Source organism: Paenibacillus sp. 01T443, from assembly GCF_056398325.1.
In genome coordinates this window covers 1-43,820 of record NZ_JBFTPE010000034.1, presented here as the reverse complement: position 1 = coordinate 43,820, position 43,820 = coordinate 1, and the positions used below count along the sequence as shown (strand labels likewise).

The following is a 43,820-nucleotide window of genomic DNA, read 5'->3' as shown; positions in this document are numbered from 1 at the left end:
CACGTGAGGTTAATCCCCAGTGCAGAGAATACATTTAAAATCGAGGAAAGCACCCCAGGGTATTCATTGTTTGGGTTAATCAACATCATGGTTTTCTTTTGCTCTGCACGTTCYACTATGCCTTTACCTACAACGATGAATCGAGTATGATTTATTGAATTGTCTTGTATCTCACTCTCAAGTATTTTAAGACCATGCTCACCAGCGACCAATTTAGAGGCAATCGCGGCAATATTATTATCATTTGAATCTTTAACCAATTGCGCGGCCTTAGCTGTACTATCTGTGTATTCACATTTAAAACCATGCTTTTTAATGAAGTCTCTACATTGACTTATTGCAGGACTTATCGAACTTATTTTACTAATCGTATTAATGTTGCTATCTTGATTTCCGATCAAGTGAAGAGAAACTGTAAAAATAAGATCAGCCTCAATATGCAAGTCGTACATCAACAAACCATCAACGGTCATATGAATGTTACCAGCTATTGAATTTTCAATTGGGACAATACATTTATCGACTTCTTCGTTATGAACGGCTTCTAAGACATCCATTATGGATTAATACATAACCCAAATTGTTTGTTCAGAAAAAAACTGATGTGCAGCTTCTTCTGAAAATGTCCCCTTTGGACCTAAATAAGCAACTCTATTCATCCTCAAAAGCCCCTTGTTTTTTCACACAATTATACAGCTATTTTCCTTGAAATACATCATACTTTACCACGTTAACCTGCCCGTTAGCTTAATGAACTGTATATCTTTTCTACACTTCTTTTGAGTGCATTAATAAACCGAAACCATCCAATTAATCCAATAAGCAGCGGCACCAGTAATACCTGTGTAAGAACAGTTCCAAGTAATCGCGACATTATTAATAAACCAAAAACCTTATTTAGTGTTGCGACCTCATTTTCTCCTCTCAGGACTTATGGCAGCCCTTCTTGGGTTGAACTATCGCTACCCGTTAACTTAATGATTCCCTTCTTTAGTTAACAGTACAATCTCTTTTACTGTAAGTACAAAAGGCTTCTTCTTTGCAATACTCTTTCTGATCTTCACAGGTTCCACATAAACAACATAAACGATTGAACCTTGTACCCAACTTATCAATAGCGCCTTTTTTCCTTTGTTTGCCTAGCCTAAACAATCCACAACAAAGTGATTGGACTCTATTTTCTCGATCTGTCCTTCAAGTCCCTCATCATCAGGGATCAGTAGCAGACTGCCTCAGTGCCTGCTCCTGTCATTATTATTCCGTCATCGTACCCGTTATCGAAATGATTCACGCAAAATGGGTGTTTAAAAAAAGATCAATACTACGGTCTACCAAGCTGCTTCCTCCGCCAAGATACTTTGAAACAACTTGATTGCATCCGCCTTGGTTTCTTCCCCTAAATCATCCCTGATCCACACGTTTCGAGCACACTCAATTAGATCCTGAAGGACCCTTTCTAAGCGGTAGTAGGTGAGCACTTTCTCATCAACCTCTACGGCTCCGTACCCCTGAAAAAATGCATGGGCATGTGGATGACTGACAAAGATGAAATCACGCTCTTTGGGAGCGAACATCACCTCGTCCCAATCGATTACAAACACTTGCCCAGCCTGATCTCGGATCAAATTGGCTGGATGAAGATCCGCGTGACATATTACATACGGTATTGTTCGCGATTGGAGCAACCCTGCCAGCTTTTCCAATGAGGTCAACTTCTTGTGTATCGTCAACCTATGCTCTACCCAAGAAGCATGAAGTGTACGCTCCAAAATACTTCCGCCTTCAAAGAGTGCAAGTTGATGCTCAAAGGTTCGTATCCATCGAACATATTCCGTCGGATCAAAGGTCTCCTGTCGGAACGACTTAAATCCTTCAGGCGGCAAAATGAACTGGTGAATCCGTTTAAAGATAGTCCCCAACTTATTCCACTGCTCGGCTGTCATCCCCTTGAAGCTTGACTCCCCGTTGATAAAGGGATAGACAACGATTGTCCAATCCTCTAGATGGGTCCACAGGGTACCGCTCCTAGTAGAAATGGGATCCACGATACCTGTAATCCCCTGATCGTTGAGATATCGAGGAACAAGATATTGTGGTTCGTATAAAGGCCTAGACGTGACTTTGAGCAGATAGGCAGTTCCCTGCTCGCTAACCACATGATACACTGCGGAGCTGTAATCAAGTCCCAGCGGAAGAAACTCAAGTGTAGCGGGAGTCAAATTATACTGCTCCTTTAGACAGGATCGAAGGTGTTCCTCTGAAATCCTCGGTGAATTACGCATAGCTCCATTCATCCCATCCTTTATAGTTAAATATCTCATAGTCCACTTCTGTTAGTTCAACAAACAAAAAAGAGCCTTGACAACACAAGATTCTAAACTATCGTTCTCCTTTAGCGTAACAGTTGTTGGGTTGAGGATGAGATATTATGGTTTGTTCTTGCTTGCTTTATTTTTATATTCTTTTATCAAATGATATATATCAAGCTTCCATACCTTATTTTCTTTCTGCAAACCTAAGGCCAAGGAATGTGTCGTTGATTCTACCCCCACCGTAATAAGTACCGTCACCTTACTCTCCTCGGCCGTACTCTCATCCACATTTATGGAATCATAATATCTGTAATGTACCGCTGTTTCCGAATCATATTTAGTCGCTGTCTTTTTACAATAATCGGTCCTCATTAATTGTGAAATAATGCTGACCACTAGGCTAATCGACCTGTTAGTTTAATGTAATGAGCAGTCCACTGAAGTGCCTGCTCATATCAATTTGTGTTTTTCAACTATCGTATCCCCTTAGCTTAATTTCCCATCTCTCACCGTAAACTCCAAACGCTTACCTTTACCGGCTCGGTGAAGGCCTGGGAATGTCACCGGCTTCGCGTAGCAAAACGGTCAGAAATCACCAACAAATTCGCTAATCTGCTGTTTATGCCAGTAATCCATGAAGCGTCCGCCATTGCGGATTAAGGTTGCGGGACTTCCCGACTCCCTGATTCGTCCTTTTTCCAGAAATACCACTACACCGACATTACGAATAGTCGATAGCCGATGTGCAATTATGATTTTTGTGCTGTCTCCTGACCAGTCGGCAAGCCGCTGCTGCAATAGTGATTCGGTCTCCACATCCAAAGCGGAAGTAGGCTCGTCAAGAATAAGTATAGATGCATTGCGCAGAATCGCCCGCGCGATGCCGATCCGCTGCTTCTGTCCCTGGGAAAGCTTGATTCCTCGTTCGCCTACCCGGGTATCAAATCGCTCTGGCAAATCCTCGATAAATTCAAGTGATTGCGATAACTCCGCCGCCAACCGAATCTCCGGATCGCCGGCTTTCAGTTGACCTACCGCGATGTTTTCCCTTACGGTGCCGTCGAATAAGTAGATGTCCTGTGTCACGGCTGCGAGACAACCGCGCAAAGATTCAAGTGAATAGTCCTGAATGGGCACACCGTTAATGTGTATGGTTCCTGCTTGAGGCGTATATACTCGATAGAGAAGTTTAATAATTGTGCTTTTTCCCCCTCCGCTAGGCCCGACAAGCGCCATAGACTGACCGGCCGATATCTGGAAGCTGACATTCTTCAGAACAGGTTGACCTTCAGGATACGCGAACGTAACATTTTGAAACTCGATGGCTGGCGGTGTGAGCTGCAGGATTCGATCTCCACCCTTGTCCTCGGAGTCCATCTCCATCGTGTCCAGCAAGCTTTCCGTTCCGGCCGACACTCTTTGCAACGAATTAATGATACCCGTAATGTCGGCGAACGGCGCACTTGCCCGGTCAAGCAGAGTGATAAATGCAACGAGTGCTCCAGGGCCGATCTGACCGTTCACCATCAGGATCGCGCCAATCCCGATGCCGAAGAAATAGCCAAGCTTCTCTGGAAGAATCCTTATGAGATCACGGATCGCCTCCATTTTCTCGATGGCGACCCAGAGCTTGATTCCGCGATCACAAATTTCCCGAAAACGATGAGTGGCGGAAGTCTCCAGTTGATTCATCTTAATTTCACGCATACCCGCGAGCGTCTCTCCCAAATGGAAAAACACCTCGCCGCCGTGCTCCTGTTGCCTGGAAACCAGGTCCTTGAACGATTCTTTCACGACAAAATTGCTGAGCAGCTGCAGGGGGCCAACTAGTATAGCGACAATCCCCAAAAGCGGGTGGACCTTCAGCAAATAGACGCCAACCGCTACGAATGAGAATGGTAACGCAATCAATTTGAGAATATCGAAAACGATAAAATGCTTGAATACCTCAAGTTCATTAAATAGCAAATTCTCGGAGCGTGAGCTATGCCGGGTTTCGTGCTCGCTTAGCGACAAGTCTATCAGTTTCGACAGCATGATTTGCCGCATCGAGAACACGACATTCGTATTGACTATTTGATTGCATATACGGGCCAAAACCGTACAGATGAGCCCGAGCGCTACGAAACCGATTATTCCGACGAGAAGCATGTATAACTCGTTTTGCGACAGGCTTGTTCCGCCGTCAAAAAGACGTCTGCTCATTTCTGCCAGCATCAACGAAGCGCCAGTGCCGCACAGCTGTAGCAAAATAACGGACATATACCAATACTTATACTTGAGACATAGATTTAAAAATTGTTGAAACCCTCTTCGCCTGACGAGTGCCATGACACTTCGTTTCTTTACCACTTTCAACACCTCTGCCCCTATAATTGGAACATAATAGCTCGCTACCTTTTAAGGAATTATTCAATATAATTATGCAGTAAAACCCTAAAAAAGGAAATGTGCAAGATGAATTAAATTGAACTATACTGCCAGTTAGCTTAACAAAGAAAGGGAGCAGCTGCCGTAGCAAACTACTCCATGTTTGTTCAACTATCGTTTCCCGTTAGCTGAGAAACGAATGCTGATTAAGTAAAACCAAAGAACAAACTCCAATATCAGATGGGTATCGTATAAGCCAGATAGGTGGCAGAAATAGTTGGTCGTTTCTTTTTAGGACTAATCCCGTTTACAGGTTTAATGTGATTTCTATTAAAACCGAATCAAGATCTCAACAACGGAAACACCAACCAGTGGATGACGGTGTTGGCTTTATATTGAACTTTCGTTTCCCGTTAGGTTAATCAACTGGGAAAAAGACCATCGTAATTTAACACTCCGCGTCACGTATCAATTCTTTATTCCAATGAGTATCGGTGTAACCCCGATTATTCTTCCATTCAGCCAACATTCGTTTGCCTAATTTCTAAATCAGAGTAGGGAGCAGCCACAATTTCAATTAGAGTACTATAGTCCCCCGTACACATTGGGCAGGGCTCACACGTCGTATATAACGTAAGCCCGTTGTTTACAACATTTTTTTTGCTTTCAACATCTAATATCTTATGTCCAGCCTTTCTTTAGCATCTATTTCTGCATGTGATGTTGAATCACAGCTGGAAAAAACTCTATTTCTACCTCGACTAACAACGGTTTCTACAACTTTATTTCCACAGTTTATCAAGAGATAATTTTAAAGAAATCAATAAAATTAAGCTATTTAACATAATATCCATGACCATTATATTAAATTAGGTTATTTTCTTAATTGTTTTTAACTATCCTTCCCCTTACGTTAATCCCAGCAAGCAAAACTTCTCAACCTTCGTCAATCCGAATCAGTTTCTAATAATTTTATTAGATGTTATTTACAAGCGAGTACCCTCATGATAATATATACGTAGTTACGTAATTACGTTTTTAAATAACTTCAAAGAGGTGATATTAGTTGAATACTTCTAGGGATTACGGAATGGAGTTGGATATTCTTACGGGGGAAGTAAATGAGCTTAAACAACTTCTAAGTCAGTTTATCGATCTTCAATCGTCACACAAACCGTTATATTTAAATGATTTTAGAAAGGTTAGCTCTATAACAGAAGTTGAGAATGATTTAGGTACGATCTTTTATTCCGGTCAATATCGTGGACAAAAAGGGTTCAGATGGGATCCTCAACAAAGAAATGTTAGTCAATTGCTTGACCTCGACAGTGATAAGGGAGCAAAAGTGCTAGCTGCTCTCGGTAATAAGCAGCGATTGGACATCTTAACCACTGTGTTGCACGGACCACTTACTGGTTCAGAAATTGTAGATCAATTAAACATGGGAACTACCGGGCAACTTTACCACCACACTAAAGCTTTACTTGGAGCCGACCTTTTAGTTCAGGAGGAACGAGGTGGTAGATACTCCCTTCCCCCTCACCGAACACTGCCTTTACTCTTGTTACTCTCTGCAATATCCGACCTTCTTGATACAAGTAATTATATGGAGCTTAATGAAGCAAGAAATAATGCAGGAACATATCTAGGAGAACAACACGAGGGATACGATCCCAACCATCTTATATGGGCTGTGCTCGAAAATTCTGTACTAGAGCATGAAGCCGGATACTGTTCCGAAATAAGTATATTTCTTCAGAATGATGGGAGTGTTACTGTTGCTGATAATGGACGAGGCATTCCAATTCAGGCCCTACCTAATTCAAACAAGACACCAGTACAAACAGTTCTTACGGAAATAGGACACTATAATTCAAGTGCTTCTGTAGTCGCCCCAGGTGGACTTAAAGGAATTAATATGGCTGTGGTTAATGCACTCTCAGAGAGATTGTCCGTAGAGATTCGCCGTGAAGGCAAAGTGTTTCGTCAAGATTACAAACATGGAATCCCGCAATCTGAACTATTAATAATCGGGGTAACAAAGGAGACAGGTACCAGCGTTACCTTTAGACCGGATCAAGATATTATCTCTTCCAGCTTTGATAAAACTCAATTAATGAATCGCATTTCAGAACTTCAGGCCAATTATCCCAGTCTAAGTGTTGAAATTCTCGAGTRGAAGATGTCTTAGGCAACGGATTATCTCCGTTGCCTTTTAAACATGATAGCTTGTTAGCAAAGAAGGACAGGGAGAGGGAATAAATTTCACTTAAATCTTTAGATAAACCTCAGCATAAGAAATCTTCAATTGATCTCGAAGCTTCTTGTTTTCTTCCTCTAGCTTTTTCATCTTTCACTTAAAATAAGCAATTAAGGCGTCCTTATTGTTTTCATCCATTTCTCGATTCATTTGATTCCCTGTAGGCAATTTAGTCTGTTGTTGGCGAAGCAATTTGAGAATTATTATAGAGCGTGGCTTTGCTTAAGCGAGCCTCAGTTGCCACACTGTTAAAATTAATGCTCTCCTTAGCCTTAGTAAGCCGTCTAATTGCCTCATCCACCCCGTTGTATTGACTTTGCTTTCCGAACCACATGAATCTGCTTTAAATGCGTTCTGCGGTCGTAATCAGACATGTTTTGCACCTTGCTTTCCTCAACTATAGTCTCCCGTTAGCTTAATTTCCTCAGCCTAGACTTAAGCCTTAATCAAAAGAAACAATTTTCCAGCCATTTTTGATCTTAAAATAAGCTATTGAATAACCCAAATCCTTTGTTTCCGTTTCAAATTCAGCGCTTGCCATAACCTCCTTATACTTTGCAACACCGAAATCGTTTACGAAAGATTCACCAAACGTCAAACTCTTTAATTTAATGGTTGTATCCTCTGCATGTAACCACAAATAAAGTGCTAGATTACCTGGCTGTACTGTTTTTACTGGAGGATAAATTGTTTCATTCAATTTCAAAAAGTTTCGATTATTTGCATATCATCCAGTATGCTTATAGGTTCATTGCTCGGGAATTGACTCATTATAATTTCACATACCGCAGCATGTACGGGATATGGTGTCAACTGGGATAACAAAAGAAAGTCAGACTAAAATAGCAAAACAAATTATAACATCAGATAAGAAACACCTTAGTAAAATGAAGTTCTCAATAGTACGTGACGGTAAAAAATTTATATTTTTGTATTCAGATGTTATGGGATATATGTACGCTATAAGTGATGAAAAGGACAAAAGCAATTACAATCATTAAATTGAAAAAACATTTATTTATAACCACGTTATCCTGTTCATTAGCATTGAAAAGGCAGCCGATCATTTTGATCAGCTGCCTCAGTGTCTTTATTGAACTATTGTTACCCGTTCGCGTAATGTCGGCATCTTCATTGAACTACTTATATGCTCAGTTTATTAATTGGTTTATGGAATTTGAAAAGCTTATCCAGTCGCCACTATATCCTAAGTTCATCCCCCAACCCGATGACCTTAAATCATCTCCTACTTCCTTAAGTTCATTTTTTTGATCATTATTAAGCTTTGTATTTGGGAAGCCTGTATAATCTGGATATTTTGAAAAATAACTATACAGCTTCCATAAATCATTTTCTTGTCCTTTTGAAATAATTTCTGTACTTTTACCTGTAGTTATTAGGTCATTGATACCTTCTCTAATATCCTCAATCTTTTCAAGTACAGTATTTTCTTCTTTCCAGTTATTCTTTACCTGATAATCAATCGCGCTTTCCAATTGAACTAAATCCCCTTGCAAGGACATATTAGAAAATCCATTTTTTAGCTGGTTCAACTTTAAGCCGCCATAAGTTAATAAGATAATATTTATCAAGACAGATATGATGATAATGCTGTTTTTGTACTTCATATTGTCTCCTTTCGTTCTGCTACAACCTGACCTTTAGCGTAACGGAAAATGAAGCAGCTGCCCCCGGCGGCAAACTGCTCCAATCTAAACAATCGTTAACCGTTAGCGCAATGCCAATGCAAGAAAAAAGACCCACTATATCAAGTGACTCCTGATCTCTTAAAACCTGAAATTGCTTCTTTAATTATTTTTCCTGAGTTCTCGACGAACCACCGGTGCCACTTGCGTTGCTAAAAGTTCAATAGCATTTGCAACCTTGTCTGGCATCTTGAGCAGCTTGACGAAAAATATCTACCAACGGTTTAACTCAGAGTGGGTCGGCACCAAGAATTCCAAGTGCCATGTCAAACCAAATTCTCCCTGCTCTTGAGGAACTCTCAGGTGTTCCGCCCACGCCAACCCAAATCGAAAGTGATGGTTGAAAGGGACGAGGATCAATATTTTAAGCCGAAGTAACAAATCTAGGAGCTGCCGCGAGGTAAGCTCCTTCACTATCGTGCCCGTTCAACGAACAGTCTTCGGCTTCCCTTTTTTTGCGGTAACAATAGGTTGATAATATCCCGAATCTGCTGGCATGTGCCAATCAATGTTGTCAAAACCGGTGGCACTTAATATCTGACTGAATTCGTCTCTGAGCAGAGCCCTGTAAGTTGTTCGTTGAACACTTGTATTCCATTTCCCCTCACATTCAATCAAGATGAAATGATTTACCGAGTAGGTTCTGTCATCATTCGACCAATCCCACACCTGAAAAACGACACGTTTGCCATCATCGAACACGCGTGGCTTGGTAGCATGCTCCTTTAGTTGTACGTGATGGTCATAGTCCCTAATAGTAATTAACAGTAAACCGCCTTCAGATAGCTTTGCATGCATATTACGGCAAGCCGCTGCTAGATCCTCATCGGTTAGCAGATGGGGAATAGCATTGTCAGCTGACAATACAATTGAAAACTCTCCTTCAACGTCTTCGTGCAAAGTACGAAAATCTGCTACACCAAAATTGATAGTTACTCCTGCCTTTTCTGCTTCTTTTGCTCCACGGGCAACGGATTGCGGGCTAATATCGGTTGCAGTTACGTCATAACCAAGTCGAGCCAACCCAATGGCTTGTGTTCCGATCCCGCACGAGGCGTCCAAAAGTGTTTTTGATTTGTGTTCGAAATGAACACGAGGGGAACGAATAAACTGATCCAGAATTTGACCTTGTTGCGATACAGTTTGATACCAATCGTCGAAAATGAGGTGATACTCAACCGAGAGTTCATCATAAAAATTTGTTATTGAATCCTTCATTGTGATTCCCCCTTTTAAACATAGTATGTCACTTGCTTACAGTGAACACGATTATAAATTCATATAAACTGCTATATTATTTCAATTTAACCTATCCATCACCAATAAATTGAAATAACAAATGAAGCCCTCAATCCCAAGGGATACCACTAATCTCCTATTGTTGTATACTGCCCGTTAGCTTAATATTCTTTCCACATACTTACTTTGTTTTTTATTGTTTTTATTAATTCTATATTAGCAAATGTACTTTCTGAATATACCTTGTCCCCATAAATACCACTTATTCCGTTAAAACCTGCCTTTGTCCAGAATCTAATAGCTGGCCAATTTTTGACTGCAATATTTGCTCGTATAAACTTATATCCTAATCTATTAAGCTCATTACATAATTGAGCTTCTGTCTCAATTCCATAACCTCGTCCTTGTAAATCTGTACTAATGTACAAAAACACAATATATGTAGAATCAAGTGTTGGATATCCATGGTACAAACTTAATACTCCTATTAATCCCTTATATACTCTGTGTTTAATAGTAAAGATACGATACTTCTCTTTCTCCCCTTCCGGGGGCAAATCCCCTGAATAATAACAGTGTTCAATGTGCTTTTGATCATATTCATTACCGTCCCATTGGTTCATATACCGACTACCTGAATACAAATGTTGTACTTCTGTAATTTCATTCTCGCACATTCTACTGAATATAAGATTAGTCGATTCCCAAAAATCAGGAAGTAAATTAATTGTCAAGCAAGTCACATCCTTTGGTAATTGTCACATTTAATAATAATTAATTTAGTCAAAAATAGTAAGAGGGAAGCATATACTAGGCTTTTCAACTATCCTGCCCGTTAGTTGAGAACACGGCCGCAAGGTATCCGGCTGCCGTTTCTTCGTGCTTATTTAGCTATTGTGTCCCGTTTGAGAAAGCACTTCTAGCTACTGTGCTGCAGATCACAACGAGCGTGTAGCATCCTCGCATGTTCTGTGAGAGGAGTACAGCTGTCCTTTTACCATTGTTGACGACAGGACTTCATTTTTTATGCTTCTCGATCATGTTCAGCCCTTCGTCATCCATAAAAAAAGAGACAGGCTAGCAATATGCCAACTGTCTCATCAGCTAAAAATTGAACAAGTCCCCGAACCCGCCCTCACCTAACCCATACATCAGCACGTGGTAGTTACATTAAAAAACATACAGCCTAGTTACATGCTATCGCGCACTCTTGTTACATTATTGGGCTAATTCGTTATGTTTTGTAGACATGGCCCTGCATCTACATCAAGGTCCAACTACCCGTTGGCGGGTTGTTCTCACCTGTATGATTTAGGTTACCAACTTGTTTAGTTATCCAGTATATCCGTGCTCCAATTTTTCTCCTGAATCTTGAAGTCCAACTCGCGGTATTTCCTTGACAGCTCGTCGACCTCTTTTTGAAGATCTTTTATCTCAACTGTCGTGTAAAATTTCACTTCTTGCCGACTGTATCGTTCCTGCTTAATGGAAGCCTCGTTAAGCAATTCATTAAGGATATTGCGATGCTGCATGATGCGATCACGTTCCGCCAGCGCTTCTGCCAAGCTCATGCTTGTATCGAACGCGCTTAATGTATTTGTCTTATTAATCTTCTTCACCCAGACAGCCAAATCACCCAGCGTCCGACTTAATTCATCCAGCAGCTCGGTTGGAGATTCCGAAGGCTTCTCTCCTTCTTGAACCTTTATGACTCTCCCAAGACGCTGCTTGATCTGCGCCAACTTCCGTTGGCAGTCCGCTCGCATTACGAGTGCTTCTGCTACTCTCATCGCTAATCCCCTCCGCTATCTTCAGAACAAACACAGTAATCCTAATATACCAATTTATATCTTATTTTCCAATTGTTTTTATATTATCTATACAAGCCAAAAACTTCAGCAAAAACTGTACGTATCTCGAGATCACTACGCTATTCTGCCCGTTAGCTTAATGCTGCTACCGCCGCGCTCCCCTCCTCCTCCACTTTACTATGTATCTCCTTTTTCTTGCTATAAAAAAACCTGCGGTGATTCTAAATCACCACGGATCGCCACTTCCAGAACACCACCGCCTCCGCAACTACCTGCCTGGAGATCTGTCTGTGTTCAGTTCACTAAAGAACTTTATTTACAATTAAAGAACTTTATTTTCTTTCACCAACAGATAATTTGCATATCTCCGCCCCATGCGTTACAATCTTTACATCGACAAATTTGCAGGTCAACAAAAGGAGGTTTACGCGCCCATGTGCCCCCGTACCAAAGAACAAAATGAGCTCATCCGCATGCAGCGCAGAGAACAGATCCTGGACGCCGCCGCGCGCGCCTACTTCCGCACTGGCGGCGGCTTTGATATTCGCGACGTCGCCCGCGAGGCCGCGCTCGGTTACGGCACGGTTTACCATTATTACCCCAACCGGTATTTATTGATAGAAGATGTGCTGGGCAGCGGCTTCGAGCGATGCGAGCAAGCCCTGGCAGAATGGGCGAACATCCGCGGAGGCAGCCCGGATGACAGGCAGCTGTTTACGTTTTGCAAGGCACTGCTCCGGCTGTGGCAGTCGGACGCCCGCGCATATCTCGTCTACAAGATGGCGGCGGAGCATTATGCCGGCTTGCCTGCGAAGGATCGGCACACCGCCAAGAGACGATTCATGGAACGGCTGTACGTTCCGCTCCAATCGATCGCCCAGCGCGAAGACGACAGCGTCGACCATATGCTTGCCGTGCTGGTCGGCTGCTGCGGGCTGCACTACTATGCTGGCACTTCCGAGCTGAACGTCGATCGAATCGCCCAGCTCGCGATGCAAGCCATTACGAAGGAGTCCTAATACGAACATGGTCATCTTAAAAAACAAGCATGAAATCGAGGCCATCCGCAAGGCATGCCAAGTGGTGGCCGAATGCCATCGCACGATCGCCCCGCTCATCCAACCGGGCATCACGACGAACGAGATTGAGCGCATCTTCGAGGACATAATCTTGAAGCACGGCGCCATGCCCTACACGAAGGGCTACAAGGGCTATCAATATGCGACCTGCGCCTCCGTCAACGACGTGATCGCGCATGGCTTCCCTAGCGATAAGCCACTTGAGGAAGGCGATATCGTGACGATCGACACGGTCGCGGAGCTCGACGGTTGGCTCGGTGATTCGGCCTGGAGCTATGCGGTCGGTAAGATCTCGCCGACGGCCGAGAAGCTGATGAGCGTCACGAAGGAATGCCTTGACCTCGGCATCGCGCAGGCGCAGCCCGGCAATCGGCTCGGCGACGTGACGAGCGCGATCCAGCGGCATGCCGAATCGAACGGCTTCGGCGTCGTGCGCGACCTTCTCGCGCATGGCATCGGCCGGGACCTGCACGAGGCGCCGAACTATATGCATGTCGGCAAGCCCGGCAAAGGCCTCCGCATCAAGGAAGGCATGGTGTTCACGATCGAGCCCATGATCACCGAAGGCACCTACTACATGACAATCGATGCGGACGACTGGACCGCGCGGACGCTGGATCGAAAGCTCGCCGCCCAATACGAGCATACGATCGCCATCACGGCTGAAGGTCCACAGATCCTGACCGCGCAATAGAATAATTAGAAGCCGACCAACGAGATGGTCGACTTCTTTTTTACGTATTCGGCATAGCATCTTTCTTCATCCGATACATGCGTTGCGTTCATCCTCTCTCTTATAGAGCTCATCAGCATTTGCTCCGTCTTCCGGATAATGGCTGGCTCCGATACTTACGGTAATCGACAGCTCGTTCCCGTCTTCAAGCCGAAGCAGGTTCGCGGACAGCGTAGCCTCAAGGATCGTGATGAGGCTGCTCGCCTGGGTGCGATCACATGCCAGTACGACGAATTCATCTCCGGCGAACCGCACGACAAAATCGGAAACGCCGGCTGACTCGGATAATAACCGGGCCAGATGACGCAATGCAAGGTCTCCCGCATGAAGGCCATGTTTGTCGTTAATCGAGCAATTCTCTCCTTTATTTCGACTGCGGTCCCATTGCGTTATTCTGCCCGTAGCGTAACGAAAAAACAGCCGATCCATGCCCAGCTGCCGCGGTTACATTATTCAACTAATATTCTCCGTTAGCGCAGAAAAGGCAACACGCACTGTTTATTTTTTCGGATTATAGTCAATCAACATTGACCGATTGGCTTCGTTCAGAAAAATATCTATTGTAGAGCCAGACATAAGTTCAATCATGAATCCTTGTTCCACGGTTTGAAATATTTTAATAACCTCTCTGTTTTTCATTTTTTTTAATTCTTCTTCATAGAAATCCATGAATGTTTTTTCATTAGCATAGGTTAAGTAAAAAGGGGAACAGGCATCTTCTTTTCCCTTAAGAACTGTTCTGTTGGGGAGTGGGATTGATATATGCGTCAGTTCCGCCGTATAGTCGCATTCATAAACCTTGCTGGAGAAAAAATAACTTTTTACATAATTGTTGAATTCAGCATTCCAAAAGTAAATCCCACATAAAACAACCAGCGGTGTTGTGACAAGCAGAATTTTTTTCATCGGACTTAAATCTTTTTTAATGCTGAAAATCGCAATGATTACAATCAAAGCAACTAACAATAAACCACTATAGAAAAAATAGAGAATATTTCCCGTCATGTAATCGCCCCCTTTTGTAATTATAGACGAAAACAACAAAAACAATGTTGTGCATTAACTACGCGTCGCTGGGTTGCGTAAGCCTGCCCGATATCGCAACGACGGCAGCCGATCTTTTGGGCCGGCTGCCGTTGTGTCGTCTTTAAGCTATAGTTATCCGTTAGTTGAACGCCAACTATAACTAAATGAAGGCGGTTTAATACGAGCGAAATCTCTATGTACTAAAGCAAATTTGTTATCTGGATCCCACAATGATTTTGAAAACGTAATCACCTCATTTTCCCCGCGGGGAGTATGCTCTTTCTTAATATCTACCTTTACATCGACGATTTCCATATCAGATCTTTCATCAAAAAAGCTATCCAGCGCTAACTCGTCGCCTTCGTCTACATCATAGAACATTGTTAACGTCGTTCCTTTAATGTGTAGTAAATCGTGCTCATCGATTACCCATTTGAACTTTTCCACAATATTCTGGCATGGATGAGCATAGCACAACCAACCTTCACCACTGGGGAGGAAAGTAACAATAACATCCTCCATAGCTCCTGGAGCATATAAGTAATCTAAGGACCACAAACCAGTAATTCGCATTTCTAAAGACAACGTATTCCCTCCGTATTCATTGGAATAAGTAACCGTCCTTTGACAGGCTTTCCTTGCATTTTATTGCGCTATCGTTACCCGTAAGCTTAACGAACTATGCGTTAATCAGCGTCATTAGAATATTGTTCTTTTTCGATCTGAACCCAATTAATCAAACCATCCCTCGATGGATAAGTTTCTTCATATTTGCAATTATCCTCTAGCAGGCGACTTCCCTTGTTAGTTAATTTTGCTGGTATTAAAGAATAATTACTACCTACTCTTAACACTCTTTCTAAGTAATCTTGTTTCTCGAGAAGWCGAATCATACTCTCAAATTCATGATCTTCTATGCCATAATCCTTCCCTTCAGGTATATAATCTTTCCTATTAATTTCCCTTAGAATACTATAGCCAACCCTCATACCATCTCWCCTTTTTATTACGCCTGCTCATCCATAATTCAACTATCGTCCCCCGTTAGTTCAATCACTTATCTCGGACTCCACCCTAAACTCGATCCATTCAATCCCAGTGACCTCGGTTTTAGTGGTCAATCCACGAAATTTCCACATCCCTGGTTCAGAAATGTATGGGCCAGTAACTTCCCATTGATAAGCCAACTTGTGAGAGATGACTAATGCTGCAAAAACAGCATCAGCAATTTCGTCCATATTTAAAGGTGTACTAAAAACAACATCGAATAAGGAGGAGTCCTTCCAATAACGTTCACACGAAATTAGAGTACTCTTCATGTCACATACTTCATTAAAACTTGTAAGCAGCTTATGCACTTTTTCCTCTCTATTCACTTTGAAAAAAGCGTGCCAATAAATGTAATTGTGCATATTAATCCTCCGACCTGTTGACCCATTACTTATCAGTTATCGTCCCCTATTAGTTCAGCTACAACTACAAAAAGGATGGTGGTTCAAGAAGAGTAATGTCTCTGTGTACCAAAGCAAATTTGCACTCCGTCAACCCAAACGGCTGCGAAAATGAAATTACCTCGTTCTCTCCTAGTGAAGTAGGCTCTAAGGTAATCTCAACCCTCAAATCTCGGAAAAACAAATCAGAAGCTTTTTCAAAATAATTTTCCAGCTCAGATTCATCATCTTCATCTACATCATAACATGCCGTCGATGTTGTTCCTTTGATTTGCATCAAACCACGATCATCAATATCCCAATTGAATTTATCAACAATGTGCGTGAAAGGATGGCAATAGTACAACCAACCGTCTCCAGTTGGCGTGAATACGATTTCTACATCCTCCATAGCACCTGGTGAACACATTTTGTCCAATGACCATAAACCGATTACTTCTTTTTCTAAAATACCATCCATAAAATGGGTAACCTAACGTAGATTACTGCCAGTTAGTTCAATAAAAAGAGCAGGCATCGCAGCCTTGCTCATCATGAGTGTTATTATACTATCGTTCACCGTTAGCGTAATACGCTGTGAGTCAATATCACTCAAAATGAAACACGTTTTTTCCATCTTTATTAAAACCATTCAGAATGAATCCATTATGATAATTTCCAATGTATTTATCCTGCAAAGCGAACCATAGTCTGTTCCAATCGAATAATTCTACTATTTCTGCGTCTTTATCAATGTATTTGTCAGAGCCTTTGTGCTTGATATGAAGCGTGCTAATCTGCGCTTCTTTTATTATGCCGTAGTAAAGCTGGTACTTCTGTTCTTCATCTTTTGCATTGGAATCTAGGTTAACCCAACCCCAAGTAGGGAAAGCCACAGTACCACCGCCAAAGCCCCATTTATATTTGTCACCCAACTGTTACCCGTTAGTTCAACAGAGGATCATATCAAAATTAGTCTTGATTGTTTTATTATCCTAAGTTTCCTTGACTAATATCTTGTTTAGCTAAATCTAAAGCCACCGCGATTTTAATCTGATTCCATTTGCTGAGCCCCTTACTCAAATATTCAATAGTTCGCACATCTATAATCGGAGCAATTATATCGTCTAAGCGATCTAGCTCAATTTGAATAATCGAATGTGTATCCACCAAGAAAGTGATAATACCTCGCCCTGATCGGGTACCCAATCAAGGATGTATGCTGTTTTCATTGCAGGAAAGGCTTTTTTAATAATGTTAAAAAACCTACGCATGGACATATCGTTGAATAAATGAATTCGTGAACTCTGTAATTCCTTTCTGAACTCCTGTTCTTTAATAATCCCTCTAAGCTTCATGCACCCGCCTTCTTTCTACGAAACATCCTGAGCTCTTCTTACGCTTGTTACAACATCCTGCCCGTTAGTTGAGCGAAGGGCTGTAACGGCAGCCCTTCAGCATTGAACTATCGTGTCCCGTTAGCTTAACGTGTCGTGCCTCTTTGAATATAGAGCAAAAGTATTTACTCCAGCTAAACTATTGTTCCTTTTTAACGGTGCTCTTTTTCGATGTTGCACTCCATGGCATATCGACCTCACCGAAGCCTTCTGCTCCTTGAATCTGTTTCTGTTTTACAAGTCCAATTTGCTTCGCATAGTAATCTAACATTTCAAATACCGTAAACCGATGAAACCCAGCATCGAATGACGGTTCATTCCGAGCGTCAGGTTTAATCGGTCTAAGAGTAATTGCTACCTTACCTTTTCTATTTCCATGCTCGTTTACTGGGACATTGCGATTAATAAATTCATTAAACCCATCTGCCACCGTAATCACAGTCACTAGACCCATATTCTTAGTTGGAAAACGCGGATCGATCGGAGTATTTATTTTGATGCTCCACTGCCCTTTACTATCTGTTAAACCATTTGCAACAATATTTCCCTTGTAATCAATTATAATTAGACGCGCATTAGGTATAGGTCTAAATGATTTATCATTAAACGGTTTCTTCTTCGTTCCGTATCCGTCGATAACAGAAGATACTTTAAAATACATAATTGCTTCAACGTAACCTTTTGAGGGTGCATCAGTAGGAGATGAATCAGCAAAAGCAGTGGAGGCACTTACCAGAAGGCAGAGAACCAACATTACGGACTATTTACTTATCACTATTCCACCTCAATGTTTTTGGGATATTCTTCCCTTAATGAGGAAAATCATTACGCTATACTGCCCGTTCGTATTATGAGATCAACCATTTCTTTCTGGTTGATCCTTTTTGCACTAGCTTCGAGGATTAGAGTAGCCGGGTTGAACGCAACTGCCCGTGGGACTTTATCCCGAGCGCTATAATGTTCACCCCTACTTGTCATGACCATGATTGAGGCTGGTTGGGACATAGATCCCGTATCACATGCGATGCTGTGGGTCATAATGTTTGGTCTTGGTAAACCAAGAAGCAAATTCGGGAAATGGCTTGATGAAAGGGGAATCAAACAACAGTGGGTTGCAAAAAAAAGTAAAGTAAGTCGTGGGACGATTAGTCAACTTGCTATAGATGATGGAAGGTTACCAACATACAAGAATGCAAAGAAAGTAATAAAAGTTCTACGGGAAATAGATCCTTCAATTCGAGCTGATCAATTTTGGGATGTATGAAGCCATTGATTGAGAGCAGCAAAATGATGTTTCCAGAACATGTAGTGCGAATTAATGATAGGGGCCATTGGAACTATCCTGCCCTTTACTTCAACAACAAACCAGCAGCGGATCTCTGATCTGCTGCCGGTTTGTTGTTTCATATTCTTCTGAACTAAGGATTAGGATGACTTTCCAGAAAGTGTGGAACTGCCGGCAGGCCAGGTCGAGAGCGCTTGCTCAACAACAGCCTCTAACATGTCGCGACTGAAGCCGGCCTTGGCTTGAACAGCCATACCGTGGAGCACCGTCAGCACGAATACAGCTAACGCAGCACAGTTAGTAGTCTCCGGCAGATCTCCCTCTTGCTTTGCCCGTTCGAAGCGATTGCGCAGCGACGCTTCTCCGTCTGCACGCGCATCGATCAAGGCACGCCGAATAGGTTCGGTATCGTCCGTACCAGCCAAGGCGCCGTGGACACCTAGACACCCTTTGCGATCCGGGTAACGAGTATTTAATTCGGCCGCTCTAAGGAGGATGTGTGCGGCCACCTCCCGCGAGGTCGGCAGCTCCAGCGCAACCGGGATGAAATCCAGGTACTGCACATAATAGCGCTCCAGAACTCGGCGGAACAACGCTTCCTTGTTGCCAAATGCTGAATAGAGCGCGGGTCGTTCGACACCCGTGGCCTGCGTCAGGTCGGTGTACGACACGCCCTCGTAGCCTTTACTCCAAAACACGCAAAGCGCCGCTTCCAGTGCTTGATCCACATCGAATTCGCGCTTACGTCCCATCAGTCAGATCACCTCGCTTTTTTTGTAACGGCCGATATTAAAAAGGTTCATGTCCAATTTTCATACTATACGTTATCGTAACACACGTTACAGATCGCTGCCAGTCCATCGGGCAAGGACCTGCGGCAGCGCACGACGGCGAAATACTCGGCCGTCTGGATCTTGTGTCACACATCAGGCGCCAAACCCAGCCCGAGCTGATGGCCAATCTTGCCAGAGCGCGACGCATCATCCTAACGTGACGCCACCTGACGTCCCTGCAATTGACCCATTGACAGTGCGCGATAAAATGTATAAAACAACTTAACGTAATGATCGTTATGATATATTGACAGCGAGCGACAAAATGTATAATATAAATTAACGTAATGATCGTTATGATATTTCGCCAATCACCAGGGCGAGGGCGTCCAGCGACGTACAAAGAGGTTATTTTCATCTGAAATCATTATAGGAGGTTTTTTCCATGCAGAAATCATTGAAGGGCAAGGTCGTCCTCATTACGGGCGGCTCACGCGGCCTTGGCGCCACTACGGCGGAAGCGTTTGCCGATCACGGAGCAGATGTTGCGATCAGCTACGCGGCTTCGGCCGAAAAGGCGGAGGCTGTCGTAGAGAAGCTGAAGGCCAAGGGGGTTCGTGCATTGGCAATCAAAAGCGACCAAGCGGACCTTTCTTCCGCCAAGCCCCTAATTAACTCGGTGATTGCCGAATTCGGCAAGCTCGACATCCTCGTGAACAACGCCGGCATCGCGATCCAGGGCCAAATGGTAGATGATCCCGGCTTCGACGAAGAAAAATACAATCGTCAGTGGCAAGTCAATGTCATGGGATCGATCGCCAATACCCGCGCGGCGGCGCCCAAACTAGCGGACGGAGGTCGCATTATTTTTATCGGCTCTCGGCTCGGCGATTACGTACCCTTTAGAGGAGTCGCCGACTACGCCGGAACAAAGGCAGCGCTCGCAGGATATGCGAGGGGCATCGCGCGCGACCTCGGTCCCCGTAACATCACTGTAAATGTCGTGCAGCCGGGCGTCATGCCTACGGACATGAACAAGGATGTGGCTGATCATCTTCCACCCCTTGAAACCATCTTGGACATGCATGCGATCCGTCGCTTTGCAACCCTTGAAGAGGTGGCAGAAGCCGTCTGCTTCCTCGCTGGACCACATGGGGGCTACATCACCGGTGAGACCATCAATATGGCCGGTGGCATCGGAAACTAAGGCCGTCCGGAGCAGGTGCCCATGCATGGGCACCTGCCTAGCTTTCTGACATGCGCTAGTCGTGATCGCAGTCAACCGACCAAGGACTGTATTGTGATCTTTGAACCTGCCGATCTGATGCAGCTGAGCGCTCAGCATCGGTATGTCAAAGACTTGGCCGATAAAGAGCAAAGCTTCTAAATTAAAAAATACGCATTTAAAGGAGAAAATATATGACTAGAAAATTCAGTTCAAAGTCAACTGCCGATCAGGTGCTTTCCGGCATTGATCTCAAAGGAAAGCGTCTTCTCATTACTGGTGTATCATCGGGCATTGGCCTCGAAACCACCCGCTCACTGGTCTCTCACGGCGCCAGCGTCGTCGGCACGGTCAGGGATCTAGCAAAAGCCGAGGCGTCCACTGCATCGGTCCTTGACGCCGCGGCGCGAGGAGGCGGCAACCTAGAGTTGATCGAGCTCGATCTCGCATCCTTGCAAAGCGTTCGCGCATGCGCGGATAAGCTGTTTGCCGACGGTCAGCGGTTCGATGCCATCATCGCCAACGCTGGCATCATGGCAACCCCGTTCGGTCGGACGGCCGACGGCTTCGAAGTCCAGTTCGGGACGAATTATCTTGGTCATTTCGCTTTGATTAATCGGATCGAGCCGCTACTCGTCGATAACGGGCGCTTGGTGGTTCTATCGTCCCAAGCTCATCGCGCCGCCGATGTTGACCTGGACGATCCGAATTTCGAGCAACAGGCATACGACCCATTTGTCGCCTATGGCCGATCGAAAACGGCCACTACTCTCTTCGCAGTGGAATTAGATAAGCGGTATCGCAATCGTGGCATCCGAGCTGCCTCGGTGATGCCCGGGAATAGTCTTACCGATCTCCCGCGCCATTTCTCTCAGGAAGACTTGCAGGGTCTTTTCGAGACCGTTAGCAAAGCTCGCGCCGAAGCAGGTCTTCCGCCAGCGGAGTTCAAAGAAATCGCGCAGGCAGCAGCAACTTCGGTCTGGGCCGCAGTCGTGGCTGACAAAGAAGAAATCGGCGGACGCTATCTCGAAGATTGTGCGGTCGCGCCGATTGATGACACGCCTAACCCGTTTGCCGACGGCGTAAGGTCGTATGCGCTCGACGCTAACAAAGCCGAGCGGCTTTGGGCGAAAAGCGAGGAAATGGTAGGCGCGAAAGGTACGTACTCATGACAGTAGTCGGCATCATTGGCGCAGGCGAGGTCGGCAGCCAGATCGCGCGTGCGGCGATCGCGAACGGGTATGAGGTCGTCTTTGCCAATTCACGAGGACCCGAGACGTTGAAGGACCTCATTGACGAGCTCGGCCCGTCAGCGCGCGCCGCGACTGCGGCCGGCGCTGCCGAGGCTGGTGACTTCGTCGTCGTGGCCGTCCCCCTCAAGCTGGTCAACGACATGCCTGTGGAGCAGCTCACGGGCAAGATCGTGCTCGACACGAACAACTACATGCCTTGGCGCGATGGCCATTTCCCCGTGATCGACTCTGGTGAGAAGACAGTTCATGAGCTCCGGCAAAAGCACCTTCCTACCTCGAAGGTGGCGAAGGCCTTCACCCACATCCAAGCGTCCCGCCTCTTCATTTCGAGCAGACCAGCTGGCGCCCCCGACCGCCATGCGTTGTCGGTCTCGAGCAACTTTCCTGAGGCCACGGAACTCGTGACGCGGCTGTACGACCAGTTCGGTTTCGATACTGTCGACAACAGTCCGCTCAGCGAGTCATGGCGCAGCGGTCCCGGCCAGCCAGCTTGGGCTGCGCACGCGCACCAGACTCGTGCTGAGCTGATCGCCAATCTCGCCAGGGCGCGACGGATCATCTTGGCGTGAGTGAAGCCCCCATCACGACCCGCAGGTAGTCAGGTCGTCCAGGTTGGCTGCTGAGATGCCCGGAAATAGTTTCACTGATCTCCCGCGCCATCTCTAGCAGGAAGACTTGCAGGGTCTTTTCGAGACTATTGGCAAAGCTCACGCCGAAGCGGGTCTTCCGCCAGCAGAGCTGAAAGAAATCCCGCAGGCAACAGCAACGTCGGTCTGGGCTGTAGTAGTAGCTAACAAAGACGAAATCGGCGGACACTATCTCGAAGATTGCGCGGTCGCGCCGATCGATGACACGACCAACCCGTTTGCCGACGGCGTAAGGTCGTATGCGCTCGACGCTAACAAAGCTAAGCAGCTTTGGACGAAAAGCGAGGAATTGATATGTTCAACCGCCTGGCTAACGTCTCGGTCATGCCCGAAGACGTCGACAGAGCCTGCTTGCCTTACTGTTAAAGTCGGTCATTAATTCTAATTAGTGCATCGGCATTTTGCCCAATTTCTCTGATATTTTAGGATCAAGATCTAAAAAAACTTGATCTCTATTAAAACAACAATACGCTTTTATTTCTAATGCAGATGACATTGCCAGCATCCAATCATCAGAAACCAGCCTATCCATTTTATTTCTTATATCTTTTTGCTTTTTCGGAAGGGCATAAGTACTTTACTAATATTCTAGATCAAAGATGATTTACTCAGCTTAGGGAAGGCGCATCAAAAGTGTGGTTAGGAATTGCTGAAGAATGTTATTGTAAGTTTTTTTCATTTAGATGGCTATATGAGAAAGAAGAATGGGCTTGGAGAATTTTTTGTTGGAAAAGATCAATTTCTCTTAATCTATCTTGATTATATTCTTCCCTGTGCAGTAATTCTTCCTTTCATGTATATGATTCCACATAACGTTCCCGTATTCACGACGTCCCACTGGCTTAAGGTTCCATCAAGAACCGGCTGCGCTTGCGCAGTTAGCCAGTGCAGATGTGTCCGGCTGGTTCCGCTTCCCTGCTGACTGACAATCGCCTCTTCGAATCCACTTCTGCTACTTCGGCCGGACCAAGGATACGACGGACCTCTTGAATTCACCCACAAAGACCTTAGATCTTCATTCTCATGTTATTTCATATGGTTTAAATCCAGCTCTTATCCAAAAATTCTTGCCGATTCTATTTATTTCTAAGACATCAATTTCTATTGATTCAATTTCTTTAAACCGTGTTTGTTTCAATAATTCTATTCCTTTCAGTCCAAACCCTTGTTGCCTATACTCTCGTTTTACAAGTACTGTCTAAGATATACTTCTTTAATTTCATTATCATACTGGTTCTCTTTGAAGCAATAAAGTGCATATCCGATGACTTCATCATTATTCATGATCAGATCGGTATTCCAGGACCCTTGAAGCCATTCTTTCATTCTTTGCCTTAGTTCGGCAAGACTCATCGGATTTGAACTGCCTTCATCTTCTATCAACTGTTTATTCATTTCAGTCAACAATTCCAAATCTTTAAATTCTGCACTTCTTAAATGAAGTTTCATTAGTACATCAGTACATCGTCCTTAAAGTATGATTGGCTTCGGTCTGTCGTATAACTTCTTTTTTACGAACTTCGTAAAATCCATACTCCATGAAGTGTTCGCGAAATGATTAAACTATCCTGTCCGTTAGCTCAACGAGGCTGCCGTTTTATGCCGGCAGCCTCGTCCTGGTGATTGTTAAGCTATCGTTACCCGTTAGCTTAACGGTCAAATGCAAATATTCATTTATAGTAAGTAAAGGAAACCGAAACCGGACTCTCAGCTATAAAATGTGATAGCTAACTATTGAAAGTCTATTGCCAAAAGTTCAAGTTTTACAGGAAAACTGTAACCCATAGACTCCAACAAAAGTTTGCCTTCCTTATCTTGTTCATTTATTAACGTCTCAACATCGGTTCGTCCATTTTCAAGGTGATATTCAAATGCCTTAGCAATGAGATACTCACCTAGGCCTTTATTCCGCCAACGTGGAACTACGAATAATCTTTCAACTGCACCAGTTTGCCAACTCATAACGCTTCCAACTAGCTCATCGCCTTCAAAAGCCGAGATGGTATATAGTTCTGGACCACCCATCATCCATTCCAGCATATTGACGCTTCTATATAGAACACCTTGATAATATTGATTTTCAACTTTGGTGTATTTAACTCGTTCCTCTTTTGTTTCCATCGGGTAATGACAAACCTTAACAAAGCTAGGTATATTCACTTCTGGAACGGATTTCTCAAGCGATCGCTTTGCGAAATAATAGGATTGATAGGAGGAGAAGCCTCGATCCTCGTAAAATTCTCTATCACCATCAAAATCATCCCAAGCAACCAACTTCGTTATCTTTGCTGGATTACGAATAGCTTGACAGATGTCAACTAATGAAGGATATAAAGCTAATCTCACTTCAGAAATATACTCATTAGCGTTTTCATTTACCTCCATCACAAATTCCATTACATCGTGATCATCAGCTATTCCTTGACGCAAATATCCTATAGCGATTAAATTTCCGTCCTCATTGAATACGCAACTCATCTTCTGATGCTCATAGTCTTTGTTGTGCTTAAAGAGCACCCAAGCCTTATGGCTTAACTTCCTAACAATATTCTCTAACTCTGAACTATACGGGCGAACTTCCAACGACATCCTAATTCTCTCCCCTGTAAGTATAAATTGTTTTTATCATTTTTATAGTGATTCGTCCTCATCAACCTATATCTTTACAGTATCCCTCTCCAGTGAATGCGATGTTCGTTATTTGCTCAAGACGATAATACTCCACTTCTCCGGCTTGCTCGCAGAGTGCGATAACATATAATCGTGACGACTGAGAGTACATTCGATATGGATGAACAACAACTGTATATTCTTCATCCCCTTCTCGATACGTAATGCGGATCTTCTGACACTCTTTGATGGCTTGATCGATGCCATGCTTCTGATTCGCTATCTCCGTATTGACGAAAAACATCGGAATATCACTTTCTTCCGGCTGATATGGCACGAATCGCTTGAGCGTTTGCACGACTCGGTCGAGCCCCTCAACATAGCCCATCGACTCCGCTGCTTCCTCATATTTGTAAATCAAAAAGTTTAAGATGCGAATGTCGGTCTCTGTCAAAAAAACAGACGGTAAAATATACGCCTCGTCTTCGTATTCGTAACCACGGTACTTCGCGTTATAGGTCATCGGCGCGCGAAGCGAATCTTGCATGTACTCAATATCACGTCCCGCTTGGCGAACTGATATTTCGAAGTATTCCGCAAGATTATTTGCATTCGGGTAACACTTTGCCCGAATCTGCTCGTTGAACCACATGACACGATGCATGTTACTCACGGTCCGTCATCAACTCCATTTCTATTAACTTAAGTAAAGGGGCTACCAACCTGAAATCGTTCCAAGATCAAGAGGGCCCAATACGGGGGTTCGAGTTACCGCTGTTTGCAGTACACGATCTGCATCCGATGCATGGAGGAGTGTATCGAAAGTGTCGTTAAAGTGAAAAGCCGGAATCATGTTTAGCCATTGATATGCGCTCAGGCGACCATACTTAAGTTCATCCAGGAAAGGTGCATACAATGGATCCGACGCCTGCCCGCTCTGCATCGCGGTAGTCTTGGAAACCGCGAGATTGAGAACTGACCACAGCTTACCAGCGCCACTCCCTGGTAATGCGAGCTTTCTCAGAAACGACCATGCCAAGTCTCGATCCTTACAAGTTCTCGAGATCCCATATCCGTAGACTTGAAAGATGTTTGCTTTGGGTTGGATCTTGTTCGACGGGAAGCCTACGACTCCGAAGTTCCCCTTCTGCTCCAGTGACATCGGTTTAATCGCCCAGTTTGCATCCATATACATCGACATTTTTCCATGAATGAAGCAATCGATCCACGAGTCTTGCCCGACACCTTGACGAGGTGAAATCCCTTTATCGATCAGCGACAAATACTGCTGAAATGCTTCAATCGTCGCCGGATGGTTTAAGTGACCGTCAAGCGCAGTGCCGTCTTCTGATAAAAATGAGCCACCATTGTTCCAGACGACCGGTTCAATGTACAGCATGTTGCCGAAACTCGTAAACACTCCATGACGAATAACGTTTCCTGTCTCATCGGTCCGTACCAGTTTTGTCGCAGTGGCAACAAATTCATCCCAAGTCCAGCCCTCCTGCGGATATGGTAGACCGGCTTCGTCAAAATGCTGCTTGTTGTAATACACGCCGATCGTTTCCGCCATCACCGGCAGTGCGCCGACCCGTCCATTATCGACGATGGTATTCCGAATGCAAGGATAAAAATCATCAAGATCGACTTGATCGCGCTCAACATACTCGGACAAGTCGGATAGGAGCCCAGCATTCAAACATTGACCGATGTTCGCGCCTTCCCATTCCACAATATCCGGTCCGCTACCACTTAGCAGTTGTTGTACGAGTTCAGTTTTATCCGGCAACATTTCCAATACGACACTGACACCAGGGTGCTCTTTGCGAAATTGCTTCACAACTTCTTGAATGATGACCATCCTCTGGTCGTCGTGTGTTGCGATTCGTAAATTCATCGTTGTTCCCTCCTTGTTTTGTCTATGTGTTCAGTATAATTGGGTTACCCTGACATATTGTGTCTGACTAAAAAAACTCCGAAAAAAATGCATACTCGCAGGCCTGCTTGACTGATTAAGCTATTCCATAACCTCCGTGTGTCGTCTCAAAAAGCTTATATTCAGCTAATCTCTGACAGCATGCGATATTTCTATACTAAAAGTATACTGGAGACGAGGCGAATTCATCATGCTTTCAAACAAACTTGCAATCTTGTTCAAGTATCCTGTCCATTAGCTTATTAAGATAGGGAGCAGGTGTCGTAGCAAACTGCCCACTGTTGTTCAACTTTCTTTTCCTATTTGTTCTACAAATTTTCTTTTTAGACCCAATAATCACCTATCAGTATTTTTTGACTATCGAAACTGATCTGCAACAGCTCATTCATTCTGGTGTCGAATGCGAATCTGGAGAACATACATACCACTGAGTTTGTTCGCTAACCAGGCCCGCGGGAAATGGGGTATACTGGAATCATGACTGCGCGCTTGTCGGACTGGTGCCAGGCATGCTGGATTCGACAAGCGGGACGAACAGCATGGTCTGGGCGTAGGCGCTTCAGTCTTAAAAAACCGGAGGGCGGTGCATGGTACATGAGATTTAGCCAATATACATACGAGAGGCCGGACGTGAAGACGTTCGAGGTGAAGTTCAAGGAGCTGCTTGGCGTGTTCGCCGCGACAGGCAACTACGAGGAGCAGGACGCGGCGATGACAGGCATGAACAAGCTCCGCAGCGAGTTCGACACGATGCAAACGATCGCGAGCATTCGCCACTCCATCGATACGAACGACGAATTCTACAAAGCTGAGCAGGACTTCTACGACGAGAACAGCCCGGTCGTGCAGGAATTCGTGACGGACTATTACCGGGCGCTGGTCGGTTCGAAGTTCCGTCCCGAGTTGAAGGCCAAGTGGGGGCAGCAACTGTTTCGGCTCGCCGAGCTGTCGCTGAATACATTCAGCCCGGAGGTTATTGAGGATCTCCAGCAGGAGAACAAATTAACGACGGAATACACGAAGCTGATCGCTTCCGCGAAAATTCCGTTCGAAGGCGAAGAGCGCACGCTCGCGCAGCTCGGTCCGTTCCAACAATCGACCGACCGCGATATGCGCAGACGCGCCACCGAAGCGTCCTCCGGCTTCATGGCGGAGAACGAAGCGACCTTCGACCGCATTTATGATGATCTGGTCAAAGTTCGCACGCGCATCGCGAATAAGCTTGGCTTCGACAACTTCGTCGAGCTTGGCTACGCCCGCATGAGTCGGACCGACTACGACGCGGGCATGGTCGCGAACTTCCGCAAGCAGGTACAAGAGCATATCGTGCCGGCCGCGACGAAACTCAAGGAACGTCAGCGGAGCCGCATCGAGGTTGACAAACTTCTCTATTACGACGAGAACCTCGCCTTCCTTTCCGGCAACGCGACACCGAAGGGCGACCCGGACTGGATCGTGGCCGGGGGCGCGAAGATGTACGCGGAACTGTCGCCGGAGACGGACGCTTTCTTCCGGTTCATGCAGGACAACGAGCTGACGGACCTCGTCGCCAAGAAAGGCAAGCAAGRTGGCGGTTACTGTACGTATATTAGCGAACACAAGGCGCCGTACATTTTCTCCAACTTCAACGGCACCTCCGGCGATATCGACGTGCTGACTCACGAAGCCGGGCATGCGTTTCAAGTGTACGAGAGCCGTGACTACGAGGTTCCAGAGTATGCCTTCCCGACCTACGAAGCCTGTGAGATCCATTCCATGAGCATGGAGTTTCTAACTTGGCCGTGGATGGAGCTGTTCTTCAAGGAGGACGCAGACAAATACCGGTTCGACCACCTCGCCAGCTCGCTCATCTTCATTCCGTACGGCGTGACCGTGGACGAATTTCAGCATTACGTGTATGCGAATCCGGATGCGACGCCGACCGAGCGGAAGCATGCGTGGCGCGAGATCGAGAAGAAATACCTCCCTCATCGCGATTACGCGGACAACTCGTACTTGGCGGCAGGCGGCTTCTGGCACAAGCAGGGGCATATTTTCAACTCGCCGTTCTACTACATCGACTACACACTGGCGCAGCTCTGCGCGTTTCAATTCTGGAAGAAGTCCCGCGAAAACCGCGAAGCTTCGTGGAACGATTACCTTGGCCTATGCCGTCTCGGGGGCAGCCTCTCCTTCACGGAGCTCGCAAGCGCGGCCGGCCTGATCTCGCCATTCGAAGACGGCTGCGTCGCCTCCGTCATCGGCACCATCGAGGCGTGGCTGGACAGCGTGGACGATAAATCTCTGTAAGGCGGTTCGTGGGCTTTTTTTTTTCATTTCTCCCGAGCATTTTGATCAACAAATATGAACAGACTCTAATAATAAAACCAGCGGCAGTCTTGGACAGATAAGTCCTGAACTGCCGCTGTTTTTTGTACTGTTATCCCTGTCTTAATTAAACTATCGTACCAGTTAGTTTAATCATAATTGAGCAAAAAGCTTTAGAAAATCGGGCTATCTTATGCCTGCCTCCGCCAGTTTCTCGTCCAGTTTCGCCCTTGGAATCTCTTCTGGCCTTAACTTAACCAGTCCAAGTTCCGAATAAGAATATAACAAGATATTAGGGGAGATAACTTTGTTACCAAATAAAAGAAAAAACTAAACAAGTCGCGCGTGCTTTTGGCGACTATGGAGCGGATCTCGTTAATTCTAAATCCGGAAAAAAAAACATTGTACAAACCAAACACTGGCGGTCACATGTTCGTATTCATCGCGTTACTATTCATGTGCATCGGCATATTTGTAGGCTCAGCGGCGGGACTCTACGCAGTCCTCGAACTGTGGTTCGGTCTTGGCATGACTTACGCGGAATGCTGCGTAATGACCGCAGTCTTATTCATAACAGCGGTAATATTAATGTTTAAGGATGCGCGTGAACTTGAGGTGGATTAAATGCAATATAAACGTCTGTATCCCGCTTGAACAAACTGAAGGATCAGAGTTTAACAGGTAAAGTATTTGATGCGTTAGGCGTTCGCTGTTTTTTTTGATTGCGTTAAGTTTTATTCACGCAAGCCTCGACCCGACGTTCGCGATCATCAACATGTGCGGAGTGTTACTCAACTAATGTTACCCGTTAGTTTAACGACTAACGAATTTCTTGCCACCAAAAGAATGCTTTTCGAATGAGATACACATTTCCTTCCCATGTTGAATTCCCCGTTGAGTTAACTTTCATGTAATCCTTAATAAACCAACGTTCCTGGGGGACAAAGTCTGACTTGGTTTGATATTTTATTTTTACAACTACATATCTCCCCTCGTCCTCTGTATTAAGAATCTCAAAATTTCCCCATGCACTATCGGCTTCCATGTAGTTCTTGCTCATGCCCGTGACATATTCTTGAGGCGTTAACTTCATGAAATAAAGGACAGCTAATACAACAATGACTATCACGGTTAGTACAAAAACAACGCTTCTTTTCATAAATCCTCTCCATAGTCGCTTTTCGCTCAATTTTACCGCTCAGGCGCAAGTATTTTATCCATAGTTCATTTACATTTTCACCTTTAAACATTGGAACTAAACTGCCAGTTAGCGCAACGAAAAATGGAGCAGCTGCCGTAGGCAAGCTGCTCCATTTTTCCTTCAACTAACAGTTAGTTCAAGAAATTTGATTAGGTCAATATTACATTAACAGAACCTTTCTAATAAAAAATTAAAGGAAAAGTAAATGTAACGAAAGCTGCCCAAAGTCCATAGACCGGCAAATACTTCGTAACGGCATTTTGGATAGTAGAAGGCCCGGTTTTGTTTTGTAGAAAATGCATATAGGAGATCATAATCCAAATTAGATTGGCCCAGATAAGTATGTTTACGCCTAAAACTGCAAGTCTGTTGGGCGTAATCCCATAAGAAGAAAGCCTGAACACTATGGCTGATAAAGCCACACTGTCAATGATAAGAGCAAGAACGATTAGAGCAAAATTTATATAATCAGAAATGTTCTTCTTCTCGTCTTTGCGGCTTTCGGTAATGGAAAATATGGTGACAGCCAATACACTAAGGAGTATTCCGTTGAAGGATAGAAGGAAATCGCGGTCCAAGAATGGATTTTTCCCGACCCAAATAACCGTTATTAGGTAGACCACCAATGTGACAAGTACAAGCGGACTAAAAATTTTGGCTATATAGGGTGCAAAATTTTTAGAAAGTTTAAGGTTCCTCGATACCAGGCATGTGGACACAATAGCGAGAGCTGCAGCACCAAATAATACGACATTTTTAAAATAAAATTGAGATATATCCATGCCGACAAATCTAAATAACTGCATGGTTAATGCTGTTAGCAGCATTCCGCTAATTGCCATGGTGGCGTAGAGTATGCAAAATTCCCCATTAAATTTAAGATAAGCTAATCTCGTGCTGCCTATTTTATATTCATTACCTGTAAATGCAAGCCCTAATACTACCCATAAGAAAATGGGAAGGTGAAGATAAGCCAGGATAATACTATCTTTATGCTCTAGTGGCAGCATATTAAGATAAAATCCGGAGATTAGAAATAACGACGCAAGGGTATAAATAACATTTTTTTTTGGGGTACTACTATATACAAAATAAGCTGCAATAAAGGGAAGTATACCAAAAACAAGGTTAATCGGAGCTATTGCTTGCTGTTCGGTAAAATGAAAAATTATTCTGGTGCTTATCCCGGCAAGAATCGCTAAAATGCCCATAAATAAGAAATTCTTTTGAAGCAAGGAAGCTTTTTCTGAATTTGCCGTCTCCTTGAAATGCAATCTTTCATACCAAATGGCAAGAACCTGCGAATCAGGATGATGTTCCCATGCGTATGAGAATGCTTTTTTAAAAGCTTCGGGTTCTTTTCTATACATTCTCTCCAGCTCATGGGGGTTAGCAATATTTTCAATAATCAGATTGTTAATGTCCATGTTATACCTCCTCTTTGTCACTTTTATATTCTAAAATGTCTCCAGGTTGGCATTCTAATGCTTTGCAAATTGCCTCTAAAGTTGAAAGCCTAATTGCTTTTGCCTTTCCATTTTTCAATATAGAAAGGTTAGCCATTGTTATTCCAACCCTCTCCGAAAGTTCTGTTACGCTCATTTTTCTTTTAGCCAACATCACATCAATATTGATTATAATCGCCATGTTATTCACCTCAGACCGTCAAATCATTTTCTGATTTTATATCAATAGCCTCTTTTAAAAGCTTTTGGAGAACAGCAGCAAAAACGGCGATCACCATGGAGGCAAAAATCAAGACCAATCCGATGACTATGATACCTGGGGCATCGTCTTTCTCCGCAATGAGATAGAAGAGTGGCATGCCTACCACAAACAAGCTGCTGATTGTGATTGCACAGTATTTTATATTCTTTAAAGCTCGTACAGATAATTCCGAGAATGCTTTGCTCTTGTCAATATAGCTTAAAAGTTTAAATGCTTGATACAGAGCTAAGTAAAAAGGTATCGGCGCTGCATACAAATCGATAAACACGAGATATTTCAAATAAGTCATATCTGGATACAATTCTGCCGCAAAATCCGCGATCTCTGGCACCAAAAATATGCACAAAGCAAGAACTGGGATTCCAATAAGAAAAACAGCTGCCTTTAAAAAGAGTGTTGTTCCTCGTTCCATAAAAAGCCCCTCACTTATCATTAAATTTAATTCGACTTTAACATAAGACTTATCGTTTTACAATAAAAAAATGCCGATACTGGATACATTGTTGTTGTTACAGGGAAATTCTTTTTCCAACCCAAAAAAGCATTCCTCATTACAAAGAAATGCTCTATAACATTAAATAAACAACCTTAGTCCGGTTGAATACCGTACCAAGGTTGCTTAAGGCTGCTTCTTTAATATTGTCTGCTTGTCTGGGGGAAGTTCAGTTATCGGAAGTCTGTTTATGTAACCTTCAACATCTATCCTAGTTTAGGCAATTTACTATTGTTTTTGTATCCTGAATCGTATGCGCTCTTGATAGCGTCAGCCAATTCGGGCGTATATTTCCGGATTGTCAGTCTTCCTCGCTCTAGGACCGCTTTAGCGTATTCATCAGAGTAATACAGAGCATCATCCGTTACATGTACTAAATTGTATTGTCGTTCCGGACCAACTTTACGGCTTTTTACTTTAGTATTCAAGATCATGGATGTCAATGCCCTAGATCTCCTGACTGCTATTATCTAAAACCTCGTAGCCGACAACTACTCTGCGTTCTAAACTTTCGGATAAAGTAAGTAATTTAAGTAATGTACAATCCGTTTTCGGTTTAAATTTTTCCTTTTAGTTTTGGAAGACGACTTTCCTGAAGTCACGCCTTTGGAGACTTTTCGCACTTTCGTTTTCTTAACATCGGAAGAAACTTCTTTATCACTATTTGTTGTAGTCTTAACCTTCTGCTTGTCAATTTTCCCAAGAGTTCTTGTTCCATTTCCTGCTTAATCTTTTGCATACCCTGCTTCATTTTCCGGGTTAAATCCTGCTCTAATTTCTTCTGCATTTCTAGGCTGCTTTCGGCCTTGGTTTTAATCGTGGTTTTTGTAGAGGTATTCCGGCTCTTGGTTTTCTTGGGGAGGCGTTTTGGCTTCGTGAGAGAATGAAGGGTTTTCTTTAACTCCTGCATCAAGGACTTTTTTACCTTTCGTTACCTCGTCATATTCGTCCTCCTTCTGGCGGATCCGAGGGAGTCACACAGATGTGTGTGCCGGAACAGTAATCTCTCGAATCATATATACCGCAGATTGTGTTGAAGTCTCGTTAGATTTTTCAGGTAACGGGGACCGATAGAGCTCAATAACCGATGCTTGCTATTTCCATCGTTCTTCTTTCTTATCTTCATTCTAGCATTCCCATCATTTGGTTTGAAATCGTCGCATTCACTAACTCTTCACGTGTTGGAGCATACTTTGCGGGTGGTGGCAGCTTCGCTGGTTGTACCATAAATAAATATATAATTTCCACATTGTTAACATAAATGTAAATTAATTACGCGAAATAGCGGAGATCCAAACATATCCAGATCTAATTACTTGAGCTGCTCGCTCAACCCGACGATGATGCCTTCGGGACCGCGGATGTAGGCGAGTCGATACGTGTCCCCGTATTGCACCACTTCGCCGACCAGTTCGGCGCCGTGGGCAAGCAGGCGCGCGACCACGTCATCGATGTCATCGACAGCGAGCATGATGCGGCGGATCCCGAGTTCGTTCACCGGAGCCTTCTCGGGCCCAGTTCTGATCGCATCCGGCTTGTGGAACTTGTCCAGCTCGATCCGTCCGTGGCCGTCCGGAGTGCGCATAAACGCGAGGGTAGCACGGACGTCCTGAAGGCCAATGAGACGATCTACGGAGGAGCCCTCGACGGTCGTTTCGCCCTCCAACTCGAATCCGAGTTGGAGAAAGAAGGCTTTAGCGGCTTCGAGGTCGTCAACGACGATGAGGACGTTGTCCATTCGTAGTAATTTATTTTTTGTCATAGTTTTATCTCCTTATGAATTAAAAGTCATAATCTCTATATAAAGCTTTCCTCAATTAAGTTTATGTCTAAGCGTCTCTGTCATAAAGTTGCGCATAACGACTTATTTACAAACTTCGTTGGTAATCTCCACCCTTTATCACTTCCTCATAAATATGGTAAATTCACCCATAAAGATAATACCGAATACACGTTCGCTTGTAAAGAAGATATTTAAATTATCACCACGCATAACTGCCCGTTAGCTTAATGAATACGTGATGAAAAGTGTTTGGGACTGATAATGAAAAGAGGGCTACCGAACTAATGATGTCGGTAGCCCTCTTCTTATTGAACTATCGTTTATCGTCTATCGTTAGTTGAATACTTATTACCTTCGTTATAACATTCAAAGGTAATCGTCAAACAGCCCCCACCAAGCTTTATTTTGTTGTTTAAATATGCGGCAAACCAGAGGTAGCGCCTGTGACCATTGAATGCGCGATTGGGTAGAAGCCCTTAAAGGTTGACAGTGGCAGAAGCTTTTACTCTCCTACTCTGATACCTTGCAACGGCCCAGTCAATAAAGAAGCCCGCAGCCAGAAAGATAAGAAACACATTCGGGTAACCATACCTGTTGAAGGCGACGAATGGAACATAGATCACTGTAAAATAGGCCAATGCAAGCAGTAAAAATAAATAGGGAATATTCTTTTGCCGGAGGGCTTGCATAAGCATAATCAGCAGCCCGGCTGCTCCAAGGAGTATAAATACGACATGATAGATGCCCGTGATCCATATATTTACACCAAAAACCGTTTTCCAATAGTAAGGAACCTCGTATAATCCAAATACTTTATCGACCGTATACCATTTCAAATATTTCAATGGCTGATGCTGGAAGCCGAAAATCACAATTTTTTGGGCCGTTTCCGCCAGAGCGGCGTCTGAGCCTACAAATAAGTTATCACTGCTGCCTTCGTATTCCGGATGGGCGTCGAAGAAGGCCTTTGAAGGCGCCCCGTAGTGGATAAGCGCACCTAATAGCATCGGATTGCCTGCTGACTGTGTGAATGGAATGAATTTATCAAACGTAATGTAATTCCGAACCCACCATGGAGATAGAAGAAGGATCATCGTTAGCGAAATAACTGCCGTATGCTTCACTATCGTTTTCCAGGATACCCTCTGCACAAGCCATAAAAAGAACCAGACAGCGGGAAAAAGCACCGTATGCGGCTTGAAATAACAAGCTAGTCCAACAAAAACGGCCGCAATAACGTAATATTTCGTTTGCTGGCTCCTTAAGGCGAGAAGGCTGAAGCAAATAAGCAATATGAAAAGGGTGCGGAACATCGTTTCCGATAAAATTGCGCCAGAGGAAAAATAATCGGGCAAATAAAGCACGGTTGCTATACTGGCAATAATAGCTGCTCTACTATTAAAAAGCTGATTTGCCACTATAAATATCAAATAGATCGAGAAGGCTTGAAGGGCTACCTGCAGGACTCGGAATGCTACAACCGCTCCATCTCCTTGTCCGAAGATGAGCATGAGACCAGCCAGCACGACCGGCATTCCCGGCATGATGAAAGTTGATGGCTCCTCGCCGCTGTTATAAGCAATCGTGTGCTTATTCAATAAAATCTTAGCGCTATTTACATACTTGACGTCGTCATTATTTAATTTCTCATAAGACCCAAGCAGAAAGTGATCGCCATACAACAGAACAGATGCGGTGCTAATCGAGAAAACGAGAATAATGATTACGAATAAAATGCTGCGAATAGGACGGGATACATGGTTAAGCTTAAACAAAATTCACACACCCTTCTATCTGTATCTACGATGGATATAGAATTGCCCTAACAACTAGAACGTGGCTTGTACAGCTCATTCTATAAATTGGAATATGTTAAAAACTTTTTCATAATTTCCACTCTTCATTAAAAACGAATAATGAAGTTTTTTTGTTGCGTTAACCTGCCAGTTAGAAAATACATGTATGCGCCCGAATGACACTACTCCTCGGTTGAATTTTCATTGGATACCCCTACTTTTTCCGTTTCGCATCTGCATGTCTGATATTTCGACGGATTAAGTTCCATTTTTGTTGCAAAATGGAACTTATATTCCTGCCAAAGAACTCAAAATGCAGGAACTCCACTTTATTCATTTGTTTTCATTTCCGTCATGTCACAAAATCAAAACGTCATTTGTCTTAATCAATGTAGTGCATTCGATTGGAAAGCCAAATATTAGATTAGGGGTAAGCGTCAAACAGCCCTCATCATAACCGCATGGTGGGAGCTGTTTGACGCTTACCTATATCCCTTGAAATACATCATACATTATCACGCTAACGTTTCCCGTTAGCGTAATGGCAGCGATTAACTTTCCGGCACTTTAATGATTTCCTTGCGAATCTCATTTGGCAAAATCAGAGAAATCGTTCCAGAAAAATCTGTCACGCTTCCACCCACGGTTCTTTTGTAACCTGTCTGGGCATACTTTCCATCAGCATCAATGCGGCCAGATTCCACAGTATAACTATCTCCGAAAGGAGCAGAGTAGTAATAGAGAAAGGGCCTGTTGATTTTTGGTGTCGGTCCTGTACGATCCTTGAGTTTATCCTCTAATAGCTTGTGAATGGAGTTGCCTTCTAACTCTTCCACATGTGCCTGCCAGGTCGCCACGAGAAAATCATCCTTATATTCGAACAATGTTACCGTTTCATTACCTTCGATAGTGAAAAACCGCAGCGCCTCTCCTTGAGGAAACAGAAATGCCGTGCTGTAATCTTCATACGGGTGCAGGGTTTGTAAAGGCAGAGGCACGTAATTGCGATCAACATATGCTGCTTTCATGGCAACTTGTCTGCTCGTTGACAAATCACCCGAGTAGAGCTTGGCTCGTTGATTCTGATCCAGCGGCGATTGGATGGAGACTGTATCATTTTCCCAAGCCACCTTGTAGCCATACTGCTCCGATATAAATCGCAGAGGCACATACACACGATTATTGACGATTTTGACCGAAATATCCAATGAAATTGTACCAGGCTGGTTCAGACCATCCTCGACCGAGGCTGTCTTATTGCCGACAGTCAGCGAAATCTTCTCCGACCACTTGCGAACGGTTGCGGTCTTTTTTTGTTGATTCCATTCTACTGAAGCACCAAGCGATTCAGAGACAGCGCGAAGTGGAATTAGCACCTTACGTCTCCGGCCGCGAAGGCAGAGGAACTAAACCCTATCACGCCAATTATGGCAATTATGCATAAAAGCTTTTTCACTATGCTCAACCTCCATCATAATAGCATTCTTCTTTCCATTTGTTAGACGCTAAAAGACATGAAGAAGTTACCTCTCCATTAAACTGCCTGTTAGCTTAATAAAATGAGCAGGCCACCGAAGCGCCTGCTCATCATGTATGTTATTCAACTATCGTACCCGTTAGCTTAATCGGGGAATTTATAGTTGTTCATTTATTTAACAAATCACAAATTTCCTCTAACTTTAGACCGCGTGATCCTTTAACTAAGATGACATCATTTTTTTTATTATTCGGTTACATTCAGATACAAGATCTTCTTTTGAGGTAAAATGCTTCACTACTCCTTCTAACTTTGAACCACTAAGTGTATCAGATATAATTCTGCTTAAATTACCAATAGTAGCGCGCCCCGATCTGACCTTGGCCGGTGGAAATTCTTCTCCATGTWCCCTGCCTAAAATTGCTGTACGTATAAAGGTCTGCATTTCTTGCCCATTTGATAAGAGATGGACGGTAGATTTGAACACTATTTAGGGCATTTACTCAAAACACATGGAAACAGTGTAGTTGTTTCTCGAGCATCTAGATTAAAGACGCAGAAAGACCGCCAATCTGGCGGTCTTTCTGCAAATATAAGAATTTATAAGTTTTGCACTTATAAAAATGGCTTATATTTCATCGCGAAACGAGCTTATGCCGCCTAAGGACGGCATAAGCTCGTTTACACTTGGCATCACGCCTTATTTTTGGCTTAAATCGTAATAGAATATTGGCCGTTCCCCGAGAAGGACCTTGTAGATGTCGTAGTTGGTCGTCATGACCTCTTTCAAGTATTCCTTATAAGGACGGTCGGCGACATTCACAAGGCCCGAGTTATAACGTTCTCCCCAAACGCCTTCCCAATATCTGCCCAGAGCAGCCTGGTCGACGTAATTGAACACATGAGCGCCCACAATGTTGTCTAGACTGGCCGCCGCCTCTAAATAATTCCGGTAACGCGTTCCCCTCTGGGACTGATTCTCGGCGGAATTCTCAAGAAGCGGATCCAAGCCTTGTTCCGTCGTGCCGAAACCGAATTCGCTAATCAGAATCGGTTTGCCGCCCGATTTCGCGTACACGTCCTTCAGAAGGTCGACATCCAGGTTATAGGTGTAATAGTTAATGCTGATAACATCCACGTATTTCCCTTCCACCTCCGCCATTATGCTTCGAAACTTCTCGTTATGGAACGGCGTCGTTAACCATCGGTCTCCGAGTAGAAGATGATTCGGATCATATTTGCGGTAGAGCCGCGAGACCGTTCCGTAGAACGTATCCAGATAATACCTGAAAAAAGCGTCCATATCGCGCCAGGCCGCCGACGTCTTGATCGGAAGCTCCGCTTCCTTCAAATCCTCAAAGGTTTTAAAGTTTGTCTGCCATTCGCTATTAAATTTGTCTATGTCTTGATATTTATCCTTCAGCCTTTTAACCAAACGTCCTTTGATCGCCGCTTCGCTTGCCTTCAGCTTCGGCACATGGGAATAAAACTTGTGGAAATCGTATTCGTTGTCGATGAAATACCCGATCAGCATCGGATCGTCCTTCGTCGGCTTGACGACCTGCGCAAACGACTTATCAAGCTTGGCCACCGCATCCGGCGCGAAAATGTCGAATAGCGAAATCCCGTCTATCTTCGCCCAGTTCATGCTGGCGAGCGGCAGCATCCGCACGTAAGGCAAGTTGTTCTCGCTGCCGTATTTGTCGGGCGAAAAGCCTCCTACGCTGTTAAATCCCCATTTTTTGATGCGCCCAGCCGCTTCCGAATAGACCGCATGCTCGGTTGGGACTTTTCCTGTTTTCAAATATTTGTTCGCCAAATAGTACGAAAAGTTATTGGAACCGTTATAAGCCGTTTTATATTCCCCAAGAATGGACGGAATCGATTCGAACAGCTCCTCCCGCCCCTTTACCATCGTAAAGGTTTCATTGGCCGTTAGTCCGTTCACGCCTAAGCTGAAGAAGAGATTGCCATCCGGCGTCGTCATCACTTTGCGGCTTCCCATCTGCTGAATGGCGAAAAAGCCCTTTTTTTGCAAGCCGTATTTGGCCGCGCTGCCTGCCAGACCGCCGAAACGGTCCCGGCCTGAAGGAGGCGTTAAACCGGCGTAATAGGAGGCGTCCGCCTCGGCATCCGCTTCCAGCTGCAGCTCGGTTGTCACCTTCCCGGGAAAATTAGCCGATATCATTTGACCGAATCGGTCCACTTGAATTTTATTGCTAGCGTTGAGCTTGGTTTTGCGAATGGGACTCGGTACCAGGCCGTCTTTCACGGCATAGGTTTCGAGCACGCTGTACCCCGTAAGCTGGAACTGCCCGGTGTAGAGCTGAAACGCAGGGGCGTTGTCCTTGCGGTAATAGATTCGGGCCCCTTGGGTCGCCGAAGAAAGCTCGACCTGAAGCGATTCGACGTTTCGGGTCGAGCTGACGTCGACGGAAGCGGTGCTTCGATTGATCGAAACCCTGGAAAGCTGCGGCGACCAGGATTTGGAAACTCCATGCAGCTCGATTTTCAAATAGCGCGTCCCTGCCGGCAGCGAAGAAGCTTCATAGGCGTACTGCTGCCAATCACCCGAAGGATTGCCGACCGGATAGGCTTTGATCGGTATTTCCTTATACGTTTTCCCGTCCGCCGAGGCGAACGTCTTGCTCTTTTCCAGCTCGACTCCGGTAAAAAAGTAGCTGTAAAAGAGCACGGAAGCGATATCGTATTCCGTATGGTAAACGATGCTTCCCGGCGCCGTCGACGTTCGCGCGATCCGTTTCGCGTCGCTGCCGAAGTTAGCGGGATGGTCCGTAGCGATGTACATATTCGTGCGGGTCGTCATCCGTTTGAAGCTTTCGAGCGGGTCGTAAAGGCCTACGGACGGCCCCGGAGGCGTTACGGCCCCAACCTCGTACTTGTATACGGAAACGCCGCTGACTTCCGTTTTGCCGGAAACGGGATGGTAAACCGCGCATGTCTTCAACTGAAGCCCTCCTAGTACCGGAATGGGCGAAGTATACGGTTTACGGGCGGACGATGTCCGGGGATCGCTGCCATCCGTCGTGTAGTAGATGGTCGCACCCGGTCTGGCGGCGCTCAGTATCGCCATGCTTCCGTACGGAACGCTTCCCTTAGGCAAGCCGGACGTAACGCCGTTCACCGGAATCGCGGCCGGTGACAGGCTGCCGGGAATCTCTTTCATCGACAGGTCGATTAAGGCGGCTGCTTCCTCGCGGGTCATCGCGTCCTGTGGCCGGTACGACCACGCGCCGGAATCCCGGGTAATGTCCGAACCGTACCAGCCGTGGGCAATAATGCCGCTGATTCCTTCCGCCGCCCAAGTATTCGGCTTATCGCTGAAATTCAGTGCGCCGCCCGGAGCGATACCCTGTTTTTTGGCATACCGCCATACCATAACCGAGGCTTCTTCGCGTTTGACCGGCTCATTCGGTGAAAAAGTCGTAGCGGAAGTGCCGTTAACGATGCCCGCCTGATAGGCGGCGCGTATATAGGCGGCTGCCCAGTGATCCCGGATATCCGGGAAGGGTACCGATCCTCCTTGGTCCTTCAGTTGAAAAGCGACGGAGACGAATTTGGCAAACTGGGCGCGGGTCAGCGTCTGTTTCGGACCGTAAATCCCTTCGGCGATTCCGTCCGCTATGCCAAGCGTCTTCAAATCGCGAATATAAGCGAAATAGGGGCTTGTATCCGGCACGTCTTTAAAATCCGCTGTCGCTGCGCTGACTCCCGTGCACGGCAATGATGCAAGGGCGATCATTGCGGCGACTGTAATCGATAATTTTCTCATCCAGGCTCCTTTCTTACTAAATTTACCCACCTCTATTATAAAAATCGGGCCTGTCCAAAGATATAAGGGGGTGCCTGTTAGCGTAACGAAGGGCTACCACGCGGCAGCCCTTCGATGTTTACTATCTATGCTATTTCTTCCAGCCGTGTCACTTAGAGGTACTCTATCCTCATTCCAGTAGCCATATTAATTCTGATGTCCCGAAGTCTTTCTCAGCTATTATAGGTAAGTTTCTTGCGTCGCCTAATTTTTCAATCCGCAATCCAAACGGTTTAAGCATTTCTTTCCAATCGTTTGAAGGCGGCGAATTTGAAGCAGCATGACTAAGATAACCAGTAATGATTTGTTTTAGTTGTTCATTATTTATTTGACTTTGGTCATATTCAATTCCAACCTTAAATATTTTCTCACTTGAGTCGGAAGCGAACGCCGTAGCAAAATAATAATCTCCCCTTTTCTGCGAAGCTTATTTATCTAACATTTCCAATACCTCTTTACTTACCTCTTCATAATGAATCCCTTTAATATCCCCAGATATGGCATCCATGTTGATGATAATACGATCAACGCCATCTTTGTCTTTGTGAATAGCATGAAACATAACGGTCCACATTCCATCGCTTAAAATGGCGTCTTCCGATTCGATGAACATATCCTCTTTTTCATGTTCGTCAAACCATTTCATCACTTCTATATTTTCTTTTGCGAAATCTTTTGCTTGATCCACGGTCATTATTTCAGGGTCTTTGTCCATCATCAATTCTAATGGTAATGACGAAAAGACTCTCTCATTGTCATGCATTTGGAAGGAAAAAGACACCTCATACATGCCGCTTAATGCACTCACAGTTCGTCCATTCGTTAAACTAACCTCGCGTTTAAATGTTATTTCTTTTTCAAATGTTTCGTTCGGTTCCATTTCCCTTAAATCATTGGGATCAAACATATCATCACAACCTACTTCTTTTTCATCACGGGTAATGAGGTGCGAATGGGCATCTTCCTTTAGCCGCAACGCCCATTATAAATAATTGTCTTCCCGCTGTTATTGGTAATCGATGCATCTACTTTAATGTTTTTGCCTACCTTTATATTAGCTTTTATTGCAAGCCCATTCTGGTTATAGTCGTAGGTAAGAGTCTCCTGCTCGCCATATGCTGATTGCCTATTCGCCCCGCATCCAGTAACAGTTAAAATAAAAAAAAGAATCAAAACGAATTTTTTCATTCCGACACCCCCTAATTATCAGAACGAACGTACAATCATGATAGTTGCACAAAACCGGCCATTAGTTGAGCGAAGGGCTGCCACGCGGCAGCCCTTTGCTACTGAACTATCGTACCCGTTAGCTCAACAGTATCTCGCTTTTCACATGTCAAAATCGCTTTTATATGGGTTTGCATATAAATCAATATCAAACTCCGCTTCTATGCTATTTGCGAATTCAATCTGTTTATTATCGAGGTGTAAAGCTGGCGTTTGACCATTTTCCATTATTATTACGATTGAGAAAAGGCAATCCAATCTATACCTCTCTCTTAACTGATTTATTATCGCTGTTTTATTTTTCAATGGTTCCAAAACTTGAGCCAGTTGTTCAGTAACATCATAGGATTCTTGATACCCTGAACTAAGTACCCAGGCTGTTTCTTTTCTGTAATGTACTGTGGTACTAATCATTTTGTCATTCTTCTGTCTGACAATAACATCACCTTTATTATACGATTCTGTTGGTTCTATGCTGAGAAATTTAGTAACTTCATTTATTGGAAATTCCTCTCCATAGAGACTGAAATACGCCATTACTTTGGTCTTGTCTATTTTCAACACCTCAATCACTTATGAAATCATCCTTGTCTCGATTGTACCACTAACTAATAAAGGCAGCCGATCGTTTGACCGGCAGCCTCGTACTGGTGATTGTTAAGCTATAATTACCCGTTATTTTAACGATCTATGCGTTAATCAGCGTCATTAGAATATTGTTCTTTTTCGATCTGAACCCAATTAATCAAACCATCCCTCGATGGATAAGTTTCTTCATATTTGCAATTATCCTCTAGCAGGCGACTTCCCTTGTTAGATAATTTTGCTGGTCTTAAAGAATAATTACTACCTACTCTTAACACTCTTTCTAAGTAATCTTGTTT

Annotated in this window: 44 protein-coding genes and 2 pseudogenes; 10 read left to right on the top strand and 36 right to left on the bottom strand. The window is 44.4% G+C overall.

Features of this window, described 5'->3' with window-relative positions:
* The 4 genes and pseudogenes from AC1DLI_RS31970 to AC1DLI_RS31955 form a co-directional block, all read right to left on the bottom strand.
* Positions 1–659, bottom strand: a pseudogene (locus AC1DLI_RS31970) (prephenate dehydratase); the annotation flags it as partial.
* A gap of 669 nt (positions 660–1,328) precedes the next feature.
* The gene (locus AC1DLI_RS31965) at positions 1,329–2,219 is read right to left on the bottom strand and encodes a phosphotransferase enzyme family protein (protein WP_477609380.1); all 891 of its coding nucleotides are present in this window, start codon (positions 2,217–2,219) and stop codon (positions 1,329–1,331) included.
* 207 nt (positions 2,220–2,426) lie between these two features.
* Positions 2,427–2,570 carry a hypothetical protein gene (locus tag AC1DLI_RS31960; RefSeq protein WP_477609378.1) on the bottom strand — a complete coding sequence of 48 codons (144 nt, stop codon included), beginning with the start codon at positions 2,568–2,570 and terminating at the stop codon, positions 2,427–2,429.
* 327 nt (positions 2,571–2,897) lie between these two features.
* Complete coding sequence (locus AC1DLI_RS31955) at positions 2,898–4,664, bottom strand: ABC transporter ATP-binding protein (RefSeq protein ID WP_477609388.1); 1,767 nt, start codon at positions 4,662–4,664, stop codon at positions 2,898–2,900.
* Between the two features lie 1,084 nt (positions 4,665–5,748).
* On the opposite strand from AC1DLI_RS31955, the gene AC1DLI_RS31950 reads away from it, so the two are divergent.
* Entirely contained in the window at positions 5,749–6,873 is a 1,125-nt protein-coding gene (locus AC1DLI_RS31950) for an ATP-binding protein (protein WP_477609376.1), read from the top strand.
* A gap of 78 nt (positions 6,874–6,951) precedes the next feature.
* On the opposite strand, the pseudogene AC1DLI_RS31945 reads toward AC1DLI_RS31950, so the two are convergent.
* From AC1DLI_RS31945 to AC1DLI_RS31915, 7 genes and pseudogenes are all read right to left on the bottom strand, one after another.
* Positions 6,952–7,316, bottom strand: a pseudogene (locus tag AC1DLI_RS31945) (DUF6262 family protein).
* 68 nt (positions 7,317–7,384) lie between these two features.
* Entirely contained in the window at positions 7,385–7,642 is a 258-nt protein-coding gene (locus AC1DLI_RS31940; RefSeq protein ID WP_477609374.1) for a hypothetical protein, read from the bottom strand.
* A gap of 451 nt (positions 7,643–8,093) precedes the next feature.
* On the bottom strand, positions 8,094–8,570 hold the full coding sequence (locus AC1DLI_RS31935; protein WP_477609372.1) for a hypothetical protein: 477 nt from the start codon (positions 8,568–8,570) through the stop codon (positions 8,094–8,096).
* 504 nt (positions 8,571–9,074) lie between these two features.
* On the bottom strand, positions 9,075–9,866 hold the full coding sequence (locus AC1DLI_RS31930; protein WP_477609370.1) for a class I SAM-dependent methyltransferase: 792 nt from the start codon (positions 9,864–9,866) through the stop codon (positions 9,075–9,077).
* Between the two features lie 182 nt (positions 9,867–10,048).
* Positions 10,049–10,621, bottom strand: a complete 573-nt coding sequence (locus tag AC1DLI_RS31925) for a GNAT family N-acetyltransferase (RefSeq protein WP_477609368.1) — start codon at positions 10,619–10,621, stop codon at positions 10,049–10,051.
* A 594-nt stretch (positions 10,622–11,215) separates the two neighbouring features.
* Positions 11,216–11,677: a DIP1984 family protein gene (locus AC1DLI_RS31920; RefSeq protein WP_477609366.1), complete on the bottom strand. Its 462-nt coding sequence runs from the start codon at positions 11,675–11,677 to the stop codon at positions 11,216–11,218.
* Positions 11,678–12,030: 353 nt separating this feature from the next.
* On the bottom strand, positions 12,031–12,291 hold the full coding sequence (locus tag AC1DLI_RS31915; protein ID WP_477609390.1) for a hypothetical protein: 261 nt from the start codon (positions 12,289–12,291) through the stop codon (positions 12,031–12,033).
* Here AC1DLI_RS31915 and AC1DLI_RS31910 point away from each other — a divergent pair.
* Together AC1DLI_RS31910 and map are read left to right on the top strand one after the other, a co-directional pair.
* Positions 12,172–12,717: a TetR/AcrR family transcriptional regulator gene (locus tag AC1DLI_RS31910; RefSeq protein WP_477609386.1), complete on the top strand. Its 546-nt coding sequence runs from the start codon at positions 12,172–12,174 to the stop codon at positions 12,715–12,717. The genes AC1DLI_RS31915 and AC1DLI_RS31910 overlap by 120 nt on opposite strands.
* A gap of 7 nt (positions 12,718–12,724) precedes the next feature.
* On the top strand, positions 12,725–13,471 hold the full coding sequence (gene map / locus AC1DLI_RS31905; protein ID WP_477609364.1) for a type I methionyl aminopeptidase: 747 nt from the start codon (positions 12,725–12,727) through the stop codon (positions 13,469–13,471).
* A gap of 66 nt (positions 13,472–13,537) precedes the next feature.
* On the opposite strand, the gene AC1DLI_RS31900 is transcribed toward map, so the two are convergent.
* From AC1DLI_RS31900 to AC1DLI_RS31865, 8 genes are all read right to left on the bottom strand, one after another.
* The gene (locus AC1DLI_RS31900; RefSeq protein ID WP_477609362.1) at positions 13,538–13,939 is read right to left on the bottom strand and encodes a diguanylate cyclase; all 402 of its coding nucleotides are present in this window, start codon (positions 13,937–13,939) and stop codon (positions 13,538–13,540) included.
* Positions 13,940–14,008: 69 nt separating this feature from the next.
* A complete protein-coding gene (locus tag AC1DLI_RS31895) occupies positions 14,009–14,515 on the bottom strand; it encodes a hypothetical protein (protein ID WP_477609360.1) in 507 nt (168 codons plus the stop codon).
* A gap of 153 nt (positions 14,516–14,668) precedes the next feature.
* Positions 14,669–15,121, bottom strand: coding sequence for a hypothetical protein (locus tag AC1DLI_RS31890; RefSeq protein ID WP_477609358.1), 453 nt, complete (start codon positions 15,119–15,121; stop codon positions 14,669–14,671).
* A 101-nt stretch (positions 15,122–15,222) separates the two neighbouring features.
* Positions 15,223–15,525, bottom strand: coding sequence for a hypothetical protein (locus AC1DLI_RS31885; protein WP_477609357.1), 303 nt, complete (start codon positions 15,523–15,525; stop codon positions 15,223–15,225).
* A 60-nt stretch (positions 15,526–15,585) separates the two neighbouring features.
* Positions 15,586–15,948 (bottom strand): hypothetical protein, encoded by a 363-nt coding sequence (locus AC1DLI_RS31880; RefSeq protein WP_477609355.1) that lies wholly within the window; start codon positions 15,946–15,948, stop codon positions 15,586–15,588.
* Between the two features lie 64 nt (positions 15,949–16,012).
* The gene (locus AC1DLI_RS31875; protein ID WP_477609353.1) at positions 16,013–16,447 is read right to left on the bottom strand and encodes a hypothetical protein; all 435 of its coding nucleotides are present in this window, start codon (positions 16,445–16,447) and stop codon (positions 16,013–16,015) included.
* A 127-nt stretch (positions 16,448–16,574) separates the two neighbouring features.
* On the bottom strand, positions 16,575–16,901 hold the full coding sequence (locus AC1DLI_RS31870; RefSeq protein WP_477609351.1) for a hypothetical protein: 327 nt from the start codon (positions 16,899–16,901) through the stop codon (positions 16,575–16,577).
* A 601-nt stretch (positions 16,902–17,502) separates the two neighbouring features.
* Positions 17,503–18,024, bottom strand: coding sequence for a carboxypeptidase-like regulatory domain-containing protein (locus tag AC1DLI_RS31865; RefSeq protein ID WP_477609349.1), 522 nt, complete (start codon positions 18,022–18,024; stop codon positions 17,503–17,505).
* 315 nt (positions 18,025–18,339) lie between these two features.
* Between AC1DLI_RS31865 and AC1DLI_RS31860 the strand changes: the two genes are divergently transcribed.
* On the top strand, positions 18,340–18,627 hold the full coding sequence (locus AC1DLI_RS31860) for a helix-turn-helix domain-containing protein (RefSeq protein ID WP_477609347.1): 288 nt from the start codon (positions 18,340–18,342) through the stop codon (positions 18,625–18,627).
* 161 nt (positions 18,628–18,788) lie between these two features.
* On the opposite strand, the gene AC1DLI_RS31855 is transcribed toward AC1DLI_RS31860, so the two are convergent.
* Positions 18,789–19,400: a TetR/AcrR family transcriptional regulator gene (locus AC1DLI_RS31855; protein WP_477609345.1), complete on the bottom strand. Its 612-nt coding sequence runs from the start codon at positions 19,398–19,400 to the stop codon at positions 18,789–18,791.
* A 466-nt stretch (positions 19,401–19,866) separates the two neighbouring features.
* Between AC1DLI_RS31855 and AC1DLI_RS31850 the strand changes: the two genes are divergently transcribed.
* The 4 genes from AC1DLI_RS31850 to AC1DLI_RS31835 are packed head-to-tail and all read left to right on the top strand — an operon-like array spanning position 19,867 to position 22,468.
* Complete coding sequence (locus AC1DLI_RS31850; RefSeq protein ID WP_477609343.1) at positions 19,867–20,628, top strand: SDR family NAD(P)-dependent oxidoreductase; 762 nt, start codon at positions 19,867–19,869, stop codon at positions 20,626–20,628.
* 21 nt (positions 20,629–20,649) lie between these two features.
* Positions 20,650–20,808 (top strand): hypothetical protein, encoded by a 159-nt coding sequence (locus tag AC1DLI_RS31845; RefSeq protein ID WP_477609341.1) that lies wholly within the window; start codon positions 20,650–20,652, stop codon positions 20,806–20,808.
* Between the two features lie 32 nt (positions 20,809–20,840).
* Positions 20,841–21,818, top strand: coding sequence for an SDR family NAD(P)-dependent oxidoreductase (locus AC1DLI_RS31840; protein ID WP_477609339.1), 978 nt, complete (start codon positions 20,841–20,843; stop codon positions 21,816–21,818).
* Positions 21,815–22,468, top strand: a complete 654-nt coding sequence (locus tag AC1DLI_RS31835) for an NADPH-dependent F420 reductase (RefSeq protein WP_477609337.1) — start codon at positions 21,815–21,817, stop codon at positions 22,466–22,468. The genes AC1DLI_RS31840 and AC1DLI_RS31835 overlap by 4 nt, the downstream gene beginning before the upstream one ends.
* Before the next feature lie 1,263 nt (positions 22,469–23,731).
* Here AC1DLI_RS31835 and AC1DLI_RS31830 read toward each other — a convergent pair.
* The 4 genes from AC1DLI_RS31830 to AC1DLI_RS31815 form a co-directional block, all read right to left on the bottom strand.
* Positions 23,732–23,995: a GNAT family N-acetyltransferase gene (locus tag AC1DLI_RS31830; RefSeq protein WP_477609335.1), complete on the bottom strand. Its 264-nt coding sequence runs from the start codon at positions 23,993–23,995 to the stop codon at positions 23,732–23,734.
* A gap of 282 nt (positions 23,996–24,277) precedes the next feature.
* Complete coding sequence (locus AC1DLI_RS31825; protein WP_477609333.1) at positions 24,278–25,135, bottom strand: GNAT family N-acetyltransferase; 858 nt, start codon at positions 25,133–25,135, stop codon at positions 24,278–24,280.
* Between the two features lie 61 nt (positions 25,136–25,196).
* Positions 25,197–25,820, bottom strand: a complete 624-nt coding sequence (locus AC1DLI_RS31820; RefSeq protein ID WP_477609384.1) for a helix-turn-helix transcriptional regulator — start codon at positions 25,818–25,820, stop codon at positions 25,197–25,199.
* 51 nt (positions 25,821–25,871) lie between these two features.
* Complete coding sequence (locus AC1DLI_RS31815; RefSeq protein ID WP_477609331.1) at positions 25,872–27,053, bottom strand: extracellular solute-binding protein; 1,182 nt, start codon at positions 27,051–27,053, stop codon at positions 25,872–25,874.
* 633 nt (positions 27,054–27,686) lie between these two features.
* Here AC1DLI_RS31815 and AC1DLI_RS31810 point away from each other — a divergent pair.
* Complete coding sequence (locus AC1DLI_RS31810; RefSeq protein WP_477609329.1) at positions 27,687–29,381, top strand: M3 family oligoendopeptidase; 1,695 nt, start codon at positions 27,687–27,689, stop codon at positions 29,379–29,381.
* 420 nt (positions 29,382–29,801) lie between these two features.
* Positions 29,802–30,023, top strand: a complete 222-nt coding sequence (locus tag AC1DLI_RS31805; RefSeq protein ID WP_477609327.1) for a hypothetical protein — start codon at positions 29,802–29,804, stop codon at positions 30,021–30,023.
* A 196-nt stretch (positions 30,024–30,219) separates the two neighbouring features.
* Here the strand turns inward: AC1DLI_RS31805 and AC1DLI_RS31800 are convergent, their stop codons facing one another.
* The 12 genes from AC1DLI_RS31800 to AC1DLI_RS31745 all read right to left on the bottom strand — a co-directional run.
* Positions 30,220–30,558: a hypothetical protein gene (locus AC1DLI_RS31800; protein ID WP_477609325.1), complete on the bottom strand. Its 339-nt coding sequence runs from the start codon at positions 30,556–30,558 to the stop codon at positions 30,220–30,222.
* A gap of 221 nt (positions 30,559–30,779) precedes the next feature.
* Positions 30,780–32,027, bottom strand: coding sequence for a DUF4153 domain-containing protein (locus AC1DLI_RS31795; RefSeq protein WP_477609323.1), 1,248 nt, complete (start codon positions 32,025–32,027; stop codon positions 30,780–30,782).
* A gap of 1 nt (position 32,028) precedes the next feature.
* Positions 32,029–32,247, bottom strand: a complete 219-nt coding sequence (locus tag AC1DLI_RS31790; protein ID WP_477609321.1) for a helix-turn-helix domain-containing protein — start codon at positions 32,245–32,247, stop codon at positions 32,029–32,031.
* Between the two features lie 10 nt (positions 32,248–32,257).
* A complete protein-coding gene (locus AC1DLI_RS31785) occupies positions 32,258–32,740 on the bottom strand; it encodes a DUF2975 domain-containing protein (RefSeq protein WP_477609319.1) in 483 nt (160 codons plus the stop codon).
* Between the two features lie 1,393 nt (positions 32,741–34,133).
* Entirely contained in the window at positions 34,134–34,583 is a 450-nt protein-coding gene (locus tag AC1DLI_RS31780) for a VOC family protein (RefSeq protein WP_477609317.1), read from the bottom strand.
* 497 nt (positions 34,584–35,080) lie between these two features.
* Complete coding sequence (locus tag AC1DLI_RS31775; protein WP_477609315.1) at positions 35,081–36,379, bottom strand: glycosyltransferase family 39 protein; 1,299 nt, start codon at positions 36,377–36,379, stop codon at positions 35,081–35,083.
* A 572-nt stretch (positions 36,380–36,951) separates the two neighbouring features.
* Positions 36,952–37,776: a stalk domain-containing protein gene (locus tag AC1DLI_RS31770; RefSeq protein WP_477609313.1), complete on the bottom strand. Its 825-nt coding sequence runs from the start codon at positions 37,774–37,776 to the stop codon at positions 36,952–36,954.
* A gap of 801 nt (positions 37,777–38,577) precedes the next feature.
* Positions 38,578–41,670 carry an S-layer homology domain-containing protein gene (locus AC1DLI_RS31765; RefSeq protein WP_477609311.1) on the bottom strand — a complete coding sequence of 1,031 codons (3,093 nt, stop codon included), beginning with the start codon at positions 41,668–41,670 and terminating at the stop codon, positions 38,578–38,580.
* Between the two features lie 466 nt (positions 41,671–42,136).
* Positions 42,137–42,616, bottom strand: a complete 480-nt coding sequence (locus AC1DLI_RS31760; protein WP_477609309.1) for a hypothetical protein — start codon at positions 42,614–42,616, stop codon at positions 42,137–42,139.
* 59 nt (positions 42,617–42,675) lie between these two features.
* Positions 42,676–42,897: a hypothetical protein gene (locus AC1DLI_RS31755; RefSeq protein ID WP_477609307.1), complete on the bottom strand. Its 222-nt coding sequence runs from the start codon at positions 42,895–42,897 to the stop codon at positions 42,676–42,678.
* A 141-nt stretch (positions 42,898–43,038) separates the two neighbouring features.
* Complete coding sequence (locus AC1DLI_RS31750; protein ID WP_477609382.1) at positions 43,039–43,491, bottom strand: DUF4279 domain-containing protein; 453 nt, start codon at positions 43,489–43,491, stop codon at positions 43,039–43,041.
* A gap of 140 nt (positions 43,492–43,631) precedes the next feature.
* Positions 43,632–43,820: hypothetical protein (locus tag AC1DLI_RS31745; protein WP_477609305.1), on the bottom strand; the 189-nt coding region annotated here is incomplete at its 5' end.

Bases quoted from the DNA above. Each gene is read 5' to 3' on its own strand.
- AC1DLI_RS31935 (WP_477609372.1), bottom strand. From the start codon at position 8,570: ATGAAGTACAAAAACAGCATTATCATCATATCTGTCTTGATAAATATT.
- AC1DLI_RS31930 (WP_477609370.1), bottom strand. From the start codon at position 9,866: ATGAAGGATTCAATAACAAATTTTTATGATGAACTCTCGGTTGAGTAT.
- AC1DLI_RS31920 (WP_477609366.1), bottom strand. From the start codon at position 11,677: ATGAGAGTAGCAGAAGCACTCGTAATGCGAGCGGACTGCCAACGGAAG.
- AC1DLI_RS31910 (WP_477609386.1), top strand. From the start codon at position 12,172: ATGCAGCGCAGAGAACAGATCCTGGACGCCGCCGCGCGCGCCTACTTC.
- AC1DLI_RS31915 (WP_477609390.1), bottom strand. From the start codon at position 12,291: ATGGTAAACCGTGCCGTAACCGAGCGCGGCCTCGCGGGCGACGTCGCG.
- map (WP_477609364.1), top strand. From the start codon at position 12,725: ATGGTCATCTTAAAAAACAAGCATGAAATCGAGGCCATCCGCAAGGCA.
- AC1DLI_RS31900 (WP_477609362.1), bottom strand. From the start codon at position 13,939: ATGGATCGGCTGTTTTTTCGTTACGCTACGGGCAGAATAACGCAATGG.
- AC1DLI_RS31895 (WP_477609360.1), bottom strand. From the start codon at position 14,515: ATGACGGGAAATATTCTCTATTTTTTCTATAGTGGTTTATTGTTAGTT.
- AC1DLI_RS31880 (WP_477609355.1), bottom strand. From the start codon at position 15,948: ATGCACAATTACATTTATTGGCACGCTTTTTTCAAAGTGAATAGAGAG.
- AC1DLI_RS31875 (WP_477609353.1), bottom strand. From the start codon at position 16,447: ATGGATGGTATTTTAGAAAAAGAAGTAATCGGTTTATGGTCATTGGAC.
- AC1DLI_RS31865 (WP_477609349.1), bottom strand. From the start codon at position 18,024: ATGTATTTTAAAGTATCTTCTGTTATCGACGGATACGGAACGAAGAAG.
- AC1DLI_RS31860 (WP_477609347.1), top strand. From the start codon at position 18,340: ATGACCATGATTGAGGCTGGTTGGGACATAGATCCCGTATCACATGCG.
- AC1DLI_RS31855 (WP_477609345.1), bottom strand. From the start codon at position 19,400: ATGGGACGTAAGCGCGAATTCGATGTGGATCAAGCACTGGAAGCGGCG.
- AC1DLI_RS31850 (WP_477609343.1), top strand. From the start codon at position 19,867: ATGCAGAAATCATTGAAGGGCAAGGTCGTCCTCATTACGGGCGGCTCA.
- AC1DLI_RS31845 (WP_477609341.1), top strand. From the start codon at position 20,650: ATGCATGGGCACCTGCCTAGCTTTCTGACATGCGCTAGTCGTGATCGC.
- AC1DLI_RS31840 (WP_477609339.1), top strand. From the start codon at position 20,841: ATGACTAGAAAATTCAGTTCAAAGTCAACTGCCGATCAGGTGCTTTCC.
- AC1DLI_RS31835 (WP_477609337.1), top strand. From the start codon at position 21,815: ATGACAGTAGTCGGCATCATTGGCGCAGGCGAGGTCGGCAGCCAGATC.
- AC1DLI_RS31830 (WP_477609335.1), bottom strand. From the start codon at position 23,995: ATGAAACTTCATTTAAGAAGTGCAGAATTTAAAGATTTGGAATTGTTG.
- AC1DLI_RS31825 (WP_477609333.1), bottom strand. From the start codon at position 25,135: ATGTCGTTGGAAGTTCGCCCGTATAGTTCAGAGTTAGAGAATATTGTT.
- AC1DLI_RS31820 (WP_477609384.1), bottom strand. From the start codon at position 25,820: ATGCATCGTGTCATGTGGTTCAACGAGCAGATTCGGGCAAAGTGTTAC.
- AC1DLI_RS31815 (WP_477609331.1), bottom strand. From the start codon at position 27,053: ATGAATTTACGAATCGCAACACACGACGACCAGAGGATGGTCATCATT.
- AC1DLI_RS31800 (WP_477609325.1), bottom strand. From the start codon at position 30,558: ATGAAAAGAAGCGTTGTTTTTGTACTAACCGTGATAGTCATTGTTGTA.
- AC1DLI_RS31795 (WP_477609323.1), bottom strand. From the start codon at position 32,027: ATGGACATTAACAATCTGATTATTGAAAATATTGCTAACCCCCATGAG.
- AC1DLI_RS31790 (WP_477609321.1), bottom strand. From the start codon at position 32,247: ATGGCGATTATAATCAATATTGATGTGATGTTGGCTAAAAGAAAAATG.
- AC1DLI_RS31785 (WP_477609319.1), bottom strand. From the start codon at position 32,740: ATGGAACGAGGAACAACACTCTTTTTAAAGGCAGCTGTTTTTCTTATT.
- AC1DLI_RS31780 (WP_477609317.1), bottom strand. From the start codon at position 34,583: ATGACAAAAAATAAATTACTACGAATGGACAACGTCCTCATCGTCGTT.
- AC1DLI_RS31765 (WP_477609311.1), bottom strand. From the start codon at position 41,670: ATGAGAAAATTATCGATTACAGTCGCCGCAATGATCGCCCTTGCATCA.
- AC1DLI_RS31760 (WP_477609309.1), bottom strand. From the start codon at position 42,616: ATGTTTGATCCCAATGATTTAAGGGAAATGGAACCGAACGAAACATTT.
- AC1DLI_RS31755 (WP_477609307.1), bottom strand. From the start codon at position 42,897: ATGAAAAAATTCGTTTTGATTCTTTTTTTTATTTTAACTGTTACTGGA.